General features: G+C 59.2%; 57 protein-coding genes and 4 pseudogenes (2 of these 61 only partly in view). 28 read left to right on the top strand and 33 right to left on the bottom strand.

Translation table 11 applies throughout. From position 1 onward, the window contains the following. Positions 1-592: the 3' portion of a LacI family DNA-binding transcriptional regulator gene (locus EDE09_RS16855; protein WP_112799900.1), read on the top strand. Its footprint begins 434 nt before the window's first position; 592 of the gene's 1,026 nt are visible here — the last part of the coding sequence; its start codon lies off the left edge, out of view; it ends in the stop codon at positions 590-592. A gap of 9 nt (positions 593-601) precedes the next feature. On the opposite strand, the gene EDE09_RS16850 is transcribed toward EDE09_RS16855, so the two are convergent. Continuing rightward, a complete protein-coding gene (locus EDE09_RS16850) occupies positions 602-1,753 on the bottom strand; it encodes a mandelate racemase/muconate lactonizing enzyme family protein (RefSeq protein WP_281033663.1) in 1,152 nt (383 codons plus the stop codon). 119 nt (positions 1,754-1,872) lie between these two features. Here EDE09_RS16850 and EDE09_RS16845 point away from each other — a divergent pair, with 119 nt between their 5' ends. The 3 genes and pseudogenes from EDE09_RS16845 (at position 1,873) to EDE09_RS16835 (ending at position 4,007) form a co-directional block, all read left to right on the top strand. Further along, entirely contained in the window at positions 1,873-2,757 is an 885-nt protein-coding gene (locus EDE09_RS16845) for a LysR family transcriptional regulator (protein ID WP_112799904.1), read from the top strand. Between the two features lie 372 nt (positions 2,758-3,129). Continuing rightward, positions 3,130-3,381 (top strand): annotated as a pseudogene (locus EDE09_RS16840) (type II toxin-antitoxin system RelE/ParE family toxin); the annotation flags it as partial. Between the two features lie 395 nt (positions 3,382-3,776). Next, positions 3,777-4,007, top strand: a complete 231-nt coding sequence (locus tag EDE09_RS16835) for a BrnA antitoxin family protein (protein WP_112799909.1) — start codon at positions 3,777-3,779, stop codon at positions 4,005-4,007. Positions 4,008-4,094: 87 nt separating this feature from the next. Here EDE09_RS16835 and EDE09_RS16830 read toward each other — a convergent pair whose 3' ends face one another. Continuing rightward, entirely contained in the window at positions 4,095-4,532 is a 438-nt protein-coding gene (locus tag EDE09_RS16830; RefSeq protein ID WP_105372439.1) for an Lrp/AsnC family transcriptional regulator, read from the bottom strand. A 133-nt stretch (positions 4,533-4,665) separates the two neighbouring features. On the opposite strand from EDE09_RS16830, the gene EDE09_RS16825 reads away from it, so the two are divergent. The 5 genes from EDE09_RS16825 to EDE09_RS16805 all read left to right on the top strand — a co-directional run bounded on the left by EDE09_RS16825 (position 4,666) and on the right by EDE09_RS16805 (position 10,010). Next, entirely contained in the window at positions 4,666-5,715 is a 1,050-nt protein-coding gene (locus EDE09_RS16825) for an ornithine cyclodeaminase (protein ID WP_281033661.1), read from the top strand. A gap of 118 nt (positions 5,716-5,833) precedes the next feature. Beyond that, positions 5,834-7,123, top strand: a complete 1,290-nt coding sequence (locus EDE09_RS16820; RefSeq protein ID WP_132411885.1) for an FAD-dependent oxidoreductase — start codon at positions 5,834-5,836, stop codon at positions 7,121-7,123. After that, positions 7,111-7,830, top strand: coding sequence for a GntR family transcriptional regulator (locus tag EDE09_RS16815; RefSeq protein ID WP_132411884.1), 720 nt, complete (start codon positions 7,111-7,113; stop codon positions 7,828-7,830). Before EDE09_RS16820 ends, EDE09_RS16815 begins: the two co-directional genes overlap by 13 nt. A gap of 80 nt (positions 7,831-7,910) precedes the next feature. Beyond that, the gene (locus EDE09_RS16810) at positions 7,911-9,050 is read left to right on the top strand and encodes a Xaa-Pro peptidase family protein (protein ID WP_132411883.1); all 1,140 of its coding nucleotides are present in this window, start codon (positions 7,911-7,913) and stop codon (positions 9,048-9,050) included. Positions 9,051-9,098: 48 nt separating this feature from the next. After that, on the top strand, positions 9,099-10,010 hold the full coding sequence (locus EDE09_RS16805; RefSeq protein WP_132411882.1) for a dihydrodipicolinate synthase family protein: 912 nt from the start codon (positions 9,099-9,101) through the stop codon (positions 10,008-10,010). Between the two features lie 61 nt (positions 10,011-10,071). On the opposite strand, the gene EDE09_RS16800 is transcribed toward EDE09_RS16805, so the two are convergent. Further along, positions 10,072-11,412, bottom strand: coding sequence for an MFS transporter (locus EDE09_RS16800; protein ID WP_105372420.1), 1,341 nt, complete (start codon positions 11,410-11,412; stop codon positions 10,072-10,074). Between the two features lie 312 nt (positions 11,413-11,724). On the opposite strand from EDE09_RS16800, the gene cyoA reads away from it, so the two are divergent. The 6 genes from cyoA (at position 11,725) to EDE09_RS16770 (ending at position 18,331) form a co-directional block, all read left to right on the top strand. Continuing rightward, positions 11,725-12,915, top strand: coding sequence for a ubiquinol oxidase subunit II (gene cyoA, locus EDE09_RS16795; RefSeq protein WP_132411881.1), 1,191 nt, complete (start codon positions 11,725-11,727; stop codon positions 12,913-12,915). 30 nt (positions 12,916-12,945) lie between these two features. Next, positions 12,946-14,949, top strand: coding sequence for a cytochrome o ubiquinol oxidase subunit I (gene cyoB / locus EDE09_RS16790; RefSeq protein WP_132411879.1), 2,004 nt, complete (start codon positions 12,946-12,948; stop codon positions 14,947-14,949). A gap of 1 nt (position 14,950) precedes the next feature. Beyond that, positions 14,951-15,574 (top strand): cytochrome o ubiquinol oxidase subunit III, encoded by a 624-nt coding sequence (gene cyoC / locus EDE09_RS16785; protein ID WP_105372417.1) that lies wholly within the window; start codon positions 14,951-14,953, stop codon positions 15,572-15,574. Continuing rightward, the gene (gene cyoD, locus EDE09_RS16780) at positions 15,571-15,972 is read left to right on the top strand and encodes a cytochrome o ubiquinol oxidase subunit IV (RefSeq protein ID WP_105372416.1); all 402 of its coding nucleotides are present in this window, start codon (positions 15,571-15,573) and stop codon (positions 15,970-15,972) included. The genes cyoC and cyoD overlap by 4 nt, the downstream gene beginning before the upstream one ends. 96 nt (positions 15,973-16,068) lie before the next feature. After that, entirely contained in the window at positions 16,069-16,740 is a 672-nt protein-coding gene (locus EDE09_RS16775; protein ID WP_132411912.1) for an SURF1 family protein, read from the top strand. A gap of 160 nt (positions 16,741-16,900) precedes the next feature. Then, a complete protein-coding gene (locus EDE09_RS16770; RefSeq protein ID WP_132411877.1) occupies positions 16,901-18,331 on the top strand; it encodes a family 16 glycosylhydrolase in 1,431 nt (476 codons plus the stop codon). A 669-nt stretch (positions 18,332-19,000) separates the two neighbouring features. On the opposite strand, the gene EDE09_RS28460 is transcribed toward EDE09_RS16770, so the two are convergent. Continuing rightward, positions 19,001-19,498 (bottom strand): phospholipase D-like domain-containing protein, encoded by a 498-nt coding sequence (locus EDE09_RS28460; protein WP_207914858.1) that lies wholly within the window; start codon positions 19,496-19,498, stop codon positions 19,001-19,003. 509 nt (positions 19,499-20,007) lie between these two features. Here EDE09_RS28460 and EDE09_RS16760 point away from each other — a divergent pair. Both EDE09_RS16760 and EDE09_RS16750 read left to right on the top strand, forming a co-directional pair. Further along, positions 20,008-20,424 (top strand): annotated as a pseudogene (locus EDE09_RS16760) (SOS response-associated peptidase family protein); the annotation flags it as partial. A gap of 208 nt (positions 20,425-20,632) precedes the next feature. Then, positions 20,633-21,070 carry a thermonuclease family protein gene (locus tag EDE09_RS16750; RefSeq protein WP_132411871.1) on the top strand — a complete coding sequence of 146 codons (438 nt, stop codon included), beginning with the start codon at positions 20,633-20,635 and terminating at the stop codon, positions 21,068-21,070. On the opposite strand, the gene EDE09_RS28690 is transcribed toward EDE09_RS16750, so the two are convergent. Further along, a complete protein-coding gene (locus tag EDE09_RS28690; RefSeq protein WP_132411869.1) occupies positions 21,067-21,267 on the bottom strand; it encodes a hypothetical protein in 201 nt (66 codons plus the stop codon). The two genes, EDE09_RS16750 and EDE09_RS28690, sit on opposite strands and share 4 nt — an antisense overlap. 136 nt (positions 21,268-21,403) lie before the next feature. On the opposite strand from EDE09_RS28690, the gene EDE09_RS16740 reads away from it, so the two are divergent. Beyond that, positions 21,404-21,640 carry a hypothetical protein gene (locus tag EDE09_RS16740; protein WP_132411867.1) on the top strand — a complete coding sequence of 79 codons (237 nt, stop codon included), beginning with the start codon at positions 21,404-21,406 and terminating at the stop codon, positions 21,638-21,640. Positions 21,641-21,925: 285 nt separating this feature from the next. Here the strand turns inward: EDE09_RS16740 and EDE09_RS16735 are convergent, their stop codons facing one another. Next, entirely contained in the window at positions 21,926-22,927 is a 1,002-nt protein-coding gene (locus EDE09_RS16735) for a site-specific DNA-methyltransferase (RefSeq protein ID WP_245505174.1), read from the bottom strand. Between the two features lie 155 nt (positions 22,928-23,082). On the opposite strand from EDE09_RS16735, the gene EDE09_RS16730 reads away from it, so the two are divergent. Beyond that, positions 23,083-23,529 carry a site-specific DNA-methyltransferase gene (locus tag EDE09_RS16730; protein WP_165924201.1) on the top strand — a complete coding sequence of 149 codons (447 nt, stop codon included), beginning with the start codon at positions 23,083-23,085 and terminating at the stop codon, positions 23,527-23,529. Positions 23,530-23,613: 84 nt separating this feature from the next. On the opposite strand, the gene EDE09_RS16725 is transcribed toward EDE09_RS16730, so the two are convergent. Continuing rightward, on the bottom strand, positions 23,614-24,231 hold the full coding sequence (locus EDE09_RS16725; RefSeq protein ID WP_245505173.1) for a hypothetical protein: 618 nt from the start codon (positions 24,229-24,231) through the stop codon (positions 23,614-23,616). A gap of 1,070 nt (positions 24,232-25,301) precedes the next feature. Between EDE09_RS16725 and EDE09_RS16715 the strand changes: the two genes are divergently transcribed. Both EDE09_RS16715 and EDE09_RS28220 read left to right on the top strand, forming a co-directional pair. Next, complete coding sequence (locus EDE09_RS16715; RefSeq protein WP_132411860.1) at positions 25,302-25,559, top strand: hypothetical protein; 258 nt, start codon at positions 25,302-25,304, stop codon at positions 25,557-25,559. An 873-nt stretch (positions 25,560-26,432) separates the two neighbouring features. Next, positions 26,433-26,582, top strand: coding sequence for a hypothetical protein (locus EDE09_RS28220; protein ID WP_162712240.1), 150 nt, complete (start codon positions 26,433-26,435; stop codon positions 26,580-26,582). Positions 26,583-26,950: 368 nt separating this feature from the next. On the opposite strand, the gene istB is transcribed toward EDE09_RS28220, so the two are convergent. Then, complete coding sequence (gene istB, locus EDE09_RS16705; RefSeq protein ID WP_132411856.1) at positions 26,951-27,688, bottom strand: IS21-like element helper ATPase IstB; 738 nt, start codon at positions 27,686-27,688, stop codon at positions 26,951-26,953. Between the two features lie 12 nt (positions 27,689-27,700). Continuing rightward, positions 27,701-29,229 (bottom strand): annotated as a pseudogene (gene istA / locus EDE09_RS16700) (IS21 family transposase). A gap of 507 nt (positions 29,230-29,736) precedes the next feature. Here istA and EDE09_RS16690 point away from each other — a divergent pair. Then, the gene (locus tag EDE09_RS16690; RefSeq protein ID WP_132411852.1) at positions 29,737-29,931 is read left to right on the top strand and encodes a hypothetical protein; all 195 of its coding nucleotides are present in this window, start codon (positions 29,737-29,739) and stop codon (positions 29,929-29,931) included. 405 nt (positions 29,932-30,336) lie between these two features. Here the strand turns inward: EDE09_RS16690 and EDE09_RS16685 are convergent, their stop codons facing one another. The 3 genes from EDE09_RS16685 to wrbA all read right to left on the bottom strand — a co-directional run bounded on the left by EDE09_RS16685 (position 30,337) and on the right by wrbA (position 33,173). Beyond that, positions 30,337-30,600: a DUF736 family protein gene (locus EDE09_RS16685; protein ID WP_132411850.1), complete on the bottom strand. Its 264-nt coding sequence runs from the start codon at positions 30,598-30,600 to the stop codon at positions 30,337-30,339. Between the two features lie 750 nt (positions 30,601-31,350). Beyond that, positions 31,351-32,547 (bottom strand): MFS transporter, encoded by a 1,197-nt coding sequence (locus tag EDE09_RS16680; protein ID WP_132411848.1) that lies wholly within the window; start codon positions 32,545-32,547, stop codon positions 31,351-31,353. After that, positions 32,547-33,173: an NAD(P)H:quinone oxidoreductase gene (gene wrbA / locus EDE09_RS16675; RefSeq protein WP_132411846.1), complete on the bottom strand. Its 627-nt coding sequence runs from the start codon at positions 33,171-33,173 to the stop codon at positions 32,547-32,549. Before wrbA ends, EDE09_RS16680 begins: the two co-directional genes overlap by 1 nt. Before the next feature lie 104 nt (positions 33,174-33,277). On the opposite strand from wrbA, the gene EDE09_RS16670 reads away from it, so the two are divergent. Continuing rightward, positions 33,278-34,222 carry a LysR family transcriptional regulator gene (locus tag EDE09_RS16670; RefSeq protein ID WP_132411844.1) on the top strand — a complete coding sequence of 315 codons (945 nt, stop codon included), beginning with the start codon at positions 33,278-33,280 and terminating at the stop codon, positions 34,220-34,222. Positions 34,223-34,540: 318 nt separating this feature from the next. On the opposite strand, the gene EDE09_RS16665 is transcribed toward EDE09_RS16670, so the two are convergent. Further along, positions 34,541-34,837 carry a DUF982 domain-containing protein gene (locus tag EDE09_RS16665; RefSeq protein ID WP_132411842.1) on the bottom strand — a complete coding sequence of 99 codons (297 nt, stop codon included), beginning with the start codon at positions 34,835-34,837 and terminating at the stop codon, positions 34,541-34,543. A 445-nt stretch (positions 34,838-35,282) separates the two neighbouring features. On the opposite strand from EDE09_RS16665, the gene EDE09_RS16660 reads away from it, so the two are divergent. Beyond that, positions 35,283-35,789, top strand: a complete 507-nt coding sequence (locus EDE09_RS16660) for a sigma-70 family RNA polymerase sigma factor (protein ID WP_132411840.1) — start codon at positions 35,283-35,285, stop codon at positions 35,787-35,789. Positions 35,790-35,908: 119 nt separating this feature from the next. Here EDE09_RS16660 and EDE09_RS16655 read toward each other — a convergent pair whose 3' ends face one another. From EDE09_RS16655 to EDE09_RS28685, 10 genes are all read right to left on the bottom strand, one after another. Next, the gene (locus tag EDE09_RS16655; RefSeq protein ID WP_132411838.1) at positions 35,909-38,140 is read right to left on the bottom strand and encodes an amylo-alpha-1,6-glucosidase; all 2,232 of its coding nucleotides are present in this window, start codon (positions 38,138-38,140) and stop codon (positions 35,909-35,911) included. 17 nt (positions 38,141-38,157) lie between these two features. After that, entirely contained in the window at positions 38,158-39,252 is a 1,095-nt protein-coding gene (locus EDE09_RS16650; RefSeq protein ID WP_132411836.1) for a glycosyltransferase family 4 protein, read from the bottom strand. Between the two features lie 85 nt (positions 39,253-39,337). Then, positions 39,338-39,763 (bottom strand): hypothetical protein, encoded by a 426-nt coding sequence (locus EDE09_RS16645; protein ID WP_132411834.1) that lies wholly within the window; start codon positions 39,761-39,763, stop codon positions 39,338-39,340. 324 nt (positions 39,764-40,087) lie between these two features. After that, positions 40,088-40,402 carry a chaperone modulator CbpM gene (locus EDE09_RS16640; RefSeq protein ID WP_132411832.1) on the bottom strand — a complete coding sequence of 105 codons (315 nt, stop codon included), beginning with the start codon at positions 40,400-40,402 and terminating at the stop codon, positions 40,088-40,090. A gap of 2 nt (positions 40,403-40,404) precedes the next feature. Further along, on the bottom strand, positions 40,405-41,328 hold the full coding sequence (locus EDE09_RS16635; protein ID WP_132411830.1) for a J domain-containing protein: 924 nt from the start codon (positions 41,326-41,328) through the stop codon (positions 40,405-40,407). A gap of 192 nt (positions 41,329-41,520) precedes the next feature. Next, a complete protein-coding gene (locus EDE09_RS16630; RefSeq protein ID WP_132411828.1) occupies positions 41,521-42,474 on the bottom strand; it encodes an ABC transporter permease subunit in 954 nt (317 codons plus the stop codon). Continuing rightward, positions 42,464-43,402, bottom strand: coding sequence for an ABC transporter ATP-binding protein (locus EDE09_RS16625; protein ID WP_132411826.1), 939 nt, complete (start codon positions 43,400-43,402; stop codon positions 42,464-42,466). Before EDE09_RS16625 ends, EDE09_RS16630 begins: the two co-directional genes overlap by 11 nt. Beyond that, on the bottom strand, positions 43,399-44,574 hold the full coding sequence (locus EDE09_RS16620) for an NEW3 domain-containing protein (RefSeq protein WP_132411824.1): 1,176 nt from the start codon (positions 44,572-44,574) through the stop codon (positions 43,399-43,401). Before EDE09_RS16620 ends, EDE09_RS16625 begins: the two co-directional genes overlap by 4 nt. 295 nt (positions 44,575-44,869) lie before the next feature. After that, positions 44,870-45,340, bottom strand: a complete 471-nt coding sequence (locus EDE09_RS16615) for an Hsp20 family protein (protein WP_132411822.1) — start codon at positions 45,338-45,340, stop codon at positions 44,870-44,872. 287 nt (positions 45,341-45,627) lie between these two features. Continuing rightward, positions 45,628-45,849, bottom strand: coding sequence for a hypothetical protein (locus EDE09_RS28685; protein ID WP_245505172.1), 222 nt, complete (start codon positions 45,847-45,849; stop codon positions 45,628-45,630). A 21-nt stretch (positions 45,850-45,870) separates the two neighbouring features. Between EDE09_RS28685 and EDE09_RS28680 the strand changes: the two genes are divergently transcribed. After that, positions 45,871-46,071 (top strand): hypothetical protein, encoded by a 201-nt coding sequence (locus tag EDE09_RS28680; protein ID WP_245505171.1) that lies wholly within the window; start codon positions 45,871-45,873, stop codon positions 46,069-46,071. Positions 46,072-46,183: 112 nt separating this feature from the next. Here EDE09_RS28680 and EDE09_RS16605 read toward each other — a convergent pair whose 3' ends face one another. The 6 genes from EDE09_RS16605 to EDE09_RS16580 form a co-directional block, all read right to left on the bottom strand. Beyond that, positions 46,184-47,566 (bottom strand): DegQ family serine endoprotease, encoded by a 1,383-nt coding sequence (locus EDE09_RS16605; protein WP_132411820.1) that lies wholly within the window; start codon positions 47,564-47,566, stop codon positions 46,184-46,186. A gap of 90 nt (positions 47,567-47,656) precedes the next feature. Further along, a complete protein-coding gene (locus tag EDE09_RS16600; protein WP_132411818.1) occupies positions 47,657-48,022 on the bottom strand; it encodes an SPW repeat protein in 366 nt (121 codons plus the stop codon). A 31-nt stretch (positions 48,023-48,053) separates the two neighbouring features. Next, the gene (locus tag EDE09_RS16595; protein ID WP_132411816.1) at positions 48,054-48,374 is read right to left on the bottom strand and encodes a DNA-directed RNA polymerase subunit omega; all 321 of its coding nucleotides are present in this window, start codon (positions 48,372-48,374) and stop codon (positions 48,054-48,056) included. Positions 48,375-48,383: 9 nt separating this feature from the next. Beyond that, positions 48,384-49,142, bottom strand: coding sequence for an NADH dehydrogenase ubiquinone Fe-S protein 4 (locus EDE09_RS16590; RefSeq protein ID WP_132411814.1), 759 nt, complete (start codon positions 49,140-49,142; stop codon positions 48,384-48,386). Between the two features lie 68 nt (positions 49,143-49,210). Continuing rightward, positions 49,211-49,720 carry an Hsp20/alpha crystallin family protein gene (locus EDE09_RS16585; RefSeq protein WP_132411812.1) on the bottom strand — a complete coding sequence of 170 codons (510 nt, stop codon included), beginning with the start codon at positions 49,718-49,720 and terminating at the stop codon, positions 49,211-49,213. Between the two features lie 84 nt (positions 49,721-49,804). Beyond that, a complete protein-coding gene (locus EDE09_RS16580) occupies positions 49,805-50,281 on the bottom strand; it encodes an Hsp20 family protein (RefSeq protein WP_132411810.1) in 477 nt (158 codons plus the stop codon). Between the two features lie 222 nt (positions 50,282-50,503). Between EDE09_RS16580 and EDE09_RS16575 the strand changes: the two genes are divergently transcribed. Continuing rightward, entirely contained in the window at positions 50,504-50,728 is a 225-nt protein-coding gene (locus EDE09_RS16575; protein WP_132411808.1) for a hypothetical protein, read from the top strand. A 107-nt stretch (positions 50,729-50,835) separates the two neighbouring features. Here EDE09_RS16575 and EDE09_RS16570 read toward each other — a convergent pair whose 3' ends face one another. Next, positions 50,836-51,090: a helix-turn-helix domain-containing protein gene (locus EDE09_RS16570; RefSeq protein ID WP_132411806.1), complete on the bottom strand. Its 255-nt coding sequence runs from the start codon at positions 51,088-51,090 to the stop codon at positions 50,836-50,838. 197 nt (positions 51,091-51,287) lie between these two features. Between EDE09_RS16570 and EDE09_RS16565 the strand changes: the two genes are divergently transcribed. After that, positions 51,288-51,530 carry a hypothetical protein gene (locus EDE09_RS16565; protein WP_132411804.1) on the top strand — a complete coding sequence of 81 codons (243 nt, stop codon included), beginning with the start codon at positions 51,288-51,290 and terminating at the stop codon, positions 51,528-51,530. A 183-nt stretch (positions 51,531-51,713) separates the two neighbouring features. Here the strand turns inward: EDE09_RS16565 and EDE09_RS16560 are convergent. After that, positions 51,714-52,226: pseudogene (locus tag EDE09_RS16560) on the bottom strand (EAL domain-containing protein); the annotation flags it as partial. Between the two features lie 215 nt (positions 52,227-52,441). On the opposite strand from EDE09_RS16560, the gene EDE09_RS16555 reads away from it, so the two are divergent. Further along, positions 52,442-52,684, top strand: coding sequence for a hypothetical protein (locus tag EDE09_RS16555; RefSeq protein WP_132411800.1), 243 nt, complete (start codon positions 52,442-52,444; stop codon positions 52,682-52,684). A gap of 240 nt (positions 52,685-52,924) precedes the next feature. On the opposite strand, the gene EDE09_RS16550 is transcribed toward EDE09_RS16555, so the two are convergent. Then, positions 52,925-54,307, bottom strand: a complete 1,383-nt coding sequence (locus EDE09_RS16550) for an FAD-linked oxidase C-terminal domain-containing protein (protein WP_132411798.1) — start codon at positions 54,305-54,307, stop codon at positions 52,925-52,927. A 221-nt stretch (positions 54,308-54,528) separates the two neighbouring features. Then, a protein-coding gene (locus EDE09_RS16545; protein WP_132411796.1) for an SDR family NAD(P)-dependent oxidoreductase crosses the window boundary here: on the bottom strand, positions 54,529-55,157 show its 3' portion. Its footprint extends 265 nt past the window's final position; the window shows 629 of its 894 coding nt (coding positions 266-894); its start codon lies off the right edge, out of view; the stop codon is at positions 54,529-54,531.

The raw sequence follows: 55,157 nt of genomic DNA, 5'->3' as shown, positions 1-55,157 counted from the left end.
CGCCATGCTAACAGGTGCGGGATTGCCGATCGTGGAGATATGGGATTCCACTCCTTCTCCGCTTGATACGGCAGTCGGCTTTTCTCACACAGCAGTGGGCGCACTTGTTGCCGATCACCTGCTGCGCCGAGGATATGACCGCTACGCCCAGATTGGCGCCAACGATCCCCGCGCAGTTCAGCGCCGCGACGGCTTTATTCATCGCTTCGAGGGGGTAGCAACTGTTGAACTGCCGGATCTGGAAATGGGTACACCCTCCACTTTCCGGGACGGCCGCGTTGCCATGGCGCAGCTTCTCGATCGCGGCCAGGGCTCGCTTGGCGTTTTCTGTTCTTCAGATGTTGTGGCTCATGGTGCATTGGCTGAAGCATACGCTCGGGGCTGCCGCATCCCTGACGATCTTGCGATTGTCGGCTTCGGCGATTTCGACTTCGCGCCGCACACCCACCCTCCCCTGACGACCGTCCGCATCGACCGCCGAGGGATAGGCACGAAAGCGGCGCAGTCGATCCTCCGAAAGATCGCTGGAGACGAGCATGTGGAAACCATGATGAATGTCGACTTCCAAATCGTCACCCGCGGGACCGCCTGAGGTCCGCGCTTACGGTCGCTTTCCGAACTCTGCCTCCGCACGTTTCCATTGCTGTGCCTGTTCAGAGAGCGATATGCCAAGCCCCGGCCGGGTCGGCACGAGCATTCGACCGTCCTTGATCTCTAGCCGCTCGTTGAACAGCGGATCGAGCCAATCGAAATGCTCCACCCATGGCTCAAGCTCGTAGGCTGCAGCCAGATGGAGATGAATCTCCATCGCGAAATGCGGCGCCAACTGCAGTTTCTTCGCTTCGGCCAGCGCGCAGATCTTCAGGAACTGGGTGATGCCGCCGACACGTGGCGCATCTGGCTGGATGAAGTCGACGGAGTTGTTGTTGATGAGCGCTACATGTTCGAGGACGCTCGCCAGCATTTCGCCGGTCGCGATTGGAGTATCGAGTTGTGCTGCAAGCATGGCGTGGCCCTCCACGTCATAAGCATCCAGAGGCTCCTCGATCCAGGTGAGATTGTAAGGCTCCATCAGTCGGCCGAACCGCATCGCGCTTGGTCTGTCCCATTGCTGGTTGGCATCGACCATCATCGCCGCGCGGCCGTTCATAAGCTCGTGGACGGCGGCCACGCGCTTCAAGTCCTTAACCATGTCAGGCTGGCCGACCTTGATCTTGATGCCGCCAATCCCGGCAGCGATCGACTGCTCGACATTGTCCAAAACCTCCTCGAGCGGAGAGGACAGGAAGCCGCCTGACGTGTTGTAGCAACGCACGGAATCGCGGTGGGCGCCGAGCAGTTTTGCGAGCGGCAGGCCGGCGCGCCTGGCTTTGAGATCCCATAGTGCCACGTCGAAGGCGGCAATGGCCTGAACGGCCAAACCGCTGCGCCCGACCGACGCCCCTGCCCAGCAGAGCTTGTGCCAGAGCTTACCGATGTCGTTCGGGTCCTCGCCAATCAGGACATTGCCGATCTCTTTCGCATGTTCGTATTGTCCCGGGCCGCCGGCTCGCTTGGAATAGCTGAAGCCGATGCCGCTATAGCCCTGGTTGGTCTCGATCTCGGCAAACAGAAATGCCACTTCGGTCAGCGGCTTCTGTCGACCGGTCAGAACCTTTGCATCGCTGATGGGCGTTTTCAGCGGCAAGAAGATCGAGGACAGCTTTACCCAAGCGATGTTGTCGGCGCTGTTGTTCTGTTGCAGCGAACCCATTGTCGCTTTTGTGTCCATGGTTCAGGCCCCTGACGTTTGATCTTCCCTTGACTGATACCGCGGGGATCCATCTAAGTCCAAATCGAATATTGATGATAATCTATGCCGGATTTAAATAGATGCTGGACATGAACCATGTTAGATCCTTCATCGCTCTTGCGGCAGAGCTGAACTTCAGCCGCGCTGCCCGCCGCCTCAACATAACGCAACCTCCGCTCAGCCGGCAGATGAAGCTTCTGGAACAGCAGCTCGATGTTCCACTCTTCGAAAGGAGCAGCCGACGCGTCGTGTTAACGCCCGCCGGTCGTGCATTTCTTCCTGAGGCCCAGAAACTGCTTGCACAAAGCGAAGCAGCCGTCGCCGCGACAAGAGGCGCAGCCCGCGGCAGCGCCGGATCGATACGGATCGGATTCGTTGGTGCCGCGACCTACAGCTTCCTTCCAGCCTTCATCACGCGCGCTCGCGCTTCTGCGCCTCATGTCGAGCTGGAATTGGTGCAGATGGAGACGGCTGAACAACTGAAGGCGATCAATGACGAGCAGATTGATCTGGGCTTTTCGCGCCCGTTGACCGGGCCACATCACCTTGACTGCCTGTGCGTCGCCCGCGAACCGATGATGCTGGCGGCCCCCAAAGCTCACCCTCTCGCAGCAAAGCGGCGCCCGGCTCTCACTATGCTGAGTGGTGAGCCTTTCGTCATGTTCGCTCCTCAGGCGCGCTACCTGCACGACAAGCTGACGCAACTGCTTGCGGATGCCGCCGTTTCTCCTAGGATCGTACAGAGCATGACTCACTCCCAGGCGATCCTGTCGCTGGTCAGCGCTGAAATCGGTCTGGCTATCGTTCCCGCGGGAACGCAGAACGCATGCTTCAACGACGTCGTGTTCCGGCCCCTGGACCTGCGCAAAGACTGTTTTGTTGAACTTCACGCGATATGGAGCCCAGCGAACCGTAACCCGATGTTGCCGGACGTGAATGCGACCGCAAGGACTTTTTCAAGCTGATTTTGGGAGGCTGGACTGTTGGTTTCCACGCAAAACTGAGCCGGTGGCGTGCGGACAAAAAGTTGGACTGCTTCATAAGTTCAGGCCGAGGCTCCTTGTGACCACGGCGCATCAGCCCAAAGGCATTCTAGAGAAGTCGGTGGGCGTGATCAATCTCGATTAGAACGCCTACATCAGTTCAGCCGGGTTCTCTAGATATCTCTCCGTGGGCGAGCCCACCGACGACGACGCCGAGACCTTTGCGTTTTTGAATTCACAGAACAAGTTCTGCAGAACCTGAACCTGCAGCGACATTTTTTCACGCTGAGCGACGGTAAACTGCTGAGGGATCGAGACGAGGTCCTCGGCTATCTCGCTTACGGCTCTCTCTTTGTGGATCAGAACTATGATCTCCACGAAAACAACCATTTCGGTACAGTAAGACCGAATGCCGCTGGACGAGTGGTTACCCGGCTCGTCGCTGCTGTAGATAAGCTGGCAGAGCTTCCGGCCGCTGGTCGCATCGGTCGCATCACCGGCACGCGCGAACTCGTATTGTCCGACATTCCCTACATCATCCCCTATCGGCTTCGGCACGACATCGAGATTCTCACAGTGATGCACGCCTCTCAGAAATGGCCGAAAAGCTGTAAATTCAGGGCGTCTCCAATCAAGAGTTCAATTGCAGCCACCTCCCGAAATCCGGATTCTGTCTTTTTAATAAGAAGTTAATGGCTAGAGGCGATTTGTAGCGTGTGCTTAACTATGGAACCCGCGGAATATGCCCAGCGCTCCATCGGGCGGAAACGGTGTCCATTCGGCACTTCTCCGTATCAATCCCATGCTTGCGGTGATACAGGAAGGGCGACGGTCGCCGATGCGCGGTCGAAAGATGATCGATGATCCAATCTTCAGCGTCATAAGTCTCGCCGGTTTCGGCAGGTAGGTCCGGAACCCGCTGATGATTTTCAAGATAGTGCGGCTCTTCAATGCTAAAGGCGTGTCTGGCCGCGCGGCATTGAGCAACCAAGGACGAATCCATGAAGACGCCGAGACGAGCCGCCAATCCGCGTGACGCCGCCGAAGCACTGTTCAGCCCGGCCAAGAAGCCGGCGGCGGCACCTGTCGAACAGCCAGTACTGCCGAATGCCAGGGAACTCGTTACCCTCAAGCTCGACAGCAAAGTGCTGGCATATTTCCAGTCGGCTGGCCCCGGTTGGCAAGACCGCATCAATGCAATTTTACGAGCCGCGATGAACGACGAAAACTAGAAGAACAAGGCCTTCTGGGCCGCTCTCGTTTCCCGTGCTAGGTTTCTTCACAACCAGTGGTTCGGGCAAGGCCGACAACCGTCTGGCTTAGACCGAGCTGAGCAGCAGACTGGTTTCGCTATTCGACACGCCATCGATCATGCGCACCTCGCGCAGCACGCGATCGAAATCCGAAAGGCTGGATGCACGGATATTGGCCACGAGATCCCAATTGCCGTTGGTGGTATGGAGCGAATAGATTTCGGCGATGCCGCGGAGCCTGCGAATAACCTGGGTGGTGGACTTGCCCACTACCTCGATCATCATCACCGCCCGCACGGATTGCGCATCGTAATCCTCCCTCACCCGCACGGTGAAGCCAAGCAGTGTTCCGGTTTCCATCAGCCGGTCGAGGCGGTTCTGCACGGTACCTCGGGCAACGCCAAGAGCCTTTGAAAGCCTCGACAGCGAGGCCCGGCCGTCCGCCCGCAAATGCGCGATAATCCGCCGGTCGAGATCGTCGGGAATATATTTTGCATTCTCCATAACGAGCCTTCTTCGCAAACTGGGCAACATGACTGGTCAATTTGTCCAAAATGCTGACCGATGCAACACAGCTTTGGCATTTAGCGGAGCGCGGCGGGCTGGTATCCTTGCCGAGAGTACCAAGGAGACAGATGTGCTGCAGGCCCCTTCCCAAAAAGCCCTTATCCCCTTTGTCAGCGTCGAAAACATGATGCGGCTCGTGCATCACATCGGTGTCGAGGCCTTCCTTGAGGAACTGGCAGGCGTTATCGAGGACGACTTCCGCCGGTGGGGGGCGTTCGACAAGACGCCGCGCGTCGCGTCCCATTCGCGTGAAGGCGTCATCGAATTGATGCCGACCTCCGACGGCGAGATCTACAGCTTCAAATATGTCAACGGACATCCGAAAAACATGGCCCACGGGCTTCAGACGGTGACCGCCTTCGGCCTGCTGGCGGAAGTCTCGACCGGTTACCCCGTGCTCCTGACGGAGATGACATTGCTGACCGCTTTGCGCACGGCCGCAACGTCTGCCATGGCAGCACGCCATCTTGCGCGCAACGGCGCCAGGACGATGGCGCTGATCGGCAATGGTGCGCAGGCGGAGTTCCAGGCATTGGCGATGAAAGCGGTGCTCGGCATCGAGCACGTCCTCCTTTACGACATCGATCCGGCAGCGACCGAAAAGACGATCCGCAACCTCGCCGGCTCAGGTTTGTCCGTCACCGGCTGCCGTTCCTCGCAGGCTGCCATCGAAGGGGCGGAGATCATCACAACCTGCACCGCGGACAAGCAGTTCGCAACCATTCTGACGGACAACATGATTGGCGCCGGTGTGCATATCAATGCGATCGGCGGCGATTGCCCTGGAAAGACCGAGCTCCACCGCGACATCCTACTGCGTGCAGACACTTTCGTGGAATATCCACCGCAGACGCGAATCGAGGGTGAAATTCAGCAGATGGCGCCTGACTACCCCGTAACCGAGCTTTGGCAGGTCGTCGCAGGGCTGGCACCTGGACGGCGCGACGAGCACCAGATCACCCTTTTCGATAGCGTCGGTTTTGCCATCGAAGATTTCTCCGCCCTCCGCTACGTTCGCGAAAGGCTTCGGCGAACCGATTTTTACCAGGAGATCGACATCATCGCGGATCCGGACGATCCGCGAGACCTCTTCGGCATGCTCCAGCGTGCAAAAGCGTAGTCGAGGGGTCATCGAAGTCGGGCATCCGACGAGGGCTCTTCCCCGGCACCTCGGACGAATGGACGTGACGGCCCTCTTCCGCTAATGGCTGACGGAGACAGTGGCAGCGGGGAAGCGTATGCCGGAACGGGACGTCATCATTGTCGGCGCAGGTTTTACCGGCCTTGTCGCCGCATCGGAACTGGCCAAAGCGGGCCTCGACGTGCTCCTGCTCGAAGCACGCAGCCGGGTCGGCGGAAAGGTCGAATCCGCCATCCTTGCGAACGGCAGACGGGTCGACACCGGCGGACAGTTCTTCTGCCGGGACATGCCGCAATTGATGGCGCTTATTGAGACCCATGGCACGATACCGGTGATGGCCTATGCCGATGGGGAAACCGTTTTCCGTCCCCCCGTTTCACCTGCCGAAGGCCGTGACCTGTGGCAGCGGGTCGATGCGCTTCGGGAGCGGATGATCGCAGCGGATCCCGATCCGGACCTGGCCGGGCTGACCGTTGCCGCCTGGGTTGCACGGCAGGACATTCCTGCAAATGTCGCACAAGGCTTTCTGCGGCTCGTCAAAGGCCTCTGGTGCCGGTCTCCGGATGAAATCTCCTTCACCTACCTCGCGTCGAACGATCGGCGGATAACCAATACCCATTCGGAATTGGAGATGTTCCTCGCCGGAACCATGCACGGGCTGGCCGAACGTATTGCCGCCAGCCTGGATCATCGGCTGCGGCTGAATGCCTGTGTCACTCATGTGGATCGCTCCCCAGATGGTGTCACGGTGAAAGTGGAGCAGGAGCGTCTTTCCGCGCGCAAACTCATCCTCGCCCTGCCGCCGAGCATGACCCGCCGGCTGTCGTTTTCGCCGGCTCTCCCGGCTCCCCTGAACCGGGCACTTGCGGCCTGGGGCGCCGGCGACGCGATAAAGGTCCACGTGACTTATGCTCGACCGTTCTGGCGCGCCCATGCGCTGAACGGGTCGGTGTTGTGGCAGGAACCGCAAGGCCTCTATGCCTGCGATGCAAGCCATGGGGAGCATTCGGGGTTGGTTGTCTTCATCGGTGGTCCCCTCGCTGCGGAATGGCACGGCAGGTCACGCGAAGAATTGCGGGCCTTCATCCTGGATCTGCTTGCCGACGCGTTCGGTCCGGAAGCAGGGCATCCTCAAGAGATCCATATCCGCGATTGGGTTGCCGATCCCTGGAGCGGCGGCGCCTATAGCGACGTCATCGTCGATCTCGATGCCGCAGACGCCGAGGATCTTCTCAACCGCGGCGCACCGCCCGTCTATTTTGCGTCTTCCGAGCTCTCCCCCTCTTTCCCGGGCTATATCGAGGGAGCCATTGTGGCGGGACAACAAGTGGCCGGTCGCGTTTTATCAAACATCAGACAAGGAATTGCGACATCATGGCAAGGATAGAGCCGGACGAGAACGAGCCTCCCCGTCCCCGCGGCTCCGGCACCCAGAGCGTTTATGCGGTATTGCGCCGGGAGATCCTCGCCATGGCGCTGCCGCCGGGAAGCCCGCTTGACGAGGTGCGGCTCTCGGATCGCTTCGGGATGTCGCGCACTCCCGTGCGGGAGGCGCTCCTGCGTCTTTCTGCCGAAGGCCTCATCACCACGCTTCCCAACCGCAACACTATCGTTTCACCGATCGATTTTGCGTCGCTTCCTGGCTATTTCGATGCGCTGACATTGATGTACAGAGTTACCACCCGCGGGGCAGCGATGCGGTCGGAGCCGGAGGCAATGAAGGTCATTCGTGCCCGCCAGGCAGAATTCGCAGCCGCCGTCGAAGCGCAGGACGCCTTGCGGATGATCGAGGCGAACCGCGAATTCCACGTCGCCATCGCCGAGCTTGCCGGCAATGCATACTATACCTCCTTCTTCGCGCGGCTTCTCGATGAGGGGCGGCGGATCCTGCGGCTTTATTACCGGACATTCGACGATCGCCTGCCGCGCCAATATGTCGAGGAACATGAAAAGATCATCGCGGCGATCGAGGCTCGCGACGCCGGACAGGCCGATGATCTTGCCATTCAGCATGCCGCCCAGATCGTCAAGCAGATCCAGGATTATCTTGCCCGCGACCTGGGTGATCCTCTCGATCTGGAAAAGCCCGTCTGAAGACCGATGTCGCACCCTAAGTTTCTGTCGACAAACTAAATACAGAGAGATATAACGTCCGGGCAAGCAAGGAATCCGACATGTCCTGGTCTCACCCTGTCCCGAAGATCACAGATGATGAACGCCGCCGGCGGCTTTCGCTGCTGCAGGCTTCGCTGGAAGAAAGACAACTGGGGGGACTGCTGCTCGGCTCGACGGAGAGCCTTCGTTACTTTACCGGCTTGGTCTGGCATCCAAGCGAGCGGCTCGTTGGCGCGCTGGTGACGCCAAACGCGGTCACCTATATTGCACCGGGTTTTGAAGAAAGCCGGATAGCAAGCCTGCCGCATCTGCCGGGCGAAATCGCCCTTTGGCAGGAAGACGAAAGCAGCGCTGCCCTGGTCGCGTCGCTCTTGCGGCCTGGCGTGAAGCTCGCTCTCGACGACGCCTTGCCTCTTTTCGTCTATCACCAGCTCGCCGCCGTCTTCGGCGCCGATCGGCTTTTTGATGGAGGCCGGCTGATCCGCGCCATGCGGCTTCGAAAGTCGGATACAGAAATTGCCATCATCCAATATGCGATGGATCTGACGCTGGAGGTGCATCGCCGGGCGCATGCGATCATCAAGCCGGGCATCACGGCATCCGAGGTCGTGCGTCATATCGACGAGCAGCATCGCGCGCTTGGCGCCAGCGGCTCCAGCTTCTGTATCGTGTCCTTCGGTCTCGCGACGTCCCTGCCCCACGGGGCTGACGGTGATCAGATCTATCAGCCCGGAGACGTCGTGCTGGTCGACACCGGCTGCCGGATCGACGGCTACCATTCCGACCTCACCCGCACCTATGTGATGGAAGAGCCCACGACGGAATTTACGTCCGCCTGGTCAATCGAGCGCGAAGCGCAACAGGCCGTCTTCGAAGCTTGTCGCCCTGGCGCGACCTGCGGCAGTCTTGACGATGCGGCGCGCCGCGTTTTGTCCAGGCACGGCCTCGGCCCGGATTATGCGCTTCCCGGACTTCCGCATAGGGCAGGCCACGGCATTGGCATGGAAATCCACGAGGAGCCCTATGTCGTACGCGGCAACCCCACCGTGCTCGAACCCGGCATGTGCTTTTCGAACGAGCCGATGATCGTTTTTCCGGGGCGCTTCGGCATACGTCTCGAAGACCATATCCACATGACCCCAACAGGCCCGGAATGGTTTACCCAGCCGGCAATGAGCCCGACCGAACCCTTTGCCTGACCGCTTCACCGGCAGCAACGGATCCGACAACCATAGGAGTGCTTGACAATGACCACAGGCTGGAGCGGCGTTTTTCCTGCCGTGACGACACAGTTCAACGAGGATTTCTCGATCGACATCGAGGCGACGCAGGGCGTGCAGGATGCGCTCGTGCGCGATGGCGTCAACGGGCTCATCGTCATGGGCACCTGCGGTGAAAACAATTCCCTCGATCCGGAAGAGAAGCGGACGATCCTCAAGGCGGCCGTCGAAGTCGTCGGCGGGCGTGTGCCGGTGATCACTGGCGTTTCCGAATTCGACACCCGCCGCGCCGTGGCTTACGCCCGGGATGCAGAAAAGCTCGGCGCCGACGGCCTCATGGTTCTGCCGGCCATGGTCTATGTGCCGAAGCCGGAGGAGCTGGTCGCGCATTTCAAGGCGGTCGCGGCGGCAACGTCGCTGCCGATCATGCTCTACAACAATCCACCCGCCTACCGCGTCAACATCACCAACGAGGTGCTGCGCGAGCTCGAAGGCGTGGCAAACATCAAAGCCGTCAAGGAAAGCGCGCCGGACCCCCGCCGCTTCACCGACCTGATCAATGCCTTTGGCGACCGGTTCGATATCTTCGCCGGGCTTGACGATGTGGCGCTTGAGGGCTTGCTGCTCGGCGCCAAGGGCTGGGTATCAGGCCTTACCAGCGCCTTCCCGCAGGAATCGGTGGCGCTCGTGGCTGCGGCAGCCCGCGGCGATTGGGAGGAGGCCCGCCGCATCTATCGCTGGTTCATGCCGCTTCTGCATCTCGATGCCGAACATGACCTCGTTCAATCGATCAAGCTTGCAGAGCAGATCATGGGCCGCGGATCGGAACGCGTCCGCATGCCGAGGATGACCTTGACCGGCGCCCGTCGCGCGGAGGTCACCGCCATGGTCGAAAAAGCCGCCGCCACCCGGCCGATACTGGCCAGGAAGGCTGCCTGAAGCCTATTCTCCGGCTCTTCGAAACACCTTCTCCCCGGCGGGGAGAAGGTAACTGGGCGGACTACGACCGTCCGGGCTCGCCGCTCTGGTCCAGGACCTTGCTGAGGCTGAGCGCTGCGATCGTGCAGATGGCGCCCGAAATCAGATATCCGCCGATGAAGATGATGCCGAAATTGCTGGCAAGGCCGAGCGCCACCAGGGGTGCGAACCCGGCCCCCACCAGCCAGGCAAGGTCTGACGTTAGTGCCGCGCCGGTATAGCGGTAATACTGGCTGAAACGAGAGGAAACGGCGCCGGAGGCCTGGCCGAAGGACAGGCCCAGGATACCGAAGCCGATGATGATGAAGGCATCCTGTCCCTTGCCCCCTGCGTCGAGCAGGAAGGGCGCCGAGAACGAGAAGATCGCGATGATCACCGCGCCCGCCATCAGCTGGCCGCGACGGCCGATACGGTCGGCAAGCACCCCTGACAGGACGATGCCGATGATCCCGACAGCCGCCCCGGCTACCTGAACCCACAGGAATTCGGCCGCCGACTGGCCGCCGTAAAGCGTCACCCAGCTCAGCGGGAAAATCGTCACCAGGTGAAACATGGCAAAGCTCGCGAGCGGAACGAAGGCGCCGAGCACGACGTCGTGGGCGTGTTTGCCGAGCATTTCGAAGACGGGCCGCGGCTGCAGTTCATTGGCCTCCAGCGCCGAGCCAAACTCCTTGCTCGCCACGATCCGCAACCGGGCAAAAAGCGCCACGACGTTGATCGCGAAAGCGACGAAGAACGGGTAACGCCAGCCCCAGGCTAGGAAGTCGGCTTCCGAAAGATTGGCGACGAAATAGCCAAACAGGATGCTCGCCAGCGCAAAGCCGATGGGCGCTCCAAGTTGCGGGATCATCGCATACCAGCCGCGGTGGTTGGGAGGCGCGTTGAGGTTGAGGAGGGAAGCCAGACCATCCCAGGCGCCGCCAAGCGCAAATCCCTGTCCGAGACGGAAGAGCGCCAGAAGCGCCACCGCCCAATAACCGATGGTTTCATATCCTGGCAGGAAAGCGATCGACGCGGTCGATCCGCCCAGAATAAAGAGCGCAATCGTCAGCTTTGTGCCGCGCCCGTAGTTCCGGTCGATCCACATAAACACGAAGGATCCGACCGGCCGCGCCATGAAAGCCAGCGGAAAGATCGCAAACGACATCAAGGTTGCCGTTACCGGATCGGGAGCGAAGGGAAAGATAAGCTTGGGAAAAACGAGGACGGAACCGAGGCCGTAGACGAAAAAATCGAAGAACTCCGACATGCGACCGATGATCACACCGATGGCGATGCTGCCCGCCGATATCGGCTTGTCGTCGTGAATCCGGCGGGCATCCCGTTCCATGCCAGACGATGTGGGATTGACGACCGTGTTCATGCTTTCCTCCTGGCGTGACTCCGCCTCACACGGGAAATGTTGATCAAACCGCCGGCGAGATCAAGAACAGTCGGCGAAAAAGCTTGAAGCGTCTTAAGAGCCGCGGCCCTCTAGCCGGAGCGGCATTGCGTCCTAGATGTCGTCAGGCGGGCATCGGCGACTTTTTGCGTTCAGCCTCAGGAAGTGCTGATCAGGCAAAAGGTTTCGTTGTTGCATTGCGACAAATTGCTGCACTGCGACGAACGACCTCATTCCCGACCGTGCCTCGTCGCGATTAGTCCAACTAGACAAAACGCAAATTTCGAGCCCGAGATGCAAAGTCTTTCCAAGTTCGTCGGTCGTCTCTTCCTTTTCCTGCCTGCCCTGGCTCTCACCGGATGCAACATGGTGGTCATGTCGCCTTCGGGCGATATCGCCGCTCAGCAGCGGGACCTGATCGTCGTTTCGACGGTGCTGATGTTGCTGATCATCGTGCCGGTCATTATCCTGACGCTGTTTTTCGCCTGGCGATACCGCCACTCCAATGAAAGCGCCCCGTACGATCCGGAATGGCATCATTCGACACGGCTCGAAGTCGTCATCTGGTCCGCGCCTCTGGCCATCATCATCGCGCTCGGCGCAGTCACCTGGATCAGCACCCACAAGCTCGACCCTTACCGCCCACTGGACCGGCTTGACGCCGAACGCGCCATACCTGCCGAGACAAAGCCGCTTACGGTCGAGGTCGTGGCGCTCGACTGGAAGTGGCTGTTTTTCTACCCGGACTACGGGATCGCGACGGTCAACGAGATGGCAGCGCCCGTCGACGTGCCGATCAACTTCAAGATCACGGCATCCTCGGTGATGAACTCGTTCTACGTTCCCGCGCTTGCCGGGATGATCTACGCGATGCCCGGCATGCAGACCAAATTGCACGCCGTCATCAACAAGGAAGGCGCGTACGACGGCCTTTCCAGCAACTATAGCGGCGACGGCTTTTCCCACATGCGCTTCAAGTTCCATGGTCTGCAGCAGGCAGGCTTCGATCAATGGGTCGCGCGGGTAAAGACGCAGGGCACCGCTCTCAGTCGCGATGCCTACCTGAAGCTCGAAAAGCCGAGCGCCAAGGAGCCGGTCCGCTATTTTGCCAGCGTCGAGGATGGGCTCTTCAACGCTATCCTCAACATGTGCGCGCGCCCCGGCCAGATGTGCATGAGCGAGATGATGCATATCGACATGGCGGGCGGCGGCGGTACGGAAAGCCACGACAGCCGCTCCAGGCTCGAATATGACAACCGCCATGCCGGCGAAGTTTCCCATGGAGCGGCAAGCCCAGGCGCCACATTCCCCGCCACCGGCAATCCCGCCCGCAGCCCGGAGCCTGCCGAAGGGGTGGATGCGCCGCATCAGCCGTCACAGACGCCAATCCAGCAGGACATGCATGAAGGCCACACGACGCCAGGCAGCGCTCCGGGCGGACCCGCAGCGCCGCAGATGAACCAACCCGGCGCGACGCAGCCCTGACCGGCGTATCAATCGATTTTGGATAGAACCATGTTCGGCAACAACACTTTGACGGAATTCATCTTCGGGCGGCTCTCATGGCAGGCCATCCCCTATCACGAACCCATCCTCGTCGTGACATTCGCTGTCGTGGCTCTGGGCGGACTCGCCCTGCTGGGGCTGATTACCAAATACAGGCTCTGGGGCTATCTCTGGACGGAGTGGTTTACCAGCGTCGACCACAAGAAGATCGGCATCATGTACGTGGTCTTGGCGTTGGTCATGCTGCTTCGCGGTTTTGCCGACGCGATCATGATGCGCATCCAGCAGGCGATCGCCTTCAACGGCAGTGAAGGCTACCTGAACCCGCACCACTACGATCAGATCTTCTCGGCCCACGGCGTGATCATGATCTTCTTCATGGCAATGCCCTTCGTGACCGGCCTGATGAATTATATCGTGCCGCTGCAGATCGGCGCCCGCGACGTTTCCTTCCCGTTCCTGAACAATTTCTCGTTCTGGATGACGACGGCCGGCGCGATCATCATCATGCTGTCGCTGTTCGTCGGCGAGTTCGCCCGCACCGGCTGGCTTGCCTATCCGCCGCTTTCAGGCGCCGACTACAGCCCGGGTGTCGGCGTGGATTACTACATCTGGGGATTGCAGGTGGCGGGTGTCGGCACCACACTTTCCGGCATCAACCTCATCGCCACGATCGTCAAGATGCGCGCGCCGGGCATGACTTTTATGAAGATGCCGGTCTTCACCTGGACCTCGCTCTGCACCAACGTGCTGATCGTCGCGACCTTCCCGATCCTGACCGCAACCCTCGCGCTCCTGACGCTCGACCGCTACGTCGGCACCAATTTCTTCACCAATGATCTTGGCGGCAATCCGATGATGTATGTGAACCTCATCTGGATCTGGGGTCATCCGGAGGTCTACATCCTGATCCTGCCGGCCTTCGGCATCTTTTCGGAAGTGGTGGCGACCTTCTGCGGCAAGCGCCTCTTCGGTTATGCCTCGATGGTCTATGCGACATGCGTCATCATGATCCTGTCGTATATCGTCTGGTTGCACCACTTCTTCACCATGGGCTCTGGGGCGTCGGTGAACGCCTTCTTCGGCATCACCACGATGATCATCTCGATCCCGACCGGCGCCAAGATGTTCAACTGGCTCTTCACCATGTATCGCGGCCGGATCCGCTACGAAGTGCCGATGTTGTGGACGATCGGCTTCATGGTGACCTTCGTCATCGGCGGCATGACGGGTGTCATGCTGGCCGTCCCTCCTGCCGATTTCGTCCTGCACAACTCCCTGTTCCTGATCGCGCATTTTCACAACGTGATCATCGGCGGCGTGGTCTTCGGACTGCTCGCCGGCGTCAATTACTGGTATCCCAAAGCGTTCGGTTACCGGCTGGATCCGTTCTGGGGCAAGATGAGCTTCTGGTTCTGGCTGATCGGCTTCTACGTCGCCTTCATGCCGCTCTACGTGCTCGGCCTGATGGGTATTACCCGTCGTGTCTCCCAGTTCGAGGACCAGTCCCTGCAGATCTGGTTCGTGATCGCCGCCTTCGGAGCCTTCCTGATCGCGCTCGGCATTGCCGCCTTCATCATCCAGCTGGTCGTCAGCTTCCTCAGGCGCGACCAGCTGCGCGATACGACCGGAGATCCCTGGGATGGCCGGACGCTGGAATGGTCGACATCTTCGCCGCCGCCGGACTACAACTTCGCCTTTACGCCGGTCGTGCACGATCATGACAGCTGGTACGATATGAAGCGCCGCGGCTACGAGCGCCCGCTCGCCGGGTTCAGACCCATCCACATGCCGAAGAACACCGGAACAGGCTTGATCCTGGCTGCCATCAGCGTCGCCTTTGCCTTCGGCATGATCTGGTACATGTGGTGGCTGGCGGCCCTGTCTTTCGTCGCGATGCTTGCGGTCGCGATCGGCCACACCTTCAACTACAGCCGGGATTTCCACATCCCAGCCGAAACCGTAACTGCAACAGAGGACGCGCGCTCCCAATTGCTCGCGGAGCGGACCTGACATGGCAAGCACTCTCCAGGCGCAAGAAACCGACAAGCCGGAATTCTACCTCACCGAGGACCACCACCCGGAAGGCAGCACCATGCTGGGCTTCTGGCTCTATCTGATGAGCGACTGCCTGATCTTCGCGGTGCTGTTTGCGACCCACGGCGTCCTTGGCCGCTCCTATGCTGCCGGCCCCTCGCCCGCCGATCTGTTCGACCTGCCGCTGGTGGCCGTCAACACGGCCATGCTGTTGCTGTCGTCGATCACCTACGGCTTTGCCATGCTGCAGATGGAGCGCAATGCCAAGGCCGAGACGCTGTTCTGGCTCGGCGTTACCGGCGTGTTCGGCGCGATCTTCCTGGGGCTCGAGCTCTATGAATTCAATCATCTGATCCATGAAGGCGCCGGTCCCACTCGATCCGCCTTCCTCTCGTCCTTCTTCACCCTGGTCGGCACGCATGGCCTCCACGTCACCTTCGGCATCATCTGGCTGATAACCCTGATGGTGCAGGTCTCGATGCGGGGATTGATCCCTGAAAACCGGCGCCGGCTGATGTGCCTTTCGATGTTTTGGCACTTCCTCGACGTTGTCTGGATCGGCGTCTTTTCCTTTGTCTATCTGATCGGAGTCCTCGGATGAGCTCGCACGCCCCCGCCCACGAAAGCGCCTCCGCCACCCATCACGGCCACAGCAACGGCCATGGAGCCGGCCACGGTTCCCTGAAGGGTTATGTCATAGGCTTTCTGCTTTCCGTCATCCTGACCGCCATTCCGTTCTGGCTCGTCATGGGCGGCGTCTTCGACAGCAAGCTCTTGACCGCCTTTCTCGTCATGGGCGTTGGCGTCGTCCAGATCGTCGTCCACATGATCTACTTCCTTCATATGAATCCCCGCTCAGAAGGCGGCTGGACGATCATGGCGCTCATTTTCACGCTGGTGCTCGTCGGCATCGCGCTCGCCGGTTCGCTCTGGGTCATGCATCATCTGAACGCCAACATGATGCCGATGTCGCCGGAAATGATGAAGAACATGCCGTAGGGATCCGCTACCGTGAATTCGGGAGCGGTTCGCGTGACATCAGGAGAGGAAAAGGCTTCACCGTCTCACCGGTCCCGGCTGCTTTTTGCGACTGCCATGTTGCTGCTGGTCGCAGTTTTCCTGGGTCTCGGCACATGGCAGGTGCAGCGGCTTTTCTGGAAGCTCGACCTGATCGAGCGGGTGGAGGCCCGGGTGCATGCCGATCCCGCACCGTCTCCGGGACCGGCCGAATGGGCCGGCATTACCGCGGAAAAGGACGAGTACCGCCGCATCACTGCAAGCGGCACATTCCTCCACGACAGGGAGGTCCTGGTTCAGGCGGTAACGGTGCTTGGATCTGGTTTCTGGGTCGTGACGCCGCTTCAACGGGCCGACGGTACAACGATCCTGGTCAACCGCGGCTTCGTGCCGGAAGACCGCCGCGACCCGGCGTCACGGGCGGATGGAGAAGTCGCGGGCACGGTTGAGGTTGGCGGACTCCTGCGCATCACCGAGCCGGATGGCGCTTTTTTGCGAACCAATGTCCCCCACAATGACCGCTGGTATTCCCGCGACGTGGCAGCGATTGCCGCCGCCAAAGGGCTCACGAACGTCGCTCCCTTTTTCATCGATGCCGATTCTGCCCCCAATCCCAGCGGCTTGCCGGTCGGCGGGCTGACGGTCGTGCAGTTCCGCAACAGCCATCTCTTCTACGCCATCACCTGGTATTTCTTGGCGGCCATGAGCGCGGGGGCCGCCTATGCGGTCCTGCGCAGGCGGATCGGCTGAAGTGTCACGCGGCCGGATTTGATCGGCGCGGATGCCGATTTTGGCTGGCCATGGGAACCCATGCAGGTTACCTAGGTTTCGGAGGAGCGATGTCCGCCCGTCGTGCAGACATCTTTGAGAGGAGATATCGGGAGGATTTAGCCAAAACAGGAGAGGCTTGATGACCAGAACCGTTTTGAACGCCGTGGGTAAGACGCTTTATTATAGTGGCACCTCGACGGCGTGGTTTTCCGCCACCGGCTCCGGGCCGACCTTATCGGGAACTGCCGGCAACGACTCCATGTGGGGCGATAGTTCCGTCAACGTCACCATGAGCGGCGGTACAGGCGATGACATCTATTACCTCTACTCGAGCATCAATCGGGCCTACGAAGCCGCAAATTCCGGCGTCGATACTATCGACACCTGGATGAGCTATACTCTCCCCCAGAATTTCGAAAACCTCCGAGTGACAGGCGACAAACGTTTCGCTTTCGGAAACAGCGTCGACAACATCATCTCCGGCTCGTCCAGCCGGCAGACATTCGACGGCGGCGCGGGCAATGACGTCCTGATCGGCGGCGGTGGCGCGGACACCTTCATCTTTGCCAAGGGAAACGGCAGCGATCTGATTACCGATTTTGGCGCGGACGACACCATCCGGCTGAACAAGTACGGATTCACATCCTTCGAACAGCTCAGCAGCCATTTCATCCAAGAAGGCGCAAACCTGCGCATTGACCTTGGCGGCGGGGAGAGCCTCGTTTTAGCTGGAACGACGGCGGATAAACTCAACCCAGATCAATTCGCCCTGAGCCTCGACCGCTCCGGGCTGACCCAGACCTTTTCGGACGACTTCAATTCGCTGTTTCTTTACAACGGCACAAGCGGCACCTGGGACGCCAAGTTTCCTTGGGCTCCCGCCAAGGGCAGCTCCATGCCGACAAATGGCGAACTGCAGTGGTATATCAATCCGCTCTATGCCCCGACCGCTTCGGCAAACCCCTTCTCCGTCAATAACGGGGTGCTGACGATCACCGCGAAGCCGACGCCGGCGGCGCTCGAGAGCCTGGTGAATGGATATGACTACACGTCGGGCTTGCTCAATACGCACTCCACCTTCTCTCAAACCTACGGCTACTTCGAGATCCGTGCCGATATGCCCAATGACGGAGGCGTCTGGCCAGCCTTCTGGCTGCTTCCCGAGGATGGAAGCTGGCCGCCGGAACTCGACGTGGTGGAGATGCGCGGCCAGGATCCCAACACCCTCCATGTCTCGGCCCATTCCAACGCCACCGGCACGCAGACAACCCAGAGTTCAGCGGTCAACGTTCCCAGCACCGACGGCTTTCACACCTACGGCATGTTGTGGAATGAAGACGAGATCGTCTGGTATTTCGACGATGTCGCCATAGCCCGTGCCGATACGCCGGCGGACATGCATGACCCCATGTATATGCTGGTCAATCTTGCAGTGGGTGGCGCCGCCGGAACCCCCTCGAGCGGTCTGGTCAACGGTTCCCAGATGAAGATCGACTACATTCGCGCCTATTCGCTGGAAGAGGCTCCGGTTGCCGCGGCCGCAGACACGACGAATGACTGGCTGATGTGAGGTCACGTCAGCCCGACGACGCCGATAGCACTGGCGAGGGCAGGAGGGCGCCATCCTGCCCTCGATCATGACCGGCATTCCCGGATGAGATGACCCGCCAAATTGGGTCGCTCGTGGAGTTCTTGATCTGCCTGTTGTCCTTTATCACCTGTGTTGCCGGATCTGGTTCTGCCGCTGGCTCTGGCAGGAGCAACGCAGTCAATGAACGCTGCGGCGGCCGACAACATAGTGGCTGCCGGCCGGAGACGCTCCATTTTGGAACGGGGGCTGTGGGTATTTAGGAAACGCTGATCATGTTTACTAACGGACCTGGAACTATGAAACCGCAGCAATAATATTCCCGGGGCCGTAGAGACCCCCTTGGTTACCCCACCTGCGGCCGGAAGCTTGGCGGCGTGATGCGATAGGCGCCGCCGAGCCTCCGTCATGTCCTCCCGCGGCTGGCTCCGGCTGAATGTTTTCTTCCGATTCCAAAGGTCACAGGTTCGAATCCTGTCGGGTGCGCCAATCTTTTCAAGTGGATAGGCCGAAGTCCTAAACCTAAAAATTCCTAATAGGAAGCATATAGGAAGCAGGAAACGTTCTGGGAAAACCTGTGTATGGCTCTGCATACGCGAACTCAGACGTATTCCTGACCTGAACGTTAGGCATTCGAAGGGAACAATGAGTTCATCGCTCGCTACGTGAGTCCTTGGCCTTGCCGGCGATTAAAATGCCCGGCTTCTCGCCCTCGATGATGTGAACGCAGTTGGCGTGCCCGAAGATGCCGTTTTCCGTCAGGTTGGTCGACCCGAACAGGAGCGCCTGCAGTTTCCCGCCTTCGCTGAGGACGAGAAACTTGTTGTGCATGAGACGTCCGCGTTGGCGCGGCTTGCACACGTCAGCCAAGCCGGCGTCTTCAATCGCCTTTTCGTTCTTCTCCCATGACCCGGTGTCGCTCTCAATATCATCGTAGATGATCGAGAGATGAACGCCTCGTCTCTCCGCCGCTTTCAACGCGTCCTGGACGGCCGGCCATTGAAACTCGTAAAAGGCGCCCTCTAAGCTCCAAGCGTCGTCCTTAGCCCGCTCGATGAAAGCTACGATGGATTCTAGCAACCCGCGCGACAGCCATTCGTAGGCGCCTGGCCGGCCTTGGAGGGCAGCTTGTTTCGAACCGCCTCGCATATTCCTGAGTTGCGGGAGAACCGCGGTTGAAGAAGATGCTATGATCCTGACCGACACTCGGCTCGGTGTGCACCTTGCCCTTGACGCGACCGTCCTGCCGCGGGTTCGCCATACATCGCGACGACCTCGTACTCATAGTCCCGCTCGGGCTTTGCAGAATAGTCTGCCCATTGAAAGGTTTGGAAGGGATGGTAGAGGCTAGAGAACTGCTCGCCGGGCGCCGGGTGTTTCTCGACCGTCTCAAAGGTCTTCCATCCAGTAGGTCTCGCCTTCGGTGAAGTCCATGCGCCTAATAGCGAAGCCGCGGAGGCCAGCTCGCTTGGCTCCTTCGATGGTCCAACCAAGCAAAACCACGTAACTCCCGGCGACAGCGTTTACGGTAATTCTTTCGTCACTTAACCGCTTCCTCATCACACGCCCCGCGCGCCGAGTTGAAGAACACGCTATAGCTTAGATTGTATGACGGATCGAGGACTATTCTTGGACGTGGTTGGGACACCAGGGAGCGTGGGCTAGAGAACCGCTGCGTCGTGCCGGTGACACGGTTCGCTGAGTCTGACCCTGCCAGCAAGGTCGAAGGCGGAAGAACTCCGAACGCCTGGTTTGCCGGGGACGAAACCGAGCCACTGATGTTCTTCGCGGGGCTCTGGGTGCGCAATTGGCAATGCGTTCGGAAGGTCAAGGAAGGGCTGATCACCTGCGACCTATTTGCCTTCCTGACAACGGAGCCGAACAGCATCGTCGCGCCGATCCATCCAAAGGCCATGCCGGTGATCCTGAAGACTGAGGAAGAGGTCGAGGCGTGGCTGACGGCGCCGTGGGAGGAAGCGAAAACGCTTCAGCGGCCCCTGCCCGATGATCAGCTCGTGCTGCTGCCAAAGATGGAGCAGGCGGCCGACGAGGACAAAGAGCCGACTCTGCTATGACTGACGAAAGCCGCTCAGCTAACCCGGCCGCCAGTATTCACGTCAATCATTATTGCTGCATTGATGGCTGCGGGAAATGGGGAGGCTTTGGATTTGCGCGATCGCGCGGGGAAACACCGACTTGGTGGTGTTGGGAGCATTATCCGCATAGGCCCAATTCAGAGCGATCGGAGGCGATCGAAATTGCCGCATCATTGATTGTCAGCGAATGATTAGACTACTTTACGTACTTTTAACGTCTTCGCTCTGGTTGCTTGCCCAACCTGCCGCAGCAATTGAGGAATGTTCCGGGGGAGACCGGGCCGCCCGTCTCGTCACCTGCCTCGTCGACGGCGATACGGGGTGGGAGCGAGGCGTGAAATGGCGGCTGCTGGATATCGACACTCCGGAGACGTTTGAGGCGGAGTGCGAACGGGAGAAGGAAATCGGTGAGAAAGCGAAGCTGCGGCTTCAGTCGCTGATGGCGAAAGGATATCGCCTCGTCGACAGCGGAGGGAAGGATCGGACATCCGACCGCCGCGCCCTCGTAAGGGTTATGCCTCCTGACGGACGAGACGCTGGCAAGGTACTCGTGAAAGAAGGCCTTGCCCAACCCTGGCCGAACACAGGGAATCGCTGGTGCGATGTGAGGTGGCGCGGTTACTAACATTTCCTGGAAGTCGAATGGGGTTCACGGCCCATGGCGGCGGCAATCTTTCGCCAGTCACTGCCACCCATTCCTGGTATTCTTAAGATTTCCGCAGAAGGCAGATGTTGCAGATCCTCCGCCCTCTCGAATCCGAGTTGCTTGAGCTCGGCGAGAAGTGAAGGTTTGATTCTCAGGTCTGAGAGATTTGTAGCCATAACCAAGGAAGACCATACCCTTGCCGGTCCGGCAATTGTCGAATCCTACAAGGCTCACTTCGCCGGCCCGAAGCCCTTCCCTCTGCTTCGGCGGCCTTGAGTGCTACTAAATCCCCGATCTGCATTTGCCTTGGGCATGGTAGATATCCCTCCCCCACCCGTTCTACCTGATGACGAGAACCGTCACCTGCACTGCCAGATGGCGGTCGAGCTTCCCATACAAGACGTGATCGAAGCAGCCGTAGCCGCAGGATGGAGCGAGGCGGAAGCGCTCGCAGCTATCATCGAGGTTGCGGACAACCTCATGCTGGCGAACGTCAACAACGCAGAGCTTGACGCTCTGTTGAAGGCGATGAAGCGAAAACTGGAATGACTGGCGACTGCCCAATTTCTTGACATAGAGATGAAGCGCTCCAGGTAGGGCACGTCTTGTTGGAAACGCCGGGAGCATCCATGATCCGATATTACGTTGCCTTCGCGTTCTCGCTGACCGTGGCCCTCGCATCGCTGATCGCATCGTCGCGGTCGGTAACCCTGCTTTATTGAGCGGCTCCAACAAGGCAGCCGGAGGATAGAATTTGTATTTGGAAGGCGGAACGAAAGTGGATTTCGAGCGTTTATGTGCATATTTATCAGATCGTTAGCATGTATTACACACTTATGTTGACTTCCTCACTTGTGCGAGGTAGTTTGCCCACCACTGAAACTGATACTTGTCGCGTTGGGCGAGACGCATGGCAGCTTCGAAGTCGCGAGGTATCCCGCCCAGATCATAGCTAACGGCGCCGGGCATCGACTCTAGTCTTCCCTCAATGACCCTAATCGCATGATAGGCGACGTCTATGCCAATCCACCGCCGGCCGGCGGCTTGCGCGGCTGCAACGGTGGTACCGCACCCGCAAAACGGATCTAGCACGACATCGCCGGAATTCGAGGATGCACGAATAGTACGGTCGAGCAACGCTATTGGCTTTTGGGTCGGATATCCGAGACGTTCTGCAGCCTTTTGGTTGAGGCGATCAATATCGGTCCAAACATCTCCGACAGTGATCATGCGATTTTCCGGCACAAAGGGTTCGCTGGCCTTGCGCCGCGGCCACCCGCCATTCTTGGGCCAATGAATTTCGCCGGCGAGATCGAGGCGCTCCAGTTCAGCGACCGATTTTCCCCAATGGCGGCCGAGGGGTGTCGGATCATATCCTCGCCACGGCTTGCCGCTTTCACCTTCCTTGGTCACACCAGCTCCGGTCAGCTCGAATGTCTGGTACTTTTGGCCATCCTTTCCGAGAATCAGTGTGTGCGGCAGCTTTTGTGCATCGCCCTTCATCATTTGTGGATTGAAGCTCCGGATACTGCTGCCTTTGTACACCAGGATGACATCATGCAGCCGCGGCCACTTCCCTGTGGTGCTCCGGGCGTTCGTACGCTTCCATATAATTTCAGCATCGAACATCACAGGGCCGAATATCGCGTCCAGAACGATCTTCAGGTAGTGGCTCGCGGTCGGATCACAGTGCAAGTAAAGCGATCCGGTGTTTCGAAGCACGCGGCGCAGTTCCGACAACCGCTGGGCCATCATGACTAGGTAGGCCATCATGTCGCTTTCGCCCAAAGCTGAATGAAGTGCGTGAACAATATTGGCGACCGGGCCGCCATTCATCATAATCTCGTCAATTGCCCACTGAGCTTCGTTGCCCCACGTCCAAGTGTCCCTGAACGCTTCAACTTGAGCGCTAGCCGCTTCATCCTGGGGAGTCTTAAACAGAGGCCCTCAAAGAGATCAAGAAAGGGCCGGATCGCGGGATTGACGGCCAAATGTTTTTCATGAACGGTCCGCGTGGTTGGGGGAGGATTTTGACATCTGTAAAGGGCGGGCAGAACGTTGGTGCCAAAGATGTCCGCGAATTCAAGGCGGTAATCGACCGCGAGCGCGCTGAGATGGGCCTCTTCATCTGCCTGAAAGACGCCACTCGTGAAATGAACGCCGAGGCCGCTTCGTTCGGCTTCATTGAAACCGCTCATGGTCATCTCCCTCGGTTGCAGATCGTGACAATTTCCGACTGGTTCAAAGGACGCAGGCCTGCGCTACCGTCATTGGGCCATGTCTCTCGCGAGTATTTCGAGCCGGGCAAGCAAACCAAGCCCTCGAAGGCGAAGCGGCCGGATCCTAATGCGCCGGAATTCACATTCACCTTCCCTAGTACGAAGGCCGATTCAACGGTGATTCATTTCAATCCTGCTGCTATACGTGATCAAGCTTAGCAACGATAAGGTAAACCATCACACTCATTTCATCGAGCCGTACGACTCGGTTCCGCGCTCCCGGTCTTTAGTTGTGGATCCATTCTAACTACCGGCGGCTGAAAGCCGCTGGCGCTCCATTCGATCGATCCGCTCCCGAAGGTCAAGCAGGATATCCCTCGCGCCGTAGACGCTTCCCTGAGCCTGCTTCACTTCATCCAACTGCCGCTGGATATCCGCGCGCTGTTCATCGTAGCTATTGAAGACGCGATCGAGCTCCTTGCGAGGAACTTGCTCTTCCCGAAGCTCCTTGATCATCGCTTCGCTTCTCTGCCGGTCCTCGGCTCCTCTCGCCGTTCGCCACTCCAGTTCCTTCTGCGTCACCATTTTATCAGTGAGCAGTGCTACGCTTGATTTCAGGTCGCTTGTTGCCTCGCGAATGGGGAGGTATGCCAGACCGCCGAGCATGGCGGCGAATGCCAGGACGACGCTCAAGGCCTGCCATTGCGGCCGACTTCGTTCTGCGAGATTGGCAGAGAGCGCGGCGACTGAGGTCCGCATCTCGCTCGCCAGCGTCGTCATCCCGTTTTCCATGGCCTTGAAGCCAGCGCGCATCTCGGCTTCAAGATCCGTCTGGCGCCGGCCAAGGTTGGTGACCCGCTCGCGAAGCTGGGCGGTTACGGCGTCCGTATATATGCGGTTCACGTCGTTTCCATTCGCCATATCGTCATTCCCTGCCATCAGTCCCCAGACCCTTTCAATGCTTCATCAGGTGGTTCGTGCCGCATGAGGGCGGCGAAGGTATCTAGATCAATCGATATTCTCGTTCCCGGCTCATCGACGCGCTACGATCCCGGACGCAATCACCTGCCGAATAGGAACTCGCGATGCTGCGATGCAACGCCTGCCGGGATACGGGATGGGTTTGTGAGATCCACCCTAATCGGCCGTGGACAGGGACGCATGGCTGCGGCTGTGGAGCAACGGGAACGCCCTGCCCGGATTGCAATGAGACGAGCACGCGCTTTCCCGATGTGACGAAGGTTTATCGGTCGGTGATTGATGTGACCGGGAAGAAGGTGAACTGACCCGCGGGGGAGGCGATCAGCCAGCAGCCCGGTATAAATCGTTCGATCTATGTCACGGAAATTTCACGCTAATCGCAATCTCGTGTTTGCTAAAAGGACCTCGCCAAACTGACTGTTGGCGGGTCGGACGGGAAAAACGAACCGACCCGCCCTTCTTGTTTCTGTACTGCGTCGGCAGTGGGGTTCGCGTCCTGGCGGACCGGCGCGGACCCCATCCTCTGTGTTTAGGGGCGACGGGTACTGCGAGCCTGCCGCGTCACCCAAATGGGTGAGATCCCCAACGCGCTCATCATATCGGATGACCCGAGAAACATCACCGAGGGCCAATCGTTTTGTAGTGTCACGGGGGCGGACTTTTCCCTTCCTCGACCATCCCGAGTTCGCTCTCCGTGACGCCGTCTGTTGGAGAGCTTCGATGACTAGGTTGTATTATCTACTTGCCCACGTCTTCCCGCGAAGGAGGCGGCAAAGTTCCACCCGTACCCTGACCATTGCTGAACTGATCAGGGCCGGCGCGGGAAATTAAAAGCGGCCCTAAGTTCCAGCTGTTCGATCACGCCGGCCATCCCGCGGACCGATCGGTTTGCCGCGCTGGCCGGACGACTTGCCATTGTCTTTTAAGCTGATCTGCCGCGATTTTGCTCCGGACGGGAACTGTCACGGTAATGGGTTGTTGGTTGTCTCGTCCCTTAAAGAGCGCCGCCAATGCCACTCATCTATTTTCATCAAAACTACCTAGAGCAACTCATCGTTGACCCGGACGGAAGCGATCATGCTGATCTTCAGTCCGCTGAATCGGAGGCGGTCTCGGCAATTCGGGAGCTTGCGGCTCAGTGCCTGCGAGAAGGTAAGGAGTTCAAGCTCTGGAGCATCCGATTATGTGATGTTGACGGTAACACTCTGCCTGAGGTGTTCGCCCACGATGCGCTTGCAGGCATTTTCCCGCCTGTGTTTTACCCATAACGCGGTAATTCATCAGGGTGGAACGTTTCTCGCCCCCTCTAGTTAGGATCAAGAAGCGAGTGGTCTCCACGCCGACCCTCGGCCCGCTTCTCCCGTGATGATGTTGAAGGAAAGGCTTGCTTTCGGGCAGGCCTTTCCATTCAAATTGCGAGCCTTGCATGCGTGATCCAAAACCATGGCATCAGCCTGTTACTCTCAGAATCCCAGATGGGCCTACAGTAACGGTACCGAACTCAGAGGCGGCATTGATTTCACTCGATCTATGGCCCACGTCCGACATCCACACCGTGACCACCATCAGAAACACTCTCGTCGACGTTCTTCGCGGGGCGAGGACGATCCGGGAGGGAAGAAAAGCATTTATTGATGGTGCTCGCCAACTCGGCATCAAGGTGGTCGCTGAGTAGCCGCGGTGTTGTTACGGCAATGGCCTATCCAGCTTGATCTGCCTCTCCACCGTATTGTTGATGAAGTCCCAGCGCATGCCGATCGGCTGCCTCTCCAGGTCGTAATGACCGTTGAAGTATTGGATCAAGGCCGCCTCGCCTTCCATGTCGTGCCAGTCGGCGTCGCGCCAGCCGCGCTAGACCCGGGCGTAGGACCGGAAATCCACGAGTTCGAATGAACGCTCAAAGTCCTCCCGCATCGCTTCAACGAACTGACCAGCCGCATCGATCAGTTCTTCCCTGCTGACCTTCGCCATCGATATATCCTCGATATAGACCTGAAATCTCAGGTCACAGGATCTACATCGGTGAGAGGCCGCGCGCAAACACGGGCCTTTGCGATTGTGGCCGGGGCGAGGAACATCCGGAACGAACTATCGACTGGAGGATTGTGAGTCCGTCGCGATCCGCGACAAGGAGCCAGCAAATGCCAAACGAGAAAAAGCCGGACGAGCAGCAGAAGAAGCCCGAACAACAGCCCTATCAAAACCCGGGCAAAGACAAAAATCACCCGGGAGACGACGCGGCCGTTGACGCCTCGACTGAGCCTCGAACAGGGGAGCCGGCAAAGCGCTGAATAAAGTTCCGCCCGGGTAAGGCCCTGGCCAGAAAAGACTTTCCAAGGATCGAGAAACGGCATCATCGGCCGTCCTCGCGTGGTCAGGGCGATGGGTGGAACAGAGGCATCCCCTTAAAAGTTCTGCGGCATGCCACTGACGCACCACGAGAGACAAGAGATCTTCGAGGAAGGGAAGCATGCCGCCTCCCTCGAGCAAAGCACTATCGTTTGCCCCTATCTGGATGACGAGACTGCAGAGTGCCGATTCCGATGAATCCGCCCCATTGTTCCGAGATGATTGCGCCCCCGGATTCCGGGATGATCTCGCCCCCTGTTTCAGCGGGGTCTGCAGGCAGTGATTGTTGTCAGTTCGTTCAATCCTGGTGTCAAGCTTTTCGAGGCAGATTTCGACGTAGGCTTTCTCCGCTGAGTTCGATGCGGTGGGCGTTGTGGACAAGGCGATCCAGGATGGCGTCGGCGTAGGTGGGGTCCCCAATGACGCCATGCCAGGCGGATACGGGGAGCTGGCTGGTAATGATCGTCGATCGGCGGCCGTAGCGGTCCTCGAGGATTTCCAAAAGATCGTGACGGGCCTGTTCGTTGAGCGGCTCAAGACCCCAGTCGTCCAGGATCAGGACCTGAACATGGCCCAGGGTGCGTTGCAGCCTGGCGTATCTGCCGTCACTGCGGGCGAGCGCGAGCTGGGCAAAGAGCCGAGGGACACGTTGATACAGAACCGAGCGATCGTCGCGGCAAGCCTTATGGCCGAGGGCACATGCCAACCAGCTCTTTCCGACGCCTGAGGGGCCGCAGATAGCGAGATTGTCGTGCGCGCCGATCCAGTCACCACCGAGCAGCTTCATAAAAAGCGCACGGTCGAGGCCGCGTTCGGCACGATAATCGACATCTTCCGGGGTCGCCTGATGACGAAGCTTGGCGAACCTGAGACGCGCCGCAAGTTTGCGGTCGTAACGGGAACTCCATTCCCGCTCGAGCAGCAATCCGAGCCATTCGGCATGCGAGAGATGTTCGGCCTCGCCGTTGGCTACGAGTTCGCCGAAGGCTTTGGCCATGCCGGCCAAGCCCATGGCGTTCAGTCGATCAAGTGTTGGATGAGCAAGCATTCTTCGTTCTCCTTAGTGGTAATAGCGAGGTCCGCGGATGTTCTCGTGGTGGATCGGTCCGTGCGAGGCAGCTCCATTCGAGCTCGCCGTCCGGTCGAGGTGGTTGTCGAGGATGGAGCGCACCGAACCATAGGTCCGGGCCCCGATCTCCAGCGCTCGGGCGCAAGCGGCATTGACCCTGTCGCGGCCCAAGCTCTTGTTAAGGCGGATAATCCCGAGGCAGGCGCGAAAGCCCTGCTCGGGATGCGGCCGGTCGGCAAGGATGCGCTCGCACAACAGGTCGACATCCGGCCCCATGGCAGAGGCTTCGCGTCGAATGCGTTCGATCGTCCAGTCGGCGAACCGACGATGCGCCGAGGGCATATGATCGGGGATGGTCGTGTGCTTGCCGTTCCCGCTCGAGCGGCGGTGAGCGGCAATCCGCTCGCCCTTGTGGAATATCTCGATTGTATTGGCGGTGATGCGCGCCTCTACTTGCTCGCGGGCAAAGCGATAGGGAACTGAATAATAATGCCGTTCGATCTCGACGTGGTAATCCAGCCCGGCACGCCGGACACGCCATTCGGCAAAGACATAGCGCTCGACAGGCAAGGGCCGCAAAGCCGGACGATCAAGCTCTTCGAACAGTTGACGACGGGTAACGCCAACCCGGCGCAGGACTCGCTTGTCGTTGAGGTCGCAAAGCAATTCGGCGATCGCCGCATTCACCTCGGCCAGCCTGTAGAAGACCCGATGGCGCAGGCGACCCAGCAGCCACCGCTCGACAATGCGAACCGCGGCTCCACTTTCGCCTTGTCGCGCGGCCGCCGCGGCCGCGTCGGAAGGACGGCGCTCCCATAGTGCGCCGCCATTGCGCTATAGGTCCTGTTGACCTGGGGATCGAAGTGGCATGCCTTGATGATCGCCACCTTGGCATTGTCGGGAACCAGCAAGGCTGGCGCACCACCAAAAAACTCCAGCGCCTGGACATGGCATTCAATCCAATCGGGTAGTGTCTCTGTCCAGCGCGCCTGCGCAAACGAAAGGCTGGACGCTCCCAGGACCGCCACGAACAAGTGCGCCTGTCGCGTCTTGCCCGACAGCCGATCAACGACGACCGTGACCGTGTCGCCGGCATAATCGACGAACAGCTTGTCGCCGGCAGCATGATCTTGCCGCATCGTCACCGGCAGCTTCAGCGCCCAGCCGCGATAGAGGTCACAATACCGGCTGTAGCGGTAGCCGTCGGGATAACGGCTCATGTATTCGTCCCAGAGAATTTGCAGCGTCACGTGCTTGCGCTTCAGCTCGCGATGGACCTGCGCCCAGTCCGGCTCCGGCGCGCGACGATGACCTGTCTTCGTCCCGGCCGCCTTGTAAAGCGCCGCCTCCAGGACGGCATCGCTCACGTCATCATCCAACGGCCACGAAAGACCCGCAACCGTTGCCCGCCGCAGCGTCTCGCGCACCGTCGACGGTGCTGCCCCGACCCGAACCGCAATCGATTTGTGGCCCAGTCCTTGTTCGAAACGATATCTCAGTATCTCGCGGACACGCCGCATCTCCAGTCTCTCCGCAGGCATCCCGTTCCTTCCTCGTCAACATCGACGGAAGGAACTTCACACCGGCAGAACACCCACGCCACATCCCTGCCAAAGGGGGCGGCATCATCTCGGAACAAGGGGGCGACTATTTCTCGGAATGGAGGGGCGAGATCATTTCGGAATCAGGGGGCGGTTTGCCTCGGAATTTGCATACAGAGCGCTGCGCCATCTGGATGGCCGGTTACCGGTCATTTCAGGGCCGACGATGCGAACTACGCGGAGAGCCTACTCCTTTAAGTCGGTTGCTTCCCCCAGTGGGACGTGACCCTATGAAGTTCTCGACAGACTGTTTGGAGGCCCGGGCGGGAAAAACGCCTGGACCTTCTCTTTGCTCACCACTCGATCGTGGGGTGGCCGTATGCGAACGTAAACGCGTTGAGACCCAGCATTCGATAAGTGCTACGATGACTGAGATCGATGTACGCAGGGACCATCCCGGCCGTTGCCATCCTTCATGAGGATTGAATGGCCGCCCTATCATCGAGATTTGCCGTTCGCCAAGAACGCGATCGCAGCTGGACAGTGTATGACACCTTTACCGACCGGCCGGCTATTCCATCGACATGGTGTTTAGTCGATCTTTCAGAAAGCCAAGCCAACATCTACTGCGCGATCATCAATGCCAAGGACGCCAACCGTATTCGGGGTGGTCTGAGCTAATTTTTTGGGGGCTGGGTACTCGCGGGCGACGTGGTCTCCTGAGAAGTGAGGTCGATTGTCGCCGCCCCGCAGTCTTCTGATCATGAGCCAGGCATTCGGCCTGCGGCCAGACGCGCGCGCCGCAGACGCCGGCGACAGTGTCGTCGATACCTTCCTGGGCGACCGTCGGTGGTTCCCAATAGCAGTCCCTGGTCGCTATTGGCGCCCAGAGCTCCGCTATGAGATCCTCGATTCATGTGGGAAAGTCGTGACCAGTAGGCGCGACTGAAGAGCTTTCCCGGTCAAAATCGGGCGGATCACACACACGGTACGAATGCAGAGCTCGCTGCAATGCTGAAGGCGCTGAAGCGTACCCTCTGCAATTCTGCAAGACGGCCGTTCTGATTGCCGGTCCGGCTTTTGTCCTCAACCAAGATCACGGAGGCGCCAAGCTGTTTCAGTCGTTCTTCGAAACCGGCATCCATGAGGCTGGTGGCGCTGACGATCGTTAGCCCGTATCTTCCACGCCGCTCCGAACTCCGCGGCTCCGGCGAACACCCGGAAGACCGGGCCATTCTCCACCGGCTCCTCGATCGGGACGAACCGGACCCCCTTGACGTTGATCGTGAGGGTCTTGACCGAGCCGGCGAAGCCGTTTTCGGTGCGGGTGAAAGTGCCGATGGTAGCCATGTCGTGATTTCCTTCTGCTGATCGGGCCGCGCCCATCGCGGCCTCGATGGCGGTCGATGGACCCGTGGACGATCGGCCCGCATCCTCCGGGACCGGAACAACGTGGAGGGCGGCTGGCGACGGCTTTTTTGTCTCGCGATGCAAAGCCGCAGGCGGCGGAAAAAAGCCGATGGCGGACGTTGCGGGATCAAGATCGAGGCGGCGCCTGCGTTGCCGGTCTTCGGTCAGGCCAGCCGAATCGAGGTCGCCTTGGGTGATGTCCAAATTGGCAGGACAAGGAAATCGCCACGTGGCTGCGATCGATTGAGCGCTTTCGCCCGCACCGAAAACGGCTTCGCCGGCTCAACCGCGGCAAGCGCCCGATCGTCGACGTCAAGGGAGTCCGGTTTGTCCCCTTCTTCCTGATATCCGATGGAGAATGAGCCCGACCTTCCGATCGGCGTGGCCGTGATCCGCCTGCTCCAGCGCGGCGTGAGGGAAGTCGCCTGGCACAGCAGGCTGCGGCTTCTCCGTGACGGTTGGAGGCCTGGCTTCCCAATGCCTGCACTTTCTTTGCGAGCTTCTTCGAAATCGATGGCGAGGGCAAGCGCGTCCCATGCCGGTCTCACTGCAGCCGCCCCGATGAGGGCAACTGAGATCTGGACTTCCATGAGCGCCCCGAAGCGGGGCGATGGCAGGCGGACGCCTACCGCCCTCGCCTCAGGGGTGGAGACCGAAGGGTGGAGACCGCGGGGACGGGCTTCGGCGTACTCACCGGATCCGGGTCTCATTGAAGTTGGTGACCATCGTAGTGATAGTAGCCATCAGGGCGGCCATCAGCACGATACCAGCGGCGGCCGCCCACCCATAGATCCCGATTACACCACCGACTGCGGCAGGACCGATTAGCTGACCGAGATTGCTGCCCTGCATTAGAAGTCCGATTGCCACAGGAGCAAGCGCAGCGGACGGCACCGAGTGAGGGGCGGATGAGATTAGAGTCGCCGGGATCAGCCCCCCAATGGCAGAGAATAAGAGGCAGAGCAGGAAGGTCGGCGTAGGGCCAAAGACTTCTAGAAAAACACCGACCCCGGCCAGGCCCATGATCAGATATGCTCCGATCAGAATTAAGGAACGGCTGGCACCAAGCGCCAGCAGGTAGCTCGCTCCGAGGTTGCCGATAATGTTGGCGCCGCTCGCCAGCGCACTGAGCAGCCCGGCGGTGCTGTGCGCGACCTTCATGTCCTCCATCAAAAGCACTGGGAGAAAGCTGAAGAGGGCGAAGAAGATTGTGCTGTAGCAGGCAAAACAAGCCGCTAGCAGGATTGGTCTCCTGCTTGTCATGACGTGCAACGCGTCGGAGATCGTGCGCCTCCACGCGACTGACCTCTGGCCTAGAGCTGGTGGGAGTACCGCCCACCCAGCAAGAATAGCGACTGCCGCGAGGCCGGCACTGCCCCACCAGAGCATGCGCCAGTCGCTGAATAGAGGGCCAACGAGCATGGCAAGCGCCATGCCGGCCGGCATGAAACAACTCCACAGCGCGAAAGCGAGATCGCGTTGCCTGGAGCTTACCACCCGGCCGAGGATGGCCGGCCCGGCAACAGTAACCAGAAGAAAGCCGAAGCCTTCCAGAACCCGCGAAGCGAGAAGCACCGAATAGCTGGGCGCTATCGCGCCGATGATAGTGCCCAAAACGATTGAAGCCAGGCCGAGGATCAGAATGCGGCGATCCCCCGCGCGAACTACGAGCGAGCCGGCGGGAATCCCGCCAACCAGCCCAAGAACAGCGAAGATTCCCGTCAACCAGCCTGCCGCTGCGAACTCAAGGTTTAGGTCCGACTGCAGTATGGGCGTGGCGATGGAGGTTTTGCCAACCTGAAGTGCGGTGATGATACCAGATCCGACCACCACGCTGATAACACCCCAGTGCGTATTGCGCGGGGTCGCTGCGCATGCTGTTGCCATCAAGCCGCCTCCGTCAGCCGGGCAGCCGCCAGCGCACGGGCGATGTTGGCTACATGACGGCCTTGAAAGCGTGCGCCCTCCAGTTCATTGAAGCTGGGCTGCCGATCTCCCCCCTTGCCGTCGTCGGCGAGGGTCGAGGCGCCGTAGGGCGAGCCGCCGGTGATCTCGTCCATGCGGCCTTGGCCTTTAAAAGTGTATGGCAGCCCCACCACCACCATGCCAAGATGGAACAGGACAGTGTGCACGGACAAGATCGTGCTTTCCTGCCCACCATGCTGGCTGCCGGTGGAGGTGAAGACACTGCCGACCTTACCCACCAGCTTGTCCTCGAACCAGAGGCCGCCGCACTGATCGAGGAAATTCTTCATTTGCGAGGCCATATTGCCAAAGCGCGTGGGCGTGCCGAAGATGATTGCATCATAGTCAGGCAGTTCGGCCACGGTCCCGATATCCGCGGGCTGATCGCGCTTATATCCTGCCTTCTCAGCAATGTGATCAGGAACAAGCTCCGGAACACGTTTGACCACGGCGACAGCTCCAGCATCTCTCGCTCCTTGGGCCACGGCCTTCGCCATCGTTTCGATATGACCATAAGACGAGTAGTATAGCACCAGCACCTTCGTCATTTGCTTTTTCCTCTGCTGCTTCTCATGTGATGCGGAGAGGATATCCTTTTGCTTGGTATGCGGGAGTGAGATAAGATTCATGAGTTTGATCGATAGGATAGATCATGCTGGATGTACTAACGTTGGATCAACTGCGGGTCTTCGTGACTGTGGCCGACAGCGGCAGCTTCCGCTCCGGCGCTGCAAGACTGTCACGAGTCCAATCGGCCATCAGCCACGCCATTGCCAATCTGGAGGCTGAACTCGGGGTCACTCTGTTCGACCGGAGCGGGCATCGCCCGACGCTGACCCCTGAGGGGCAGGCGCTGCTGGCCAACGCCCGAGAGATTCTTCTCCGGGTCGATGCCATGCGGGCACGAGCCCGTGATCTGGGTGAAGGTGTAGAGCTCGAGCTATCTCTCACGGTAGACGCCCTGTTTCCTATCTCAGCCGTGGGTGCGGCATTGACGGAGATGCGCGTGACCTACCCCTCGGTGTCGATCCGGCTGGCGGTCGAGCCCCTCGGGGGACCGATCAGGGCATTGATCGAGAAGCGTAGCGCGCTTGCCATTGTTGTAGGCGAGGATTTCCGCGATCCGCGGATTGAACTCCAGGCTATCTCCTCCATAGAACAGGTAGCTGTGGTGTCACCAGTGCATCCGTTGGGGCTGCGTTCAAAGAGCGACGATCTCGGCTTGCCCGATCTTGCCGACCATCTTCAGATTGTCTTAGCCGATCCCACCCCTCTGTCGGAAGGGCGCAGTTTCGGGATCCTGTCGCCCCAGACCTGTCGTGTCAGCAGCCAGGACACCAAACGTGCCATGATCCTGGCGGGCTTGGGATGGGGGCGCCTGCCCTTGTGGCTGGTCGAGCGCGATCTGAGGAAAGGGCATCTGGTGCGGGTGGCCGCTATGGCACTCGGCCGGAACAGCCAGGTGTCAGCGGAGGCGTTTATTGCCCACCGCCTGGATCAACCGCTTGGGCCTGCCGCTCATGCCTTCCGAACAGCACTGGCACAATACATTGCTTTTCCACCGAACGACAGCTGCGCGCCCAGCAACGAATCGTGATTCGTATTGCTGAATCAAACAGATCCCTAAAAGACACTGGGACGAACTGTGCTGAAGTGTCGGAAAGCCTTCTGCTTCTGCTGTCAGCAAGGCAGACGGTAGCTCCGGCGAAAGGGGCTACTCCGCTCGTCCTCAGATACTTTCAATATTGTTATGTCGCCAGCGCCCCCAGGGTACCCATCGTATCCTGATCGCCGCGCTATAGTTCGGGCCTGTTCGAGAAACTGCTCCATATGCTCGTAGTATAGCACAGAGCAAAAGTCGTTTCCCGGCTCGGCCCCAGACCGCCGTCAGTCGCGAACGACTACACGACAGCACCTACATTCCATCTACGTTCCGGTCGCTGGAGCCGCGCGAGACGACCGGTACGGACTCGATCTCTACCAGGAGGCCGTTTTTCTTGAGAAAGCGCCTGAAATTGTCGCGCAATGCCCCGAGTGGAAACCGACCAACCGCAGCGTCGCGACAAGCCCGCAGCATGGTCTCATACGCCATATCCCGCTTGTCCGCAGGCCACTCCTCCAGGAAGTCAAAGATGTCGTCGAGGCAACCTACCTCCTGAACGAAGTGCTGTCTTTGCACAAAAAGAGGTCGGCTGAACAGACTGCCAGTCATTGGGTCCTCCATCTGCCGAAGTGATACGAAGAATTTAGTAGTTCCTAATTGTCCGTTCAAGAATGCCGCTCGGCGCCTTGAGGCAGACTCTCCGCTTCACCGACCTTTTGCCTGGTACGGTTCACTAGGTGATAGAACGGCGAAGCGAACCTACCACATTGCCCAAAACGGAGTTCGCCCCGCACCGCGTTCACCACATCGTTGCAAAGATCGCAAAATCGCAACACGCGAGAGATCGTACAGCGCATCGCTGTTCACCGCAGAGATCAGTCTTATCACTTAGGATGCCCCGGCATCAGCCCCAAGTCAGCGGGCCCAGGCGCAGATGAAGGAAGGGCGTTCTCGATCAGGTTGACCAGCATCCGCCAGTTTCCCCCGGCGCGGATGTTTTGGAACAATAGGCGCAAGGTCCTGGTTCTTTAGTCTTACCAACAAGGAGACGGCTATGTCACGATCCAGGCGTGATCACCTCGGAAATGAACTTGTGGCGCTGCTTCCAGCACTTCGTGCGTTTACGCGGCGTTTCGAGCCTGATCCTGTAGACGCGGAGGATCTTATTCAAGACACTATGATAAAAGCACTCTCCAACCTCGACAAATTTCAGGATGGTACGAGGTTGAAGTCGTGGGTATTCACGATCGCGAGGAACGCCTTCTGCACCCGCTACGCCGCCCGCAAACGCATGGTCGTGGGACTGGAGGCGTGCATATCCGAATTGCCGGCTGTCGCCCCACCGCAGGAATGGGCTGTTTCCATGAGCGAATTCGAAAGAGCCTACTGGGCTCTACCTCCAATAAACAGGATTGCCATTGACCACGTCATGTTCCGGGGTTCGAGCTATGAGGATGCAGCCCGGGTCTGCGGATGTGCGACCGGAACGATTAAAAGCCGCGTGAACCGCGGACGCCAGATGCTGCTAGTTGCCATGAACCCAGTTCCCCGATCAATCTAGGGTTTCCGGGAGATGAGGCCAATCGTTTCCATCTAGACGGAGCTTCGGCTGGCGCACCACGAACGGCGGCATTACGCAATCGACCAGAGGCGATTGCTGCAACGCCAACAAGAGGCGGATCAATCGGCGGCTGCATTGCCAGCAGATGATGTCACTACCCGAACTTCCCCCTTGCTATCGACGACATCGACCACGACCTGCCCACCCGATCGGCGGATGGAAACGTCGGCCGAGCCGCCAGCGATCAGAAGATGCCGCAAGGTGACCTCGTCGAGGAATGCCGGAAGCTGAGGCTCATTGAAGCTGATCTGTAACGCATGCGGGTCGAAATCGAGGCCGAGGCATGATTGCAGCAGCGAAAGCGGAGCGGCCGCAGCCCAGGCCTGCGGTGAACAAGCCACGGGGTAGAATGTCGGCCCGTGGGCGCGCTGGCGGGGCAGCCCGCAGAACAGTTCGGGAAGCCGCCGCAGGTCAATATAGGTCGAGGCCGCAAACAGCCCGTCGAATATCCGTGCCGCGTCCGTGCGAAAGCCATATCGCGCTAAGCCGCTGGCGATGATTGCATTGTCATGCGGCCAGACCGAGCCATTGTGGTAACTCATCGGATTGTAGCGTGCTTCTCTCGATGCGATGGTGCGAATGCCCCAGCCGCAGAAGGAGGATGCACTCATGAGCGTACGCGCGACCCGTCCTGCTCTTTCCGGATAGGCAATGCCTGTGAAGAGCGCGTGGCCGGCATTCGACGAGCGAACCCGGCATGGGCGCTTATCGCCATCCAGCGCCAGCACATAAGTGCCGAGCTCCTCGTCGAAAAACGCCGCATCGAAGGCGCGGCGCAGGCCTTCCGCCCTCGCCTGGAGGTGGGCGACCCGTTCGGGCCGATCGAGCCGACGGAAAATCTCCGCAGCACTCAGCCACGCGCCATAGACATAGGCCTGCACCTCGGCAATGGCGATCGGACCTCGGGCCAGCGTTCCGTCGGCATGGAAGACAGAATCCTGGCTGTCTTTCCATGCCTGGTTGATCAGCCCCTCTTCCGTCTGCCGCCCGTATTCGACGAAACCGTCGCCGTCGCGATCGCCGTGCTCGTCGATCCATGTCAGCGCCGCTTCGATATGCGGCAGAAGACGGAAGATCGTCGAAAGTTCGCCCGTCCGCTTCAGGTAGTCGCCGGCCAGCATGAGGAACAGCGGCGTCGAATCGATGCTCCCGTAATAGCGTCGGAAGGGAACCTCTCCGAGTTCGGCCATTTCGCCGTAGCGGACCTCATGCAGGATTTTGCCTGGCTCTGCATCGGAGGCCGGGTCCACTTCCGTCGCCTGGTTGGCCCCCAGATGGCCGAGCACGCCGCGTGCTATCTCCGGGTCGAGCCAAAGCGTCTGCAGCGCCGTGATGAGGGCGTCTCGGCCGAAGACGGTGCTGAACCATGGGATGCCGGCGTACGGATAGGGGCCTTCCGGCTTGTCGGTCATCAGCATGTACAGATCGGAAACGCTGCGGCGAACGGCTTCATTGAAGATATCGTTCGAGGTCACGATCGACGCCGCGCGCGAAGACGAGCCGCGCAAGGCACGACGGGCATCCCGCAAGGCAAAAAAGAACGAGCGGTAGCCGGCTCTATCGGTTGGCGCCGCTTGGTCGCAGCCGATCTCGATGAACAGCGACCGGCTTTCGTGCGGCGCCAGGTCAAGGTCATAGACGGCAAGGTCGCTGGCGAGCCTGTCGGGCTGCGGGTCGAAGGAGAGCCGTGTCAGTCGTTTCTGACTGTCGAGACCGATGTAGGAAAGGAGGATGGAATTCTGTTCGATGACAGCCGGAAGCTGGCGCCCCTTTCTGGCCCTAACCGTGCCGCGGACCTCGAAAAGATCGGCAAAGTCTGCCGCAAACGCGATCTCGATGCGGATACGCTGCGGCCGCTCGTGATAGTTTTTGACGGTCAGCCGCTCGTGGCAGCTGGCCTTCCACAGGAAGCGCGACCTGCGCAAATGGATGAGGTCATGCTCTAAAATGAGCTTGCCGTTGTCGTCGAAAAGATCAGGATTGGTCAGGTCGCACGTCAGTGTTGCGTTGTCGTCGCGCAATGTCGACGACAGCAGCATCGGGCGCTTCCCGTTGATCGACAGGTAGAGATGGGAAAGATAGCGGGTATCCCGGTGAAAGAGCCCTTCCGGGCTGCCTGGGCCGGAAAGTGCGTCGCCGTTGTGGTCGAAGAGGGCGAAGGTATCGCCGTGTTTCAGGGTGCGTGGCCGCCGCTCCTGCAGCGATGCGGCAGCCGGAATGAAGAATTGCGCGACCGGTGCGCTGGCGCTGGCCAGCACGCCGGTCAGGTTGTCCGCAGAGGCAATCGACATGGCTTCTCCTTAGAACTTCAGGCGACCACTTGCAGGTCGAGCGCATGGCCGTTCGACCGGCGGATATGCGCGGCCTTGGTGCGAACACCTGGTAGATTGCGATAGAGTTCGAGGTAGTCCCGCGCCATTCGTTCGGCCGTGAAGCGTTTTTCAAACGTGGCGCGCACTTTTCTCCGGTCCATTCGCAATGCCCATTCGACATTTTCGGCCGCCTCGGTCACGCTGTCGACCAGAATGCCGGAAACGCCGCTATCGACCACCTCCGGAACGGAGCCGCATCGGAAGGCGATCACCGGCGTGCCGCACGCCATGGCCTCGATCATCACCAACCCGAAAGGCTCTGGCCAATCGATTGGGAAGAGCAGAGCGCCGGCATTGCCGAGGAAGGCTGCCTTTTGGTGTTCGTTTATCTCGCCCACGAATTCGACATTCGGATGGCGTTTGACCATTGGCTCGATCACCGTCTCCCAATAGGCTTTGTCGGCATTGTCGATTTTGGCCGCGATCTTCAACGGCATGCCGACCTTTGCGGCGATCTCGATTGCTCGATCCGGGCGCTTCTCCGGGGAAATACGACCGAGGAAGGCGAGGTAGTTGCCGTTCGGTGTGGCCGTGAAGGGAAGGAGGTTGGCGGGCAGCCCGTGATAGACGGTTCCGGACCAGTTGACTGGAGGCATCGGGCGGCGCTGGTCGTTGGAGATCGAAACCAGCGGGATATCGGGAAAGGCCTGATAGAAGGGACGCAGGTCCGGCAGGTCGAGGCGGCCATGCAGCGTGGTCACCGTTCGGTCGGCGAAATCGCGGATCAGCGGGAAATGCAACAGGTCGATATGGAAGTGGAGAACATCAAAGTCGGACGCCCGGCGGCGGATCTCCTCCAGCATGACGATTTGATGCGGCAGGTGGTCTCGGACGGCGGGGTTAAGCCGTAGCGCGACCTCCGAACACCCCACGAGCTTCGCGTCCGTGACGGAATCGCTGCTGGCAAAGAGGGTGACGTCGTGGCCCTGGGCGACAAGTTCTTCGGTGAGATAAGAAACGATCCGTTCGGTTCCTCCATAAAGCTTCGGCGGAACGCTTTCGGCGAGCGGTGCGATCTGAGCGATCTTCATCGGCAAAACCTCCTCGAATGAGCAAAGAGTCGTCGGCAAAAATCATGTCCGCGCCCATCATGTGGCACGCGGAAGGTTCAAATCTTCAGATTTCAAACAGCGGTCGGTGGCGTCCTCCCTTCCAGTAGCTGCACAGTCCGAAACGGTCACGAAGCCGTCGGTTCCCTGGCTTCCTGCGGCTGCTCCTGCGCTGTTGGATCAAGACCGGCGGAGCCTGCTCGGGGAGGGGCGCGCAGTCGCGGTCGAGTGCTTTCAGGGCCTGGAGGATTTCGTCATAAGTGACGACGGCCTCCATGCCCGGATAACGGCGCAACGCCGGCATGGATTCGATGGCGGACATGTCCGAAGCCCATGAGGCAAGGATCGCCCGCTTCTCGTCCCTGCCAATGTGGTCGGCCGCCAACACGTCGCGGGGGTTATCGAAATGTTTTTCTGGATGAAGAAGATGGGCAGCGCTGATCGCAGCCGTCGCATCTTCTGTGACGTGACTGTCGATGTTTTCCTTTCTCATAGCCTGGCTCCATTGATCTTGACCGATGGAACATTGAGGGGTGCTTCACTAGTCGTGACTGTCGAGGTACCCCGGGACCGCCCCGCGGGTGCAAACCTCGCGCGAGCGTTTTTGCGCCAAATGATCTGGTTTTGCGCTTTTTGGATTTCAAGAGGAAAAACACAAAATCCGCAGCGGTTAGAGAACCTCGCTAAGCTGCTGACTCAAATGAGAAAACGGATCGCGTCTCCGATGGAAGCAAGCGCCGAACGAACCTCCTCATTGCATTCTGTGAATTCTCAAAGCGCGACAAGGATCTTGCGCTGGAGCAGGCTGAGTGCCCCCTCAAAGCCTCTCCAAGGCCGCCAGCAGGCGCCGCTGTACCATCGCATCCTCCTGAGCGATAGCAGCGATGAGATCCTTGAGCGCGCCACGAACGCCGTGAAGCTGATCAACCAGCTCCATTACAATATCGATCCCCTCTTCATTGACGCCCATGTTTCGGGAAAGGTCGAGGATCAACCTGGCCCGGGCAAGATCCGCATCCCGAAAGCGTTTGTGGTCAACAGATCCTTGAGGCTCCAACCAGCCGTGATCTAACCAAAGATCAAGTTCACTCGCCTCGATCTTGAGTTGGAGGCGGAATTCAAGATCATCCACGGTCAACCCTCCATATTCCTTCTCGGGTTTTGGCCCATTCCCGCAACCCAACTTTCGGCAAATGCCGTCAGTGCTTCGTCGGGCGCGTCCGGCAGGACGATCTTTACAGTGACGTAAACATCTCCGGCCTGACCGCCGCGCTCTCGAACGCCCCTGCCGGTAAGGCGGAATACTTTCCCGCTGTTGGAGTTCGGCGGCAATTTGAGATTCACAGGCCCGGAAGGCGTGGGTACGCGGACCGTGCCTCCAAGTACTGCCTCTCGGATCGTAATGGGCACATCAAGGCGGATGTCGTTGCCTTCGCGCGTATAGATCGGATGCGGTCGGACCACGATATCAATCAAAGCATCGCCGGCCGGCCCGCCCCCGATACCGGGCTCGCCCAGGCCGCGCAACCTCAACGTCTGGCCATCGCGAGTTCCAGGCGGGATCTGAACGTCGAGCGTCGAGCCCTGGGGAAGAGTCAACTGGGTCTTTGTTCCGTTGACGGCGTCCAGGAAATCGATCTCCATCGAGAAATGCCGGTCGTTCCCAGGCGCTCGGTATTGTTGGGAGCGGCGCCCGCCGGAGCGACGCGAGAAGAAGCTTGCGAAGATGTCGTCCCCGTCGCCAAAGTCGGCGAAACCGGCGCCATTATGATAAGCGTCACCGGGGCGACTCGCCGAGGCATATTCTCGATAGAAGTTTCGCGGAGCCTGTTCGGCCCCTGTCATGTCAATCTCGCCACGATCGAAGCGGCCACGTTTTTCCTCGTCGCTCAGAAGTTCATAAGCCGCCGAGATCTCCTTGAACTTTGCCTCGGCCTTTTTGTCGCCGGGATTCAGATCCGGGTGCAGTTTTTTGGCAGCCTGGCGGAATGCGCTTTGTATTTCCCTCTGCGTCGCATTTCGCTTCAGGCCTAAAAGCTCATATGGATCCTGGCTCATCGATCTCTCCGTTCAAGGGCGGGATATACCTCGAATTTCAATAATATTTGAAGACCGGTCCACCGGCTTGGACAGTGCCGTGCGCATCAGTCGCAATACCGGAGAAGAGAGAGCTATAACGCTGGTTCGCCATCTCCTACCAAATCTCGGTTCGTGAACGCTGGAGGACGGCCCGCCGCGTTCACGACTGCCTTAAGCTCTGACTTCCTGGCGCTGGAACAGCACGTATGCGATTGCAAACAGGACGAGCATTGCCGCAACGAGCCCGGATATTTGAGGCCAGATGATCAGCAGGCTGTCGATCGTCGGCAACGGCGCCCCAATGACCGCACCCTGCAACTGATCCAGGAACAACGGCCCAACAGACCGCGCGGCCGGATCCAAAAGCATGGCAGATATCTCTCCATAGAGAGTTTGCGGCGATAATCGGCTAAATGCTTGCTGGGTCTCAAAGTTGGCAAGAAGCGACACGGGATTGTAGGGATCGACCGGCGAAAGAACTCCTGCGAGCAACGGAGAGAGCATGCCCCAGAAAAGGCTGAGGATCAGCCAGATCGCCAGCGCCACGAGAGCGGAGGTCGCTGTCGAGCGGACGAACGTGGAGAAAGCCATGGCGAGGGCAAGCCAGACGCCGGCGTAAAAGAGGGTCGCAGCCAGATAGACGACGCTTCGCACTAGTTCCGGCATGGAGGGCGGAAGACCGAGCCTGAGTATTCCCATGCCGAGCATCAGCAGCCACATCACCAGGAGCGCGATAGCGATCACCAGGAGGCCACCCACGAATTTTCCAAACAGCAGGGCATCCCGATAGATCGGCTGCGCAAGCAACCTGCTCATGGTGCGCCGGCCGTATTCCCCATTGACCGAATCGAAGCCGAGGGCGATCGCGACCAGCGGCAACAGGAAGCCAAGAAATGAAGCGAACGATGGTACGGGTTCCCTGGCGACCGTGAAAAGCTTCAGGAACAGGAATGGGTCTTCAGCGGTCGTCTCCCTAATGCGATCGATAGCGCCATAGACGGCGCCGACCGCGGTCAAAAGTACGAGCAGCATGATGACGTGCATCCGGGCGCTCGTCATATGATCGGCCGCCTCTTTGAGAGCGACCGTCATCACACCTTGAAACGGCGATCCTTCACGCTTCATGGTCATACTCCCTGAAATAGCGGTTATAGGCTTCATCCAAGCGGGCGCGGCGCAGATCAAGATTGATCAGGCTACCCCCGGCCTGGACAATGAGACGGGCCAGCTCAGGCCGCACGTCACGGTCTGCTTCCACTTGCCAGACGGTCTCGTTCAACCTGGAAACGCGGCGGACACCCGCCGCCCCAACCGCCGCCTTTTGCAGATCGACACCGGACGCCTCTACGTCGACAACGAATGGCCCGCCCCCGATCTTGGCGGCCAGCTCCTCAACGGTCCCGATGAAGCCGATCCGTCCTTTGTTGAACAGGGCAACCCGGTGGCAGACCGACTGTACAGCATCTAGCGCATGCGATGAGATCAGAATCGTCATACCTTCCCGGCTCAATTGCTGGATAAGCTCAAGCAGTTCCTGCGTCGACTGCGGATCAAGACCTGAGGTGGGCTCGTCGAGAATGGCGATCCGGCAGTCCCGCATGAGAAGTTCCGCGATACCAAGCCTCTGGCGCATCCCGCGAGAATAGGTTGAGACCCGCCGGTCGGCGACGTTCGCCAATCGTACCTTGTCGAGCGCCGCGGCGATTTTCTCTCGGGCATGGTCCCGGGAGAGGCCGGAAAGACGTGCTGTGTAGCTTAGATTTTCGCGGCCGGTCATCGTGTCGTAGAAGCCGACGGAGTCAGGCAGATAACCGACCTCACGTTTCACAGCGAGCGGCTGGCGCAGGGGATCCTTGCCAAGGATGCTAACATTGCCGCCGCTTGCTTCCGTCAGTCCCAGAAGCATCAGGATCGTGGTGGTCTTTCCGGCCCCATTGGGACCGAGCAGGCCGACAACCTCGCCTCGCTGGACCGAGAGATCGATGCCGGCAACCGCAACGCTTTCACCATATCGTTTGGCAAGGTTATGGGCTTCGATAACTGTCGTACTCATCGCCGGCCATACCTTGTAACTGCGGTTCCCAGTACGCCGATGGCGACGGCAATCACGCCGAGGCCGGCCATTCCCCATAACGTGGAGGCACGCACTGTCGTGCGGAACTGAACGGATTCCGAAATCCCGCTACCGTTGGCCCGCAAGCTGACCATATAATCGCCCGTCACCGCCCGCTCAGACGGCGTAATGGACACGTTGATCTCACGTGTGGAATTGGGAGCAAGGACATCGACCTGCTCTGGCTCGAAGGCGACCTTCCAGCCGGAAGGTGGTGTGGAGGAGAGTTCCAGTCCTTCAGCGGGAGCGGACCCGTTATTGGCGACGGTGAACGTGAAGTTCGACGTTTTTCCGGCTACCGCCTCACCGCTCAGACGCTCCTGCGGTCCAACGATGCTGATCTGGGGCTCGCCGGTGATCTCCAAACTGAGATCGGTGCTGGCGCTCATCGCGCCGCTCGCGGCCTGGAACGCAATTGGATAACGTCCGGCGGACGCCGAACGAGTAGGGAGGACTTCCATCGTCACATCTGCTGTGGATCCGGCCTGGACGGGGACGCCGGTAATCTCCTCGGATCCGTAGCCCTGCTTGAAACGCGTCCGGAAGCCATCAGGGACAGTCGCAGAAAGGTTCAACAACGCGTCCTCGGCACCTTCATTCTTGACCCGGATCTTGTAGCTGAAGGTCGAACGTGGGCCTCCCTTTAGCGCAGGAAGTTCAGGATCAAGCGTCACACCGCTTGCCTTCGCCTCCGCCAGACGAACCGTCAGGGGAAGTGTGGTCAGTTCGTCATCATGCCGGGCACGGATTTCAATCGGAACGGCCGTGCCGGTCGCATCGGCAGGTGGAGTGATTTCGAGCGTCAGTTTCTCACTCTCGTTGGGAGCGACGATGGCGGCCGATACCTCCCGCGCGCCCCCCTTCAAGGCCCACTTCCAGCCAGCTGGAATGCCGGAAACCTCGATCTGCGCACGCTGCGGGGGCAGATTCGAATTACGCAGCGTCAGTGGAATGTTTTCGGTCTTGCCGGCCCCTAAGGACAGTTCTGGGTAGGGTGTGGTGAGCCAGAAACCAGCGGGTTCAGCGGGCCGCGTCTCCTGGGCCAGCGCCGGCGTTGCCGCAATCAGCAGGGTGAGCGCGGATGCGGTCAGGAACATTGCAGAGCGTGTCATGTTACTTCTCCGTCTTCACATGCAAGTTCGACAAGTCTTGAGCAATCACGACAAAGCCCGCCGGAGGGTGCCCGGCGGAAAGATCCAAGGAGAGTAATATTGCCGAAGGGCTTCATGGCCAGTTCAGCCGTGTCCTCCGGTCAGGCGGGGGAGACTGCCGATTGGGGCCGGGATTGCACAGCCGGCCATTTCGCCGACAATGATGAAGGCGATCGCGACGGACGGCCTCCATCTGCCTTGATCCTGCGACGCTTTTTGATTTCTACCACAAAGGGCTTGGCCTGCGGACGCATGATCAAGCAACCTTCTTGTCAAATTCGATCTGCTGCCGCTTTGCGTCAGCAGACACCTTACCGATGGTAATGCGGCGCGGCTTCATGGCGTCCGGGATCTCGCGCTTAAGCGCAATCATCAGCAATCCGTTCTTCAGGGTTGCGTTCTCCACCGTGACGTGAGCGGCAAGCTCGAACCGGCGTTCAAATGCCTGAGTTGCGATTCCGCGATGCAGATACTCGCCATCCTGGGGCTGGTTGGCCGACCCCTTCACGACAAGGACGTTACGCTCCTGCTGGATGTCAAGGTTGTTCTCCGCAAAACCCGCGACGGCGATGCTAATCCGGTAGTTGTCCTCGCCGGTCTTGACGATGTCGTAGGGTGGCCAAGTGTCGACCCCATCCAGACGCTGTGCGTTGTTGAGAAGATTGAAGATCTGGTCGAAACCAATGCTCGACCGATAGAGCGGTGTGAAGTCAAATTCGCTTCTCATTGCCATATCCTCCGTAAAGCAACATGGAATGGAGACGCACAGGAAACTTCGCGTCTCCCATTATCGGCCCCCATCTGGGCTGCCGATGCATTTCGATTTGGTTTTAAGGTTTTTCACTTTCAAGATCGGGAGCAAGAGAAATTTGCGGACACTTTCCTGACGCGCCAAGGGGTTAAACCGCGTCTCGGAGATCAGTCGACAGTTTGAGCATGGGCGGGAATCGCGGCAGATCCATCTGAATTAGCTGCACGGAAATCCCTTACGGCTTCTGCTTTTCCCTGACGTTTTTAACCGGGGCCCCTTCGACCATCCGCTTCAATCGCGCCCTCCATAAGTGAGGCGAGATCGTTTTCTTCGCGTGTCTCGCTCTGCAGAAGGGTTTCGGCGGAGCGGATCAGTAGTTCCGTTTGCTCCTGAAGAAGAGCCAAAGTTCGTTCGAATGTGTCATTGACGATCCGGCGCACCTCCTCGTCAACCGTGGCGGCGAAGAGAGCCACGGGATCAGCCATGACAGCAGATCGCGGGGGAAGGTGCTCTCGACCTGTAATCACGGCGCGGTGTTGCAGGAACTGCTGAGCCAGGTCAGCATCGACCCGCGTGGTGAAGAAGAACGGGCGCTCGTTTTGCGGCTCTTTGTAGCGGCCTTGGACGAAGTTGTCGGAGACCGCAACCTCTGCGAACTTGCCATCTCTCAGGTCGGTCTCGAACTGCCTGTAGGGTATCCGAGCTAAGTGATAAGCGGTCGCAAAAAATGCTGGAAAGCCAACAGAATGAAGAAGGCGACGATCCAGTGCAAGTTTTTGAACTGAGTCTTCTTATCCATATCCCTTCATAGATCCATGTCTACCGCACCACCAGAAGGAGGCCCGCGCCTTCACGAACCAATTCAAGGGCCAATGTGGCTGGCCTTGCGGCGGTCGCGCGTTGCAAATCTGCGACGGACGCAACGGGTGTTCTGTTGACCGCGAGAATCAGGTCGCCGTCTCGAAGGCCGGCGCGTGCTGCGGCGCTTCCGGGCTCCACCTTCTCGATCACCACCCCGGGACCTCCGGTTTGCTGGGCCTCCTCGCTTGAGGCGGCCCGCATTGTGGCGCCGTCAAACGGGGTGCCGGAAAGATCAGCCATTGATCGGTCTTCAGCGACAATGGTGACCGCAATTACCATCTCATCATCACCACGCTTCACGGTCAGTCTGATCGTCCTGCCAGCCGGTGTGAGGCCGATGCGGTTTCTGAGATCAGTCGCTCCGTGAACGGCGCGCCCATCCGTTGCGATGACGACGTCCCCGGACTTTAATCCGGCCTCGTCAGCCGCGGAGCCGCGTTCAACATTGGCAATCAGCGCGCCGCGCAGGTCCCCCAGCTTAAGAGCCTCTGCCAGGTCCGGCGTAAGATCCTGGATGCCGATGCCGAGCCTGCCCCGCTCCACCTTGCCGTGGGTGATCAGTTGATCCATCACAGATGCCGCCATGCTGCTCGGAACTGCAAACCCGATACCGACATTGGCTCCGGCCGGGCTGAGGATAGCAGTGTTCACTCCGATCAGTTTTCCGTCGAGGCTTACCAGGGCACCACCCGAATTTCCGGGATTGATCGAGGCATCCGTCTGAATGAAATCTTCATAGCCTTCGATGTTAAGGCCGCTGCGCCCCAACGCGCTGACGATGCCCGACGTCACGGTCTGTCCCAAACCGAACGGGTTGCCGATGGCGACGACGTAGTCGCCGACTTTGAGTGTATTGGAATCGCCGATCTCAATGGCTGCGAGATTTTTAGCCTCGATCTGGAGCAGCGCAATGTCGGTTTCTTTGTCGCTGCCGACGAGCTTTGCCGCCAGCTGCCGGCCGTCCTTGAGTGTCACCGAAATCTCGGTGCCGCCATCGATAACGTGATGGTTGGTCAGCACATATCCTTTGGCGGCGTCGACGATGACGCCGGAGCCGGCACTCATCCTGGCCTGCTGTTGCTGCTCGGGCAGTTTAAAGAAGCGACGGAAATTGGGGTCGCCATAGAGCGGATTGTCTTGTACCGGCGCGCGGGAGACGACTGCGATATTGACGACAGCCGGCGTAACCCGCTCGAGCATCGGTGCCAGTGTCGGCAAGCTGGCGGACGCCGCTGACGATCCCGACGTTTGCGCAGGACCCGGCGATATGCTGAACAGGATGGCTGCAGCGGCGACAGTGAATGAGGCGACAATCCGGCGGACCCGCGCGGTATCGAACATGGTTTGCTCCTCAAAAAAAGGGTTACCGACCAGGCGCAGTGCTCAACAAGGAAGCAGGCCCGGAGTTCCGGACCCGCTTCCGGTCTCCCTTTAGGCGGCCGAGAATGGACGGTTATGGGTGGACCAGATGTTGCCTGCGGCAAGAACGGCGACGACGATACCGGCAATAACATGGACCCAATGCGCGGTCGTAACCGCCGAGAAGCCAAGGACCCACGGGGCGACCAAGGTCCAAAGGCCGAGGACAAGGTTGCCCCATTCCTCCACCTGATAGAAGGCATAGAGCGCCGAGGCGGCAAACACGGTGATAGCTGCGCCAACGATCCAGGCGTTCCACGCGGCATAGGTCTCGGTGGCGAAGCCGAACAGCCACGGCGAAACTAAAAGTCCGAGCCCGGCGACGATATTGACGACATCGAAAGCCGTCCGGTTGCTAGAAGACAAAGACTTCATCATCGTTCGTTCTCCTCATCGGTTGGTTTCATCATCAATGAACCGTCCCCCTTGGCAGGGAGCCGGGTGCGGCAACAGCTCTTTCCGCGCTGTTATCGCGAAGCCATTTTCTGTGGGCGGAATGGCAAGCCGGAGTAAACGTTTGCTGCTCGGGTAGGAACGGCACCAGCTCGTCCTTGCTGAAAGCCTCGCTGGCGATTTCCTGCAGCGCACGTTCAGTCGCATTTGCGGCCGAAACATTAACCCGGGGCTCCGCACCGCGATTGAGCGCTCGAGCACGAGCCGCGGCGGCAAGAGCCAGCGCGTACGGATTCGGCACGATCTTTTCGCAATCGAAGACGACATTTGGATCCATGGACACACCTCATGCGGCTTGCTGAGCGATCGTGACGCCACGATCCCCAAGACCTGCATGCCGTTCGAGCGCGAGCAGCGCCTGCTCGACCTCGTCGAGCCGCGAGGGCCGTTGATTTTCGGGCATGCCCTCATTGGTCGCCTGATCGGCCAGGTACTCGGTCCAGGCCCAGTTCATCAGTATCGAGCGCTTGGCTTCCAAGGACAGCGTCGGGTCACCGACAACATCCATCGGTGAGTGCCAGCTTTGCGGACCGGCTGGGTCATTGCGGTCTGCTGCACGGTCGAGCGCCTCACCATAGCTCTCCTGAAGTGCCGCAAGGCCGAGCCGCTTCAGCGTGGTGTCGGAGAAGGTGTGGGACGACCGCTTCGGTCGTTGGCCCAACCGTCGCTTGACCCGGCGGGCCGGCTTGGCTGCCCTCCTCTGCGCGACGTAGCTCAAGCCCTGTCGCTCGGCGTAGCGAATGGCGGATTGGAGGGTCGGGAATTGCAGTTCGACCTGTGTGAGCGTGTCACCGCCGCCGGTGTAACCCATCAAGGGCTCGATGAGCGGTGCGTCGCGACGCTCGAAGACGAGTCTCCAGCCGTTCGCTCTCGCGTTACCGGACGTCGTCACCGAGTGTGCCGGCTTATAGATCCGGGCGACTGCGTCCTCAGGAAATAGCGAGCGGCCGAAGGAAGGATGCCGGCGCCGGTTGTCGTTCAAAGGCCAGAAACCGGAAACTGGTTTGCTGATTGCGTAGTCTGTCTCTCTGACATTCTCCATCATTCATCCCTCCCGATTAGCGAAGGATCCCCACGGCCGCCACAAGGCCGGCCGTCGGGCAGATCTGATCGTTAGCTCTTGATGGCGATCCGCTTAACCTGCGACTGCGCCTTTTCCGTCTTCGGCAGGGTCACCGTCAGCACGCCGTTCTTGAAGCGGGCATCGACCTGGTCGTCCTTGACTTCGACACCGAGCGGGATGCGGCGCTCGAACCAGCCGTAATAGCGCTCCGAGAACTGGCGATCCTTGTTTTCCGTCTCCGAGCGCTTTTCGCCTTTTAGCGTCAGCACACCATCGTTGAGCAGGACTTCGATATCCTTTTCCTCCAGACCCGGCACCTCGGCCGTCACCTTGATCTCCTTCTCGTTGTCAGAGATCTCGACGCTCGGCCATCCGCCGCTAAAGCTGTTGGTTCCGATCAATGACGGCAGGCCGGAACCAAAGCCTCGGAAAACGTCGTCGAATAACCGGTTTACCTCGCGATGCAAGGAAAGGAATGGATCACGATCGTTATCGCGCAACAGACTGGGGACTGGATTACCATTGTTGCGGCCCCAGGGAATGAGATCACGGACACTCATGGTTTCCTCCTTTCTGTCGATGGGCAGGCTTCATCCGTGGGCGCCGGGGTGCCCCGGCGCCTGCGTCTCACGCGCTGACGGCGATCAAGCCGCCTGCTTCTCAGCTTCGATTTGTTTGGTATCGACCTTGGGCAAAGCTTCGTCGGTGCTGATCTCGATCCGACGCGGCTTCATCGCTTCAGGGATTTCCCGCTTGAGGTCGATGGTCAGGAGGCCGTTGACGAGGTCGGCTCCCACGACCTTGACGTGGTCAGCCAATTCGAACCGGCGCTGGAAGCTCCGACCAGCGATACCGCGATGCAGATACTGGACATCTTCGGCATTCGCCTTCTGACCCGAGATAATGAGCAGGTTCTGCTCTTGGGTCATAGTCAATTCGTCCTGCGAGAAACCTGCGACGGCCATCGCGATTCGATAGTCGTCTTCCCCGGTTTTTACAATGTCGTAGGGCGGCCAGTTATCGATGGTCTCGATGCGGCTCGCTGCCTGGAGTGCGTCCAACATCCGATCAAAGCCGATACTGGATCGGAACAGGGGAGAAAAATCGAGGTTTGTCCTCATAGCCATATCCTCCTTTGAAGCAACATGGATACAAGAGACGCCAAAAAGCGGTCAGCGCCTCCTGGACTTTGTAGCCGACCCCATCCGGCGGCCGGCATAAATGATGTAATTCAGGTGGTTAAGGTTTCAAGAGGAGTCGAACGTCTACACAAAATTAGACCCTCCTCACCTTTGCTGCCATATAAGATGGATGGATTTTTCACGGGAAAGGAGACAAGCGACATGACTATGACTTCTCAGGACGTCGTCTCGGTCCTTGGCCCAGTTGATGAAACGCTCGTGACCGAAATTATCGCGAGTGGCGCCGCGCCGGCTGAACTTGCCGAGGCCTGGGCCTGGATTAACAATGACGAGGCATTGATGGGCGAAGGGCGGAGCCTGCCCACCGGCCGGCTCGCCGCGCTTGTCGATCTGCTGTCAGCGGACGAAGACGCGCAAGCCGAATAGCGCCGTCGGAGCAGCGCAATCGCCTCGACCAATCCCGTGTCAGCGGTCCCCCACTGCCAGCCGCTGTGCGGCTGCGATCGGTCCAAACGTGACGACGTCGGCTCCTATCAATTCGGATAAAGCCGCCGTCCCAAGTGATTGACAAGGGTCTGAAGTTCTCCCGACAGTACCCGAACGCTCATTTTCTCACGGGCCACCTGTAGTCGAACCATGTCGACCGCAAGACGATGGATGGTGGGGATCTCGCCGTTGCCGGATTCCAGCTTCTGGACTTCCACCAACGGGAGACCAAGTCGATCCGCCAGATCAGATTGCGTAAAACCAAGCACCTCCCGTGCCTGGATAAGCTCCTGGGCTGTCATTGCCGCTCTCCTCATCAATATCTTGCCGACGGAATTTTCTCGCTCAGCTCGAGGCCTGATCAACCTCGGAAGGTGAGGAGCGACAGAGACCATTTTAAGGCGGAGTGCGGCCCCACCCCGAGGCATCCGCAAGAAGGTCATCAGGATTTCACGTAGTCCTGACAGAAGCCCTCGCGGAGTTAGTCCCCAGGAGTGACATGCGCGAAAGGAAAACGCGCGAGATCGAGAAGATCGCCAGCACCATACGAGAGCTAGCCCAACCTGGTATGAAGCCAAAGGTGCTCATCGAAGCGGTTAAGGATCGTCACCCTGAAGCAACCAGGAAGGAGATCGCCAGAGCCGCTTTCCTTAGTGTGATCCTTGCGGCGCAGCACAGCCCCGAAGACCTGCAGGCGCTCCACGACATTGCTCATGACACGCGTGAGGACAATGACGTTTAGCCACTATCCCACATTGGCGAGGCAGCGTTCGCCTGACAACGAAAATTTCATCTCCGCGTCATGAAAATTGAGCGCCGCTGGAGGCCTCAGGGTGAAGCGTATCCACAACGAAGGGACCCTCCAGATGTCCGGTGAATTCGACGACACTCAAGGCTCAGTTCCGCGTGGAAACGTATCTCCCTTCTAGCAGATCCCGTGCGCCCTTTTTCCTGCACCGAAAAGAGCGATAATCTGTCCACGGGAGATCGGCCGTGAGAGCAAGAAGCCTTGGACGTTGTCGCATCCGAGCGATATCAACGCATCTCGCTGTTCATTAGTCTCGACGCCCTCGGCCGTCGTATCCAGCCCTTGAGCGCGAGCCATGGTAATAATCGCCTCGACGACGGCTATGCTTCGGCGTTGAGCGATGTCCTGAATAAACGATTTGTCGATCTTGATCCGGTCCGCAGTCATGCCCTGAACCCTGGCGAATGACCAGTGCCCGGTGCCGAAGTCATCGATCGCGAGCCGCACTCCCGCTTCTCTCAGTATCGTGACGTTCCGCGTGGTCTGCTCTTCTCCACTGACCGCGAGACTCTCGGTGATCTCGACTTCGAGGCGGTTTGGCTCGACGCCCCACTTCGCCAGTGTGGATAGAACACGTAGAGGATAGCCAGGCGACCCGAGCTCAACGGCCGAGGCATTGATCGAGATGTCTAACCTAGCGCGGCCTTCGTCGCACGATGCGACTACGAACGGAAGGAGGAGGAGTAGAAGTGGTCTTGGGAAACTTCGAAAGCATTTGTTTGTCCGGCTTTGGCGTTCGCTGCGGCCGCCGCAAGGCTCCGCGCGGAGCCCATATAATCAGGCCCGGATATTGCCATACCTCCTCAAGCATACTTGAGGTCAAGGGGTTTCTATGGTTGGTTTGATTGATCTATCGGCTGGCGGTAACACAGGAGGCCAAAGCGATCGATCTTGACCTCGACCAGGTCGCCCTGCTCATCAAGAACGGCGGAGCCGCAGCCGATAACGTAAATAGTTTGGGTGTGGAACGATGGGAAAGGCGCTTCCAGCTGGTTCTGCGATCCCAGTGCGGCTTGGTAAAAGACACCGTTCAAAACACCAACGAACGCCTTCGCAAGCCAGGCTTTCCAATAATGGCGGCGAGGTGACCGTCGAAATCGCTGGGAGACATTCGCTCGGATGACCGGTGCTAGATGTCCGGTCTGCTATTGGCGGAGCGGGCGGAGATGATCAGGTGCCCGACTTCGCTCCGGTCGGCTTTCCTAGGAGGCGTTTCGTGGTCCAGACCGACGCAGAACAACAAGAGCCGCAAAGATATCGTCTGCAGCGGAAGGAACCGAAACAACGCCCCCTTTTGTATGCATGGTCACTGGCTGACACTTCTCCGCTTACGGACTAAAATGAGATAGGATCTTTGGTGAATTCATGATATCGGCGGGATCAATTGCGGTCTTAATGATCCTCATAAGCTCCACGGCGTCACTATCCTCCTGGCATGGACAGGCAAGCTTGTCCGCACCCACGCCATGTTCACTCATCGTGCCGCCCACCGAAATCGCATTTCGAGCTATCACTGTCTTGATCACCGCGGCTTCATGCATGTCCGCCTGACTTTCCGGATCGACGGCAAAGACAACATGATAGTTGCCATTACCGACAGGACCAAAAATGGCAGAAGGCAAGGGGCAGGCCCGCAGGAGTTCGGCCGTCCTGAAGATACAGTCCCGCAACTGGGAAACCGGAACGCACACATCGCATAACCAAGCCTTGGAATTTGGCCTCTGCGACAGGACCGCGTAGAGTGCGTGGTGCCGCGCTGCCCATAACTGAGTGCGTTCATTAGGGTCGTTCATACGCTCGAAGATCTTGCCGCCATTCTCTTCAGCAACACCAGCGACCAAATGAATTTGTTCCTCCACGCTTCCTGGCGAGCCGTGAAATTCGAAAGCAAGCGTGTGTTCGACCATGAAAGAAAGGTTGAAATAAGTGTTGAGGGACGAGATCAGGGCGCGGTCCATTAGCTCCATACGAGCGACTGGGATGCCCAGCTGCACGATTTCAATAGCCGCGGAAACTGCTTCTTCGATGCTTTCGAAAGTGCATACAGCTGCTGAAATATCTTCCGGGATAACGTGTAGCCTGAGAGTAACTTCGGTAATAATACCGAGCGTGCCTTCTGCGCCGATGAATAGCCGTGTCAAATCGTAGCCAGCGTGTTTTCGTACCCTGCCTGCGGTACGAATGACCCGCCCGCTGGGGAGAACGACCGTGAGTCCCAGAACGTTTTCACTCATCGTGCCATAACGAACGGCGCAGGTACCCGATGCGCGTGTAGATGCCATGCCGCCTATTGAAGCATTGGCGCCAGGATCCACAGCGAAAAATAAACCCGTGTCCCGCAAATGCTGGTTTATCTGTTCGCGGGTGGCACCGGCCTGAACCGTGCAGCTGAGGTCCTCTCCGTTGAAATGAATAATCTTCGACATACGCGACAGATTGATCACTAGGCGACCAACCGTCGAGTACGAATGACCGTCCAGCGATGTTCCAGCGCCAACTGCGACGACCGGCACCCCTTCCGCTACACAAATGCGAACGGAATCGGCGACTTCCTCGGTGTTTTCTGCGAAGACGACGGCGTCGGGGAACGCGGTGAGATGGTTTGATGGGCTCGGAGCGTGATGCACACGAAAGGTTTGAGACGCCGCAAACCGAGTGCCGAAGCGGGCGTCTAACTTTTCCAATAGAGAGGTCGGAAGAGATGAAGACATGGCAAACTCCGAAGAGAACAGTTTAGGAAGTCATGCAAGCCCTGCTTGCGGCGCCGTCGTTTGAATTCGAACCAGTTTCTCAACCTCACGGGGCCTTTCGCTGAACTCCATCCCAAAGAAATCTCACTTCGATGGGATCAGAATTGGCCGGAAGAGGACCCGAAAAGCGATTGCACGTGCGAAGGTGCTTTGGCGGATATCAGCCGCCAGGAGATGCTGCGCTAACGATCCTCTGCAAGCAGCAGATCAGAATACCCGGCACTGCGAAGTTCTCGTTCCGCCTGCGTAAAGCCGTAGGCGGGGACGATTTCTCCGTCGCGCTCGCTGATCCGGCTCCAAGAATTCACTACATCCTGCGCGACAGAGGGACCGCTTCCGACTTGGCACCCTGCCGTCAGCGTGACGTTTGCCGTGGCGAAATGACCGGCACCTGCACAGAGGATCGCACGCGTGGGTGCCTCGTCCCCAACGAGCGCCAGAAGGCCCGGACTGACCTTTTCAGGCCCGAGCAATGCAAGTGCCTCGGCGGAGAGCAGGCCTTCGGTCATGGCCGTCGCGGCGGTAGGCGCCAGCGCGTTGACGCGAATATTATGTTTCGCGCCTTCAATGGCCAGGGTCTGCATAAGGCCGACGAGCGCCATCTTGGCTGCACCGTAATTCGCTTGGCCAAAATTCCCGTACAGGCCAGAGGAAGACGTAGTCATGACGATGCGGCCATATTGTTGGGCGCGCATGATCTCCCAGACAGCCTTGGAACATATTGCTGCGCCCATCAGGTGCACTTCGACGACAAGGCGGAAATCCGCCATGGTCATTTTGGCGAAGCTTTTATCGCGCAGGATCCCGGCAT

The organism is Neorhizobium sp. S3-V5DH, from assembly GCF_004343065.1.
Classification (GTDB): Bacteria; Pseudomonadota; Alphaproteobacteria; order Rhizobiales; family Rhizobiaceae; genus Neorhizobium; species Neorhizobium huautlense.
This window is presented reverse-complemented; position numbering and strand designations above follow the sequence as displayed.

What these genes read in the sequence shown, in the direction of transcription:
- EDE09_RS16665 (WP_132411842.1), bottom strand. Translation starts at nt 34,837, where the DNA reads ATGACTGGCAGTCTGTTCAGCCGACCTCTTTTTGTGCAAAGACAGCAC.
- EDE09_RS16810 (WP_132411883.1), top strand. Translation starts at nt 7,911, where the DNA reads ATGTCCTGGTCTCACCCTGTCCCGAAGATCACAGATGATGAACGCCGC.
- EDE09_RS16630 (WP_132411828.1), bottom strand. Translation starts at nt 42,474, where the DNA reads ATGAAGCGTGAAGGATCGCCGTTTCAAGGTGTGATGACGGTCGCTCTC.
- EDE09_RS28460 (WP_207914858.1), bottom strand. Translation starts at nt 19,498, where the DNA reads ATGCGAGGCGGTTCGAAACAAGCTGCCCTCCAAGGCCGGCCAGGCGCC.
- EDE09_RS16595 (WP_132411816.1), bottom strand. Translation starts at nt 48,374, where the DNA reads ATGGATCCAAATGTCGTCTTCGATTGCGAAAAGATCGTGCCGAATCCG.
- istB (WP_132411856.1), bottom strand. Translation starts at nt 27,688, where the DNA reads ATGCTTGCTCATCCAACACTTGATCGACTGAACGCCATGGGCTTGGCC.
- cyoB (WP_132411879.1), top strand. Translation starts at nt 12,946, where the DNA reads ATGTTCGGCAACAACACTTTGACGGAATTCATCTTCGGGCGGCTCTCA.
- EDE09_RS16615 (WP_132411822.1), bottom strand. Translation starts at nt 45,340, where the DNA reads ATGAGAAGCGAATTTGACTTCACACCGCTCTATCGGTCGAGCATTGGT.
- EDE09_RS16575 (WP_132411808.1), top strand. Translation starts at nt 50,504, where the DNA reads ATGACTATGACTTCTCAGGACGTCGTCTCGGTCCTTGGCCCAGTTGAT.
- EDE09_RS16605 (WP_132411820.1), bottom strand. Translation starts at nt 47,566, where the DNA reads ATGTTCGATACCGCGCGGGTCCGCCGGATTGTCGCCTCATTCACTGTC.
- cyoD (WP_105372416.1), top strand. Translation starts at nt 15,571, where the DNA reads ATGAGCTCGCACGCCCCCGCCCACGAAAGCGCCTCCGCCACCCATCAC.
- EDE09_RS16585 (WP_132411812.1), bottom strand. Translation starts at nt 49,720, where the DNA reads ATGAGTGTCCGTGATCTCATTCCCTGGGGCCGCAACAATGGTAATCCA.
- EDE09_RS16620 (WP_132411824.1), bottom strand. Translation starts at nt 44,574, where the DNA reads ATGACACGCTCTGCAATGTTCCTGACCGCATCCGCGCTCACCCTGCTG.
- wrbA (WP_132411846.1), bottom strand. Translation starts at nt 33,173, where the DNA reads ATGACGAAGGTGCTGGTGCTATACTACTCGTCTTATGGTCATATCGAA.
- EDE09_RS16590 (WP_132411814.1), bottom strand. Translation starts at nt 49,142, where the DNA reads ATGATGGAGAATGTCAGAGAGACAGACTACGCAATCAGCAAACCAGTT.
- EDE09_RS16650 (WP_132411836.1), bottom strand. Translation starts at nt 39,252, where the DNA reads ATGAAGATCGCTCAGATCGCACCGCTCGCCGAAAGCGTTCCGCCGAAG.
- EDE09_RS28220 (WP_162712240.1), top strand. Translation starts at nt 26,433, where the DNA reads ATGCCAAACGAGAAAAAGCCGGACGAGCAGCAGAAGAAGCCCGAACAA.
- EDE09_RS16815 (WP_132411884.1), top strand. Translation starts at nt 7,111, where the DNA reads ATGGCAAGGATAGAGCCGGACGAGAACGAGCCTCCCCGTCCCCGCGGC.
- EDE09_RS16600 (WP_132411818.1), bottom strand. Translation starts at nt 48,022, where the DNA reads ATGATGAAGTCTTTGTCTTCTAGCAACCGGACGGCTTTCGATGTCGTC.
- EDE09_RS16730 (WP_165924201.1), top strand. Translation starts at nt 23,083, where the DNA reads ATGTTTTTCATGAACGGTCCGCGTGGTTGGGGGAGGATTTTGACATCT.
- EDE09_RS16670 (WP_132411844.1), top strand. Translation starts at nt 33,278, where the DNA reads ATGCTGGATGTACTAACGTTGGATCAACTGCGGGTCTTCGTGACTGTG.
- EDE09_RS16850 (WP_281033663.1), bottom strand. Translation starts at nt 1,753, where the DNA reads ATGGGTTCGCTGCAACAGAACAACAGCGCCGACAACATCGCTTGGGTA.
- cyoA (WP_132411881.1), top strand. Translation starts at nt 11,725, where the DNA reads ATGCAAAGTCTTTCCAAGTTCGTCGGTCGTCTCTTCCTTTTCCTGCCT.
- EDE09_RS16725 (WP_245505173.1), bottom strand. Translation starts at nt 24,231, where the DNA reads ATGGCGAATGGAAACGACGTGAACCGCATATATACGGACGCCGTAACC.
- EDE09_RS28690 (WP_132411869.1), bottom strand. Translation starts at nt 21,267, where the DNA reads ATGGCTACAAATCTCTCAGACCTGAGAATCAAACCTTCACTTCTCGCC.
- EDE09_RS16800 (WP_105372420.1), bottom strand. Translation starts at nt 11,412, where the DNA reads ATGAACACGGTCGTCAATCCCACATCGTCTGGCATGGAACGGGATGCC.
- EDE09_RS16805 (WP_132411882.1), top strand. Translation starts at nt 9,099, where the DNA reads ATGACCACAGGCTGGAGCGGCGTTTTTCCTGCCGTGACGACACAGTTC.
- EDE09_RS16660 (WP_132411840.1), top strand. Translation starts at nt 35,283, where the DNA reads ATGTCACGATCCAGGCGTGATCACCTCGGAAATGAACTTGTGGCGCTG.
- EDE09_RS16715 (WP_132411860.1), top strand. Translation starts at nt 25,302, where the DNA reads ATGCCACTCATCTATTTTCATCAAAACTACCTAGAGCAACTCATCGTT.
- EDE09_RS16835 (WP_112799909.1), top strand. Translation starts at nt 3,777, where the DNA reads ATGAAGACGCCGAGACGAGCCGCCAATCCGCGTGACGCCGCCGAAGCA.
- EDE09_RS16680 (WP_132411848.1), bottom strand. Translation starts at nt 32,547, where the DNA reads ATGGCAACAGCATGCGCAGCGACCCCGCGCAATACGCACTGGGGTGTT.
- EDE09_RS16735 (WP_245505174.1), bottom strand. Translation starts at nt 22,927, where the DNA reads ATGAATGGCGGCCCGGTCGCCAATATTGTTCACGCACTTCATTCAGCT.
- EDE09_RS16830 (WP_105372439.1), bottom strand. Translation starts at nt 4,532, where the DNA reads ATGGAGAATGCAAAATATATTCCCGACGATCTCGACCGGCGGATTATC.
- EDE09_RS16570 (WP_132411806.1), bottom strand. Translation starts at nt 51,090, where the DNA reads ATGACAGCCCAGGAGCTTATCCAGGCACGGGAGGTGCTTGGTTTTACG.
- EDE09_RS16685 (WP_132411850.1), bottom strand. Translation starts at nt 30,600, where the DNA reads ATGGCTACCATCGGCACTTTCACCCGCACCGAAAACGGCTTCGCCGGC.
- EDE09_RS16845 (WP_112799904.1), top strand. Translation starts at nt 1,873, where the DNA reads ATGCTGGACATGAACCATGTTAGATCCTTCATCGCTCTTGCGGCAGAG.
- EDE09_RS16770 (WP_132411877.1), top strand. Translation starts at nt 16,901, where the DNA reads ATGACCAGAACCGTTTTGAACGCCGTGGGTAAGACGCTTTATTATAGT.
- EDE09_RS16565 (WP_132411804.1), top strand. Translation starts at nt 51,288, where the DNA reads ATGCGCGAAAGGAAAACGCGCGAGATCGAGAAGATCGCCAGCACCATA.
- EDE09_RS16550 (WP_132411798.1), bottom strand. Translation starts at nt 54,307, where the DNA reads ATGTCTTCATCTCTTCCGACCTCTCTATTGGAAAAGTTAGACGCCCGC.
- EDE09_RS16775 (WP_132411912.1), top strand. Translation starts at nt 16,069, where the DNA reads ATGTTGCTGCTGGTCGCAGTTTTCCTGGGTCTCGGCACATGGCAGGTG.
- EDE09_RS28685 (WP_245505172.1), bottom strand. Translation starts at nt 45,849, where the DNA reads ATGGCTGATCCCGTGGCTCTCTTCGCCGCCACGGTTGACGAGGAGGTG.
- EDE09_RS16635 (WP_132411830.1), bottom strand. Translation starts at nt 41,328, where the DNA reads ATGAGCCAGGATCCATATGAGCTTTTAGGCCTGAAGCGAAATGCGACG.
- EDE09_RS16690 (WP_132411852.1), top strand. Translation starts at nt 29,737, where the DNA reads ATGGCCGCCCTATCATCGAGATTTGCCGTTCGCCAAGAACGCGATCGC.
- EDE09_RS16820 (WP_132411885.1), top strand. Translation starts at nt 5,834, where the DNA reads ATGCCGGAACGGGACGTCATCATTGTCGGCGCAGGTTTTACCGGCCTT.
- cyoC (WP_105372417.1), top strand. Translation starts at nt 14,951, where the DNA reads ATGGCAAGCACTCTCCAGGCGCAAGAAACCGACAAGCCGGAATTCTAC.
- EDE09_RS16625 (WP_132411826.1), bottom strand. Translation starts at nt 43,402, where the DNA reads ATGAGTACGACAGTTATCGAAGCCCATAACCTTGCCAAACGATATGGT.
- EDE09_RS16580 (WP_132411810.1), bottom strand. Translation starts at nt 50,281, where the DNA reads ATGAGGACAAACCTCGATTTTTCTCCCCTGTTCCGATCCAGTATCGGC.
- EDE09_RS16740 (WP_132411867.1), top strand. Translation starts at nt 21,404, where the DNA reads ATGGTAGATATCCCTCCCCCACCCGTTCTACCTGATGACGAGAACCGT.
- EDE09_RS16645 (WP_132411834.1), bottom strand. Translation starts at nt 39,763, where the DNA reads ATGAGAAAGGAAAACATCGACAGTCACGTCACAGAAGATGCGACGGCT.
- EDE09_RS16750 (WP_132411871.1), top strand. Translation starts at nt 20,633, where the DNA reads ATGATTAGACTACTTTACGTACTTTTAACGTCTTCGCTCTGGTTGCTT.
- EDE09_RS16655 (WP_132411838.1), bottom strand. Translation starts at nt 38,140, where the DNA reads ATGTCGATTGCCTCTGCGGACAACCTGACCGGCGTGCTGGCCAGCGCC.